The 57,671-nt window shown below is 40.8% G+C and carries 60 protein-coding genes, 2 pseudogenes and 2 other annotated features (1 of these 64 running past the window's edge); of the genes and pseudogenes, 18 read left to right on the plus strand and 44 right to left on the minus strand.

Annotated features, from left to right (window positions below):
• The coding region (locus tag ACFX4I_RS00005) for a transposase (protein ID WP_377418209.1) at positions 1-878 on the plus strand (878 nt) is incomplete at its 5' end.
• A 139-nt stretch (positions 879-1,017) separates the two neighbouring features.
• Here ACFX4I_RS00005 and trpA read toward each other — a convergent pair.
• The 9 genes from trpA to ACFX4I_RS00050 all read right to left on the minus strand — a co-directional run bounded on the left by trpA (position 1,018) and on the right by ACFX4I_RS00050 (position 9,474).
• Positions 1,018-1,797 carry a tryptophan synthase subunit alpha gene (trpA, locus tag ACFX4I_RS00010; RefSeq protein ID WP_230304032.1) on the minus strand — a complete coding sequence of 260 codons (780 nt, stop codon included), beginning with the start codon at positions 1,795-1,797 and terminating at the stop codon, positions 1,018-1,020.
• Positions 1,790-2,995 (minus strand): tryptophan synthase subunit beta, encoded by a 1,206-nt coding sequence (gene trpB / locus ACFX4I_RS00015; RefSeq protein WP_283932750.1) that lies wholly within the window; start codon positions 2,993-2,995, stop codon positions 1,790-1,792. Before trpB ends, trpA begins: the two co-directional genes overlap by 8 nt.
• A 4-nt stretch (positions 2,996-2,999) precedes the next feature.
• Positions 3,000-3,614, minus strand: coding sequence for a phosphoribosylanthranilate isomerase (locus ACFX4I_RS00020; protein ID WP_230304034.1), 615 nt, complete (start codon positions 3,612-3,614; stop codon positions 3,000-3,002).
• Between the two features lie 10 nt (positions 3,615-3,624).
• A complete protein-coding gene (gene trpC / locus ACFX4I_RS00025; protein WP_377418212.1) occupies positions 3,625-4,401 on the minus strand; it encodes an indole-3-glycerol phosphate synthase TrpC in 777 nt (258 codons plus the stop codon).
• Positions 4,401-5,423: an anthranilate phosphoribosyltransferase gene (gene trpD / locus ACFX4I_RS00030; protein ID WP_230304036.1), complete on the minus strand. Its 1,023-nt coding sequence runs from the start codon at positions 5,421-5,423 to the stop codon at positions 4,401-4,403. The genes trpC and trpD overlap by 1 nt, the downstream gene beginning before the upstream one ends.
• Positions 5,424-5,447: 24 nt before the next feature.
• Positions 5,448-6,053 carry an anthranilate synthase component II gene (locus ACFX4I_RS00035; RefSeq protein WP_377418216.1) on the minus strand — a complete coding sequence of 202 codons (606 nt, stop codon included), beginning with the start codon at positions 6,051-6,053 and terminating at the stop codon, positions 5,448-5,450.
• Entirely contained in the window at positions 6,050-7,444 is a 1,395-nt protein-coding gene (gene trpE / locus ACFX4I_RS00040) for an anthranilate synthase component I (RefSeq protein ID WP_377418219.1), read from the minus strand. The genes ACFX4I_RS00035 and trpE overlap by 4 nt, the downstream gene beginning before the upstream one ends.
• A 168-nt stretch (positions 7,445-7,612) precedes the next feature.
• Positions 7,613-7,850 (minus strand) — a binding site (T-box leader).
• Between the two features lie 35 nt (positions 7,851-7,885).
• Positions 7,886-8,116 (minus strand) — a binding site (T-box leader).
• 66 nt (positions 8,117-8,182) lie between these two features.
• Positions 8,183-8,458, minus strand: a complete 276-nt coding sequence (locus ACFX4I_RS00045; protein ID WP_377418222.1) for a UPF0223 family protein — start codon at positions 8,456-8,458, stop codon at positions 8,183-8,185.
• 56 nt (positions 8,459-8,514) lie between these two features.
• A complete protein-coding gene (locus ACFX4I_RS00050) occupies positions 8,515-9,474 on the minus strand; it encodes an NAD(P)H-dependent flavin oxidoreductase (protein WP_283932746.1) in 960 nt (319 codons plus the stop codon).
• A gap of 417 nt (positions 9,475-9,891) precedes the next feature.
• On the opposite strand from ACFX4I_RS00050, the gene ACFX4I_RS00055 reads away from it, so the two are divergent.
• On the plus strand, positions 9,892-11,349 hold the full coding sequence (locus ACFX4I_RS00055) for an aminotransferase class I/II-fold pyridoxal phosphate-dependent enzyme (RefSeq protein ID WP_377418225.1): 1,458 nt from the start codon (positions 9,892-9,894) through the stop codon (positions 11,347-11,349).
• Positions 11,350-11,526: 177 nt separating this feature from the next.
• Here the strand turns inward: ACFX4I_RS00055 and ACFX4I_RS00060 are convergent, their stop codons facing one another.
• Entirely contained in the window at positions 11,527-11,652 is a 126-nt protein-coding gene (locus ACFX4I_RS00060) for a GapA-binding peptide SR1P (protein ID WP_072272684.1), read from the minus strand.
• Positions 11,653-11,988: 336 nt separating this feature from the next.
• Here ACFX4I_RS00060 and ACFX4I_RS00065 point away from each other — a divergent pair, with 336 nt between their 5' ends.
• On the plus strand, positions 11,989-12,423 hold the full coding sequence (locus tag ACFX4I_RS00065) for a DUF1885 family protein (protein ID WP_230302763.1): 435 nt from the start codon (positions 11,989-11,991) through the stop codon (positions 12,421-12,423).
• Positions 12,424-12,449: 26 nt separating this feature from the next.
• Here the strand turns inward: ACFX4I_RS00065 and ACFX4I_RS00070 are convergent, their stop codons facing one another.
• The 7 genes from ACFX4I_RS00070 to ACFX4I_RS00100 all read right to left on the minus strand — a co-directional run bounded on the left by ACFX4I_RS00070 (position 12,450) and on the right by ACFX4I_RS00100 (position 20,155).
• The gene (locus tag ACFX4I_RS00070) at positions 12,450-13,277 is read right to left on the minus strand and encodes a polysaccharide deacetylase family protein (RefSeq protein ID WP_230302764.1); all 828 of its coding nucleotides are present in this window, start codon (positions 13,275-13,277) and stop codon (positions 12,450-12,452) included.
• A 44-nt stretch (positions 13,278-13,321) separates the two neighbouring features.
• Positions 13,322-13,579 (minus strand): hypothetical protein, encoded by a 258-nt coding sequence (locus ACFX4I_RS00075; RefSeq protein WP_377418229.1) that lies wholly within the window; start codon positions 13,577-13,579, stop codon positions 13,322-13,324.
• Between the two features lie 278 nt (positions 13,580-13,857).
• Positions 13,858-15,270, minus strand: a complete 1,413-nt coding sequence (gene lpdA / locus ACFX4I_RS00080; RefSeq protein ID WP_230302765.1) for a dihydrolipoyl dehydrogenase — start codon at positions 15,268-15,270, stop codon at positions 13,858-13,860.
• A 3-nt stretch (positions 15,271-15,273) separates the two neighbouring features.
• Complete coding sequence (locus ACFX4I_RS00085; protein WP_377418232.1) at positions 15,274-16,632, minus strand: dihydrolipoamide acetyltransferase family protein; 1,359 nt, start codon at positions 16,630-16,632, stop codon at positions 15,274-15,276.
• Positions 16,633-16,753: 121 nt separating this feature from the next.
• Positions 16,754-17,731: an alpha-ketoacid dehydrogenase subunit beta gene (locus tag ACFX4I_RS00090; protein WP_230302767.1), complete on the minus strand. Its 978-nt coding sequence runs from the start codon at positions 17,729-17,731 to the stop codon at positions 16,754-16,756.
• A gap of 3 nt (positions 17,732-17,734) precedes the next feature.
• Positions 17,735-18,850: a pyruvate dehydrogenase (acetyl-transferring) E1 component subunit alpha gene (pdhA, locus tag ACFX4I_RS00095; protein WP_230302768.1), complete on the minus strand. Its 1,116-nt coding sequence runs from the start codon at positions 18,848-18,850 to the stop codon at positions 17,735-17,737.
• Positions 18,851-19,492: 642 nt separating this feature from the next.
• On the minus strand, positions 19,493-20,155 hold the full coding sequence (locus tag ACFX4I_RS00100; protein WP_230302769.1) for a YkyA family protein: 663 nt from the start codon (positions 20,153-20,155) through the stop codon (positions 19,493-19,495).
• Positions 20,156-20,365: 210 nt separating this feature from the next.
• Between ACFX4I_RS00100 and ACFX4I_RS00105 the strand changes: the two genes are divergently transcribed.
• Together ACFX4I_RS00105 and def are read left to right on the plus strand one after the other, a co-directional pair.
• Positions 20,366-20,521 carry a YjcZ family sporulation protein gene (locus ACFX4I_RS00105; RefSeq protein ID WP_230302770.1) on the plus strand — a complete coding sequence of 52 codons (156 nt, stop codon included), beginning with the start codon at positions 20,366-20,368 and terminating at the stop codon, positions 20,519-20,521.
• 237 nt (positions 20,522-20,758) lie between these two features.
• Positions 20,759-21,313, plus strand: a complete 555-nt coding sequence (def, locus tag ACFX4I_RS00110) for a peptide deformylase (protein ID WP_377418237.1) — start codon at positions 20,759-20,761, stop codon at positions 21,311-21,313.
• A 47-nt stretch (positions 21,314-21,360) separates the two neighbouring features.
• Here the strand turns inward: def and ACFX4I_RS00115 are convergent, their stop codons facing one another.
• Positions 21,361-22,128 carry a Cof-type HAD-IIB family hydrolase gene (locus ACFX4I_RS00115; RefSeq protein ID WP_230302772.1) on the minus strand — a complete coding sequence of 256 codons (768 nt, stop codon included), beginning with the start codon at positions 22,126-22,128 and terminating at the stop codon, positions 21,361-21,363.
• 882 nt (positions 22,129-23,010) lie between these two features.
• Between ACFX4I_RS00115 and ACFX4I_RS00120 the strand changes: the two genes are divergently transcribed.
• Both ACFX4I_RS00120 and rnjA read left to right on the plus strand, forming a co-directional pair.
• Positions 23,011-23,220, plus strand: a complete 210-nt coding sequence (locus ACFX4I_RS00120; RefSeq protein WP_034314070.1) for a DNA-dependent RNA polymerase subunit epsilon — start codon at positions 23,011-23,013, stop codon at positions 23,218-23,220.
• Positions 23,221-23,223: 3 nt separating this feature from the next.
• Positions 23,224-24,894 (plus strand): ribonuclease J1, encoded by a 1,671-nt coding sequence (rnjA, locus tag ACFX4I_RS00125; protein ID WP_034314071.1) that lies wholly within the window; start codon positions 23,224-23,226, stop codon positions 24,892-24,894.
• Positions 24,895-24,974: 80 nt separating this feature from the next.
• Here the strand turns inward: rnjA and ACFX4I_RS00130 are convergent, their stop codons facing one another.
• From ACFX4I_RS00130 to ACFX4I_RS00145, 4 genes are all read right to left on the minus strand, one after another.
• A complete protein-coding gene (locus ACFX4I_RS00130; protein ID WP_230302773.1) occupies positions 24,975-25,634 on the minus strand; it encodes a potassium channel family protein in 660 nt (219 codons plus the stop codon).
• 62 nt (positions 25,635-25,696) lie between these two features.
• Positions 25,697-26,821, minus strand: a complete 1,125-nt coding sequence (locus tag ACFX4I_RS00135) for an N-acetyldiaminopimelate deacetylase (RefSeq protein WP_377418714.1) — start codon at positions 26,819-26,821, stop codon at positions 25,697-25,699.
• A gap of 74 nt (positions 26,822-26,895) precedes the next feature.
• Positions 26,896-27,606 (minus strand): 2,3,4,5-tetrahydropyridine-2,6-dicarboxylate N-acetyltransferase, encoded by a 711-nt coding sequence (gene dapD / locus ACFX4I_RS00140; protein ID WP_141992439.1) that lies wholly within the window; start codon positions 27,604-27,606, stop codon positions 26,896-26,898.
• A gap of 124 nt (positions 27,607-27,730) precedes the next feature.
• A complete protein-coding gene (locus tag ACFX4I_RS00145) occupies positions 27,731-28,615 on the minus strand; it encodes a transcriptional regulator CcpC (protein ID WP_063231999.1) in 885 nt (294 codons plus the stop codon).
• 113 nt (positions 28,616-28,728) lie between these two features.
• Between ACFX4I_RS00145 and ACFX4I_RS00150 the strand changes: the two are divergent.
• Positions 28,729-29,463 (plus strand): annotated as a pseudogene (locus ACFX4I_RS00150) (sulfite exporter TauE/SafE family protein).
• A gap of 18 nt (positions 29,464-29,481) precedes the next feature.
• Here the strand turns inward: ACFX4I_RS00150 and ACFX4I_RS00155 are convergent.
• The 4 genes from ACFX4I_RS00155 to ACFX4I_RS00170 all read right to left on the minus strand — a co-directional run bounded on the left by ACFX4I_RS00155 (position 29,482) and on the right by ACFX4I_RS00170 (position 32,163).
• Positions 29,482-30,996: an MDR family MFS transporter gene (locus tag ACFX4I_RS00155; RefSeq protein ID WP_377418241.1), complete on the minus strand. Its 1,515-nt coding sequence runs from the start codon at positions 30,994-30,996 to the stop codon at positions 29,482-29,484.
• Positions 30,997-31,114: 118 nt separating this feature from the next.
• Positions 31,115-31,555: a cyclic-di-AMP-binding protein CbpB gene (gene cbpB, locus ACFX4I_RS00160; protein ID WP_063232001.1), complete on the minus strand. Its 441-nt coding sequence runs from the start codon at positions 31,553-31,555 to the stop codon at positions 31,115-31,117.
• 126 nt (positions 31,556-31,681) lie between these two features.
• Positions 31,682-31,828, minus strand: a complete 147-nt coding sequence (locus tag ACFX4I_RS00165) for a hypothetical protein (protein ID WP_202190634.1) — start codon at positions 31,826-31,828, stop codon at positions 31,682-31,684.
• 95 nt (positions 31,829-31,923) lie between these two features.
• Positions 31,924-32,163, minus strand: a complete 240-nt coding sequence (locus ACFX4I_RS00170; RefSeq protein WP_034314086.1) for a YkuJ family protein — start codon at positions 32,161-32,163, stop codon at positions 31,924-31,926.
• A 182-nt stretch (positions 32,164-32,345) separates the two neighbouring features.
• Between ACFX4I_RS00170 and ACFX4I_RS00175 the strand changes: the two genes are divergently transcribed.
• Positions 32,346-33,305, plus strand: a complete 960-nt coding sequence (locus tag ACFX4I_RS00175; RefSeq protein WP_377418245.1) for an MBL fold metallo-hydrolase — start codon at positions 32,346-32,348, stop codon at positions 33,303-33,305.
• Positions 33,306-33,398: 93 nt separating this feature from the next.
• On the plus strand, positions 33,399-33,632 hold the full coding sequence (locus ACFX4I_RS00180; protein WP_076366808.1) for a glutaredoxin family protein: 234 nt from the start codon (positions 33,399-33,401) through the stop codon (positions 33,630-33,632).
• Positions 33,633-33,713: 81 nt separating this feature from the next.
• On the opposite strand, the gene ACFX4I_RS00185 is transcribed toward ACFX4I_RS00180, so the two are convergent.
• The 4 genes from ACFX4I_RS00185 to ACFX4I_RS00200 all read right to left on the minus strand — a co-directional run bounded on the left by ACFX4I_RS00185 (position 33,714) and on the right by ACFX4I_RS00200 (position 37,932).
• Positions 33,714-34,199, minus strand: a complete 486-nt coding sequence (locus tag ACFX4I_RS00185; protein WP_377418248.1) for a DUF3993 domain-containing protein — start codon at positions 34,197-34,199, stop codon at positions 33,714-33,716.
• A gap of 178 nt (positions 34,200-34,377) precedes the next feature.
• Positions 34,378-34,605: a hypothetical protein gene (locus ACFX4I_RS00190; protein WP_230302779.1), complete on the minus strand. Its 228-nt coding sequence runs from the start codon at positions 34,603-34,605 to the stop codon at positions 34,378-34,380.
• Between the two features lie 73 nt (positions 34,606-34,678).
• Entirely contained in the window at positions 34,679-35,884 is a 1,206-nt protein-coding gene (locus ACFX4I_RS00195) for an EAL domain-containing protein (protein ID WP_230302780.1), read from the minus strand.
• A gap of 191 nt (positions 35,885-36,075) precedes the next feature.
• The gene (locus ACFX4I_RS00200) at positions 36,076-37,932 is read right to left on the minus strand and encodes an SLC13 family permease (protein WP_377418253.1); all 1,857 of its coding nucleotides are present in this window, start codon (positions 37,930-37,932) and stop codon (positions 36,076-36,078) included.
• 163 nt (positions 37,933-38,095) lie between these two features.
• On the opposite strand from ACFX4I_RS00200, the gene ACFX4I_RS00205 reads away from it, so the two are divergent.
• Positions 38,096-38,959, plus strand: a complete 864-nt coding sequence (locus ACFX4I_RS00205; protein ID WP_230302782.1) for a metallophosphoesterase — start codon at positions 38,096-38,098, stop codon at positions 38,957-38,959.
• 172 nt (positions 38,960-39,131) lie between these two features.
• Here ACFX4I_RS00205 and crcB read toward each other — a convergent pair whose 3' ends face one another.
• Both crcB and ACFX4I_RS00215 read right to left on the minus strand, forming a co-directional pair.
• Positions 39,132-39,494: a fluoride efflux transporter CrcB gene (gene crcB, locus ACFX4I_RS00210; protein ID WP_355483150.1), complete on the minus strand. Its 363-nt coding sequence runs from the start codon at positions 39,492-39,494 to the stop codon at positions 39,132-39,134.
• Positions 39,491-39,871: a fluoride efflux transporter FluC gene (locus ACFX4I_RS00215; RefSeq protein WP_377418256.1), complete on the minus strand. Its 381-nt coding sequence runs from the start codon at positions 39,869-39,871 to the stop codon at positions 39,491-39,493. The genes crcB and ACFX4I_RS00215 overlap by 4 nt, the downstream gene beginning before the upstream one ends.
• 117 nt (positions 39,872-39,988) lie before the next feature.
• Between ACFX4I_RS00215 and ACFX4I_RS00220 the strand changes: the two genes are divergently transcribed.
• On the plus strand, positions 39,989-40,354 hold the full coding sequence (locus tag ACFX4I_RS00220) for a hypothetical protein (protein WP_283932742.1): 366 nt from the start codon (positions 39,989-39,991) through the stop codon (positions 40,352-40,354).
• Positions 40,355-40,624: 270 nt separating this feature from the next.
• Positions 40,625-41,131, plus strand: coding sequence for a YkyB family protein (locus ACFX4I_RS00225; protein WP_230304264.1), 507 nt, complete (start codon positions 40,625-40,627; stop codon positions 41,129-41,131).
• A gap of 55 nt (positions 41,132-41,186) precedes the next feature.
• On the opposite strand, the pseudogene ACFX4I_RS00230 reads toward ACFX4I_RS00225, so the two are convergent.
• Both ACFX4I_RS00230 and corA read right to left on the minus strand, forming a co-directional pair.
• Positions 41,187-42,091, minus strand: a pseudogene (locus ACFX4I_RS00230) (chemotaxis protein).
• Between the two features lie 588 nt (positions 42,092-42,679).
• A complete protein-coding gene (gene corA, locus ACFX4I_RS00235; protein ID WP_377418261.1) occupies positions 42,680-43,654 on the minus strand; it encodes a magnesium/cobalt transporter CorA in 975 nt (324 codons plus the stop codon).
• 157 nt (positions 43,655-43,811) lie between these two features.
• Here corA and ACFX4I_RS00240 point away from each other — a divergent pair, with 157 nt between their 5' ends.
• Entirely contained in the window at positions 43,812-44,960 is a 1,149-nt protein-coding gene (locus ACFX4I_RS00240; RefSeq protein WP_377418264.1) for an aminotransferase A, read from the plus strand.
• Between the two features lie 100 nt (positions 44,961-45,060).
• On the opposite strand, the gene ACFX4I_RS00245 is transcribed toward ACFX4I_RS00240, so the two are convergent.
• From ACFX4I_RS00245 to ACFX4I_RS00275, 7 genes are all read right to left on the minus strand, one after another.
• Entirely contained in the window at positions 45,061-45,426 is a 366-nt protein-coding gene (locus ACFX4I_RS00245) for a hypothetical protein (RefSeq protein ID WP_034314117.1), read from the minus strand.
• A gap of 65 nt (positions 45,427-45,491) precedes the next feature.
• Positions 45,492-46,361 (minus strand): NAD(P)-dependent oxidoreductase, encoded by an 870-nt coding sequence (locus ACFX4I_RS00250; protein ID WP_230303534.1) that lies wholly within the window; start codon positions 46,359-46,361, stop codon positions 45,492-45,494.
• A 39-nt stretch (positions 46,362-46,400) separates the two neighbouring features.
• Positions 46,401-47,186, minus strand: a complete 786-nt coding sequence (locus ACFX4I_RS00255) for an SDR family oxidoreductase (RefSeq protein WP_377418267.1) — start codon at positions 47,184-47,186, stop codon at positions 46,401-46,403.
• 319 nt (positions 47,187-47,505) lie between these two features.
• Positions 47,506-49,224 carry a phosphoenolpyruvate--protein phosphotransferase gene (gene ptsP, locus ACFX4I_RS00260; RefSeq protein WP_377418270.1) on the minus strand — a complete coding sequence of 573 codons (1,719 nt, stop codon included), beginning with the start codon at positions 49,222-49,224 and terminating at the stop codon, positions 47,506-47,508.
• Positions 49,224-49,490 carry a phosphocarrier protein HPr gene (locus ACFX4I_RS00265; protein ID WP_076366836.1) on the minus strand — a complete coding sequence of 89 codons (267 nt, stop codon included), beginning with the start codon at positions 49,488-49,490 and terminating at the stop codon, positions 49,224-49,226. Before ACFX4I_RS00265 ends, ptsP begins: the two co-directional genes overlap by 1 nt.
• Positions 49,491-49,704: 214 nt before the next feature.
• Complete coding sequence (locus ACFX4I_RS00270; RefSeq protein WP_377418273.1) at positions 49,705-50,490, minus strand: ABC transporter permease; 786 nt, start codon at positions 50,488-50,490, stop codon at positions 49,705-49,707.
• A complete protein-coding gene (locus ACFX4I_RS00275) occupies positions 50,490-51,119 on the minus strand; it encodes an ABC transporter ATP-binding protein (protein WP_309519363.1) in 630 nt (209 codons plus the stop codon). The genes ACFX4I_RS00270 and ACFX4I_RS00275 overlap by 1 nt, the downstream gene beginning before the upstream one ends.
• A gap of 187 nt (positions 51,120-51,306) precedes the next feature.
• Here ACFX4I_RS00275 and ACFX4I_RS00280 point away from each other — a divergent pair, with 187 nt between their 5' ends.
• A complete protein-coding gene (locus tag ACFX4I_RS00280) occupies positions 51,307-52,125 on the plus strand; it encodes a thermonuclease family protein (protein ID WP_377418276.1) in 819 nt (272 codons plus the stop codon).
• A 488-nt stretch (positions 52,126-52,613) separates the two neighbouring features.
• Positions 52,614-53,102: a sigma-70 family RNA polymerase sigma factor gene (locus ACFX4I_RS00285; protein ID WP_230303528.1), complete on the plus strand. Its 489-nt coding sequence runs from the start codon at positions 52,614-52,616 to the stop codon at positions 53,100-53,102.
• A gap of 49 nt (positions 53,103-53,151) precedes the next feature.
• Here ACFX4I_RS00285 and ACFX4I_RS00290 read toward each other — a convergent pair whose 3' ends face one another.
• A complete protein-coding gene (locus ACFX4I_RS00290; protein WP_098371164.1) occupies positions 53,152-53,346 on the minus strand; it encodes a hypothetical protein in 195 nt (64 codons plus the stop codon).
• A 452-nt stretch (positions 53,347-53,798) separates the two neighbouring features.
• Here ACFX4I_RS00290 and ACFX4I_RS00295 point away from each other — a divergent pair, with 452 nt between their 5' ends.
• A complete protein-coding gene (locus ACFX4I_RS00295) occupies positions 53,799-53,975 on the plus strand; it encodes a YkvS family protein (RefSeq protein WP_064505160.1) in 177 nt (58 codons plus the stop codon).
• Between the two features lie 200 nt (positions 53,976-54,175).
• Positions 54,176-54,802, plus strand: a complete 627-nt coding sequence (locus ACFX4I_RS00300; protein ID WP_377418279.1) for a hypothetical protein — start codon at positions 54,176-54,178, stop codon at positions 54,800-54,802.
• Between the two features lie 57 nt (positions 54,803-54,859).
• Here the strand turns inward: ACFX4I_RS00300 and ACFX4I_RS00305 are convergent, their stop codons facing one another.
• Both ACFX4I_RS00305 and ACFX4I_RS00310 read right to left on the minus strand, forming a co-directional pair.
• On the minus strand, positions 54,860-55,900 hold the full coding sequence (locus ACFX4I_RS00305; RefSeq protein WP_377418281.1) for a YkvI family membrane protein: 1,041 nt from the start codon (positions 55,898-55,900) through the stop codon (positions 54,860-54,862).
• A 245-nt stretch (positions 55,901-56,145) separates the two neighbouring features.
• Positions 56,146-57,671, minus strand: partial view of a M3 family oligoendopeptidase gene (locus tag ACFX4I_RS00310; RefSeq protein ID WP_377418284.1) — the 3' portion only. 169 nt of this gene lie beyond the right edge of the window; the window shows 1,526 of its 1,695 coding nt (coding positions 170-1,695); the start codon falls outside the window, past its right edge; its stop codon occupies positions 56,146-56,148.

The raw sequence follows: 57,671 nt of genomic DNA on the forward strand, positions 1-57,671 counted from the left end.
AGAAAATCGTTCGTAAAGAAACACGAGCGTATCAAGGACGTCTTCAAGAAGAAATCAATCAAGATCGTGAAAACCATGGAAAAAAGCCTTTTCCACCAGATAAATTTGATAAAGAAGAGACCAAAGAGATTAAAGAAAGTACAACGGATTCTGAGAGTGGCTACTATGTGAAAGATGAACGAACAAAACAGTTTGCCTATTCATTCCACGCGGCCGCAGACCGCAACGGTTTTGTATTGGGAACGATTGTAACACCTGGGAATATACATGACAGTCAGATCTTAGAGCCACTAGTTGAACAAGTGATTGAGAAAGTTGGAAAACCGGAAGCCGTTGCCGCAGATGCAGCTTATAAAACACCAGCGATTACAAGCTACCTATTTAACAAAGAAATCATACCGGCTTTACCTTATACACGTCCTCGCACCAAAGAAGGATTTTTCCGCAAACAGGACTATGTATACGATGAACATTTTGATTGTTACCTTTGCCCTTCGGGCGAAACTTTAAAGTACTCAACAACAAATAAAGAGGGCTATCGCGAGTACAAATCGCCAAAACAAATTTGTACAACATGCTCATTTTTATCTCGGTGTACAGAAAGCAAAGACTGTCAAAAAGTGGTGACACGGCATATCTGGCAAACACATGTGGAAGAAGCAGATCATCTGCGTCATCATCAAGATGTAAAACCTATATATGCTAAACGTAAAGAAACGATTGAGCGTGTATTCGCAGATGCAAAAGAAAAGCATGGTATGCGTTGGACTACTTTAAGGGGACTTAAAAAATTGTCGATGCAGGCGATGCTTACTTTCGCTGCCATTAATTTAAAGAAGATGGCCAATTGGACATGGCGAGGTCCAAAAATGGCCTAACATAGTGGGCTCGTAGAGCCCCAATCTCTTAACTTTAGGCGAAAATTCAAAGGGAATTTCAAAAGGGTTTCAGAATTTTTTAATTCCGAACCCCTTTTGTCTACAAACTGAAAGGAGAGCCTTAATGGCTCTCCTTTCCTCATTTTTGCACTACTCCTTTGCTTGCTTGTATCAAATCACCAATTAGATCTTCCTTACCTGTCTCGAAGCATTCGATGATCTTGCTGCCGACAATGACACCATCGCAGTATTGTATTGCATCACGGACATGATCTGGCGTCGATATGCCGAACCCAGCAAGAACGGGAACCGGACTTATCTCTTTTACCTTCTTTAAGTAGCCTCCAAGTTCTTCCCCAAAGGAGTCACGGGCACCCGTTATACCTTTGACTGTAACTGCGTAGATGAATCCCTCCGCCCCTGCAGTAATCTCAGTAATACGCTCTTTCGAAGACGTGAGTGTCACAAGTCGGATAAGAACGATCCCTGCAGTTTTGATTGATGAAAAGATGGCTTCTTCTTCAATCGGTAAATCTGGGATGATGCACCCGGAAATCCCTGCATTGAGACAGTCATTCGTAAACTCTTTAAGTCCATATGCCAGGATTGAATTCGTATATCCCATTAAAATAATTGGGATGGTCACTTCATTTTTGATTTCCATTACTTTTTTCAGGACATCTTTTAAAGTTGTTCCATTTTTCAAAGATCTGATGCCGGCTTGTTGGATAACCGGACCATCTGCGACAGGGTCAGAGAATGGTATACCTAGTTCAACGGCAGTCGCACCGCTGTTTTCAAGGAAAAGAAGCTGGCTCTTTAACCGTTCAAGACCTCCATCCCCTGCCATAATATAAGGGATGAATGCCTTTTCCTTCTTTGTTTGACATTCTTCAAGCGCATTTGTTAATTTATTCATGTTCACTACCCCCCATCAATGATTGGACCGTTTCAACATCCTTATCACCACGGCCGGACAGGCAAATCACCAGTCCTGTTCCTTTCTCCATTTCTTTAGCAAGCTTTAAACCGTAGGAAATGGCATGTGAACTTTCTAAAGCAGGGATGATCCCTTCCTCCCTTGAAAGCATCGCTAGAGCTTCCAAGGCTTCATCATCGGTTACAGAAGTATATTCCACCCGATTTGTATCTTTTAAGTAACTATGTTCAGGCCCTACCCCTGGATAATCCAGCCCTGCTGAAATTGAATGTGCCTCCTGGATCTGACCGTCCTCGTTCTGCAGTACATACATGAATGCCCCGTGGAGCACCCCGGGTTTCCCCTTAGTCAAACTTGAAGCGTGTAATGGTGTTTCAAGACCATGCCCTGCCGCTTCCACTCCGTATAATTTTACCGTTTCATCCTCAATGAATGGATAAAACATTCCCATTGCATTACTTCCCCCGCCTATACAAGCAACTACTGCATCCGGTAGGGAGTGAACCGCCTCCGAATATTGACGCTTTGTTTCATTCCCTATTACGCTTTGAAAATCACGTACAATAACGGGGAATGGATGCGGACCAAGAACTGATCCCATTATATAATGGGTGTCATCCACATTCGCCACCCAATATCGTAACGCCTCATTCACTGCATCCTTCAGTGTCCCGCTTCCTTGTGATACAGATATGACCTTGGCTCCCAAAAGCTCCATCCTGAATACATTCAATTTCTGTCTCCTGATATCTTCTTCTCCCATAAAGATGATGCATTCCAACTTCAGCAAAGCACACACAGTCGCCGTTGCAACCCCATGCTGTCCTGCACCCGTTTCGGCAATCACCTTTTTCTTGCCCATTTTCTGAGTCAGCAAAGCCTGACCGATCGTATTATTTATTTTGTGGGCTCCGGTATGATTCAAGTCTTCTCGTTTCAGATAAATATCTGCACCACCAGCAAGTCTTGTTAAGTTCTCCGCAAAATAAAGTGGTGTTTCCCGACCGATATATTGTTTCAGGTAATAATTTAGCTGCCTTTGGAATTCAGGATCCTTTTTAGATTGTTCATATACTTCTTCAAGCTCCGTAATCGCCGCCATTAAAGTTTCCGGAACGAAACGGCCTCCATATGCTCCAAAATGTCCAGTTTCATCAGGCTGTGTATAAGTGTTCATCTATTCATTCCTCTTTTCCGGCTGTATATTTCGCCTCATTAATAAATGCCTTTATTTTAACAGCATCTTTTAATCCGTTTGTTTCAACGCCGCTGGCTACGTCAACTGCGAATGGTGAAACGGCATTAATCGCTTTTCTGACATTTTCAGGAGTCAGCCCACCAGCTAGAATTACCTTCCCCGGTGGCAGATCCGCTTTTCGGATCATATCCCAATCCAAAGTCAATCCCTTTCCAGATGAACTCTTAGGAAGATCTACTAATAGATAATCTGCTGGGTATTCATGAAGGTTTTCAAGGTCTTTCTCTGAATTGACGGCAAAGGCCTTTATCACTGGTAGGGGCATTCTGCGGGCAAAGCTGGCAGACTCGTTACCATGAAGCTGAATATAATCCAACCCTGCAATTTCAGCACTTTTTATCACTTCTTGTTCAGTTTGATTGGCAAACACTCCGACTTTTTTAACCTGTCCAGCTAGATTTGCTCCGAATTCTCCTACTATCTCAGGCTCAACCTTCCTGCTACTCTCGGCAAAAATGAAACCAATGAAGTCTGCCCCGGAACTAACAGCAGTCTGAGCGGCTGCCAATGTCTTTATCCCACAGATTTTCACTAACATATTAATCTCCTTATATACTCATTTGCAGTTCGGCCATCGTGTGCCGAAGATTTGATGCAGTCATCAGTGTCTCCCCGACTAAAATCGCTTTTGCACCAGCTTCCTTCACACGCATCACGTCTTCTTTTGTTTTGATTCCACTTTCACTGATAATGATATGGCGTTTTGGATCAAGTAACTTCGCCAGTCGTTCCGTTACAGCCAAATCCACTTTGAAGGTCTTTAAATTCCGATTGTTAATCCCTATTAGCTCTGCATTCAGCTCTAGAGCCCGTTCCAGTTCGGCTTCATCATGGACTTCCGTCAATACTTCAAGCCCTTTTCTTTTTGCATATTGATATAATTCATGAAGGCGTTCTTTAGAAAGTGCTGCCACAATCAATAGAATGATAGTGGCACCAGCTTGATGGGCGCGATCGATTTGGACTTCATCGATGATGAAATCCTTGCACAACCTGGGAATCCGTATGGCCTCGCTAACGATTCTCAAATCTGCAATGGATCCTTTAAAGAAAACCTCATCCGTCAATACGGATATCGCTGCCGCTCCGCCGCTTTCATATGAAAGGGCCTGCTCGATCGGATTTACATTGATTTTAATGTCCCCTTTTGAAGGGGAAGCCCGTTTTATTTCCGCGATAACCGCCATTGATTTCGCCGTTTTCAAATTTTCCACCAAAGATGGTCTGACTATGTTGATCGTTACCGAATTGTCTAAGCCCCTTTCTTTTAATTTTGCGACTTCCGCCTTTTTCTGTTCGATGATTTTCGTTAAGATATTTTCCATTACATGACCACCTTATTTCTATTGCCATAAGCAATCAGATTTTCTAACTTTGCAAGAGCCGATCCGCTATCAAGACTTTCTTTGGCCATGGAGATTCCTTTTTTGATCGTTGCTGCCGTACCATGTGCGTATAATCCCAATCCAGCATTCAATAAAACTGTATCACGATAGGCTCCTTTTTCCCCTTTGAGAAGCCTAAGCATGATATCGGCATTTTGTTTGGCGTCACCGCCGCGGATGGCATCATTTCCGTAAACCGGCAGATCCACTTCTTCAGGGTGCAGCGTAAATGGGATAATATCCCCTTTCTCCAAAAGCACGAGTGAATTTTCACCCTGTAGGCTCGCTTCATCCATAAACCCGGCACCATTTATCACGACCGCGCGTTTCCTGCCTAATTTATGCAGGACTTCCGCAAAAAGCTCGAGCATATCACGTCGATTAATTCCCATTAATTGCGTGTCGAGTTGGACTGGATTTGTCAGAGGACCGATTAGATTAAATATCGTCGGGATTTTCAGTTCTTTTCTCACTTTCATTATCCGTGCAATATTAGGGTGGACCGATGGGGCAAATAAGAATGTGATCCCATTTTCCTCCAACAGTTCTTTTAACATATCAGGCTCCAAGTACAAATTAACACCTAATTCTTCCAATACATCCGCACTGCCTGTTTTGCTTGAAATGCTGCGGTTTCCATGTTTGGCAACCTTGACACCGGCCCCGGCAAGTACGAAGGCTGATGCTGTACTTATATTGAAGCTTTGTGACCCATCTCCTCCCGTTCCGCAATTATCCATAACATTTAGAGAACTTGTTCGTACACTTCTTGCTTCTTTTCTCATGACTCTGACAAGGCTTGCTATTTCACCTGCCGTTTCCCCTTTGGATTTTAGGGCAATGATGAAAGCTGCCATCTCGCTTTCGGTGATATCTTTAGAAAATAACGCTTGGGCTGCTCTGCTCATCTCTTCTTCCGTCAATGTTTGACGCTCCGCTAACTTCGCTAAATACTCCTTCACCGCTAACTCCCCCAGTCGTTTTTTTTATAAGATGGATTGTTCCTTCTCAGATTGGAAGGTTCCCGCAATCTCATAAAATTGATGCAATAATTCCTTGCCGATTTTCGTCCCTATTGATTCAGGGTGGAACTGTAAACCGTAAAGCGGGAAATCTTGATGTTTCAGGGCCATGATCTCCCCATCATCCAGTGCTACTGCCGTCACAGTCAGTTCATCCGGCAAACTCGCCCTTTCAACTACAAGGGAATGGTAACGCATTACCGGGAATTGTAAGTCCTGTTTGGCAAATACACCTGTTCCATCATGTTCGATAACTGATGTTTTCCCATGCATGATTTGTTTCGCTCCAACCACATTCGCACCAAAAACTGCCCCAATGGCCTGATGCCCCAAACAAATGCCTAATAGCGGAACCTTCTCATAAAAATTACGGATGATTTCCATACTGATACCAGCATCTTCCGGCCTGCCGGGTCCCGGGGAAATGACGATTGCCATTGGATTCAGTTCCTCAATTTCCGCAAGGGTGATTTCGTCATTCCTTTTTACTATGATTTCTTTTTCCACTTCTCCTAAATATTGATAAAGGTTATAAGTGAACGAGTCATAGTTATCAATTAATAAAATCATTTTGTGTGAACCTCCATTAAAGCGCGTGCTTTATTTTGTGTTTCTTCAAATTCCGTTTTTGGATCTGAATCATATACAATTCCTGCCCCTGCCTGTACATAGGCCTTGCCATCTTTAATGATCATCGTCCGAATGGCTAATGCCATATCAAGATCCCCTCCAAAACCTATGAACCCTATCGAGCCCGAATACATCCCCCGTTTACAATTTTCCAGTTGATTGATCAGCTCCATTGCCCTGATTTTTGGAGCACCTGAGACTGTTCCGGCAGGGAGGCAGACCGTCAGCGCATCTAAACTCGTGAACCCTTCCCTAAGCTTTCCGCTAACCTTCGAAGCAATATGCATGACATGCTGATATCTTTGAATTTCCATTTCCTCGGTAAGGTGGATTGAACCGATTTCGCAAACCCTGCCAAGATCATTCCTCCCCAAATCAACAAGCATCTTATGCTCGGCAAGTTCCTTTTCATCCATCAGCAGGCTTTTTTCGAAGCCTTTATCTTCTTCATCCGTTTTCCCTCTCGGCCTTGTACCGGCAATGGGATTAACATGAACCATTCCTGATGAAACACTGATCAAGCTTTCTGGAGACGACCCAATAATTGTATAGTCACCAAATTCTATATAAAACATATAAGGAGAGGGGTTGGCTAATCGCAAACGACGGTAGGCATCGAAAGGCTTCCCATCGAAGTCCGCTTTGAACCTTTGTGATAAAACAACTTGGAACACTTCACCAGCTATAATCGCTGATTTAACATCAAGGACCATTTTCTCGAATTCATCCTGACTGAAATTCGATTTAAATTCCAAATATTCCGACGATATTTCCTTTGACGGTTTGCTTGCCTGATTGATTTTTCCCTTCATCCCCAATAAACTTTTCTCACTATCATCTTCCGCAGTCAAAAGATGGATCTTCTGCAGAACATGATCGAATATATACAGTTCTTTATAAAAAAGAAAATGAGCATCAGGCATTTGCAGGGAATCAGGAGGCACCGGACCTATATTTTCATACAAACGAATAATGTCATAGCCCATATATCCGATTGCACCACCGTTAAATGGAGGAAGATGTATGGGAGCCTCTCCTATCTCCACTAATAATTCATTTTTTAGAAACTCGATGATATTCATGTTCTTTACAATTTGATCACCTGTTTCAGTATCTTTCACATTTACTTGGCCAGCAAGTGATGTTACCTCCAGATAAGGTTTTGAACCTAGATAAGAGTAGCGGCCGTTGTCATGATGCGAATTCGAGCTTTCCAATAAAAACTTCTGGTCACCATCTAATTTCTGAAATATGGCAATGGGTGTGTGGATATCCCCTTCAATTGTGTCCATTTTGAAACGGAGTATTTTTTTTTCATCCAAATTATTCATCTCTCAATTCCCTCCCGATTCTTATGCGCCCTTATAAACCCTTGGAAGGGAAAACCCTTTTGTCCAAGTGCCGGAGTTTTCATTTCCTCTGGTTTTGATTTTTTCTCTAAAAGGTATATATATTGAAATTCCAATAAAAAAATCCCCCGCAAACACAAATATGTGTCTGCAGAGGACGGTAAACCGCGGTGCCACCTCAAGTTGGAAAAACGCAACATTTTTCCCTCTCAAGCAAGAAATGAAAAATTCTTGCGATTACCCTTTAACGGTGGCTGCCGAGTTTCCCTACTTATTTCAAGAAACCACTCATAAGTCCATTCATCTTCTTATATCGTACCGGTTTCCACCTATCCCGGCTCTCTGTTACGCATCTAAAAAGATTACTACTCTCATTCATAGATTTAATTATCATTTCCATAAAAACGCAAAAAGGCCCCTCATCCAAAGGACGAGGAACCCGTGGTACCACCTTAATTAGCTAAATTAGCTCACTTTACGGCATTAACATGCCTATCTCCACTAACGATGAGATAATCGCCAAAGCCTACTCCGTTCATCCGTTTCGGTTTGGGGCTCGGAAGTCCATTCGCTTAAATTCGTTCACCAGTTTTCAGCAACCACTGGCTCTCTGCAGAACATCATTAAGGTACTCTTCTTCGTCACTGCCTTTATCATTTTCTTGCTTATTATGTTAAAACAATCTTTTCAGTAAGTCAATGGAGTTTTCTAAAAATATTTTTAATTTTTCATTTTTATCCATTCCCCGTCATCGATTCCTTTTGCCTTCTTAATAACAAGATAGGCTGAATAAGTGCTGACTGACTCAAACTCATCCGTATACTTTTTTTCATCCGCCTTACCGGGGACTATTTCCTTGAATCTTCGGTAAGCCTTCATAAATTCTTCCTTAAGTATTTTATTTTCATAAGCCTTTTCTACAGCTTCAAAGAATTTGATCACATCTACGATTTCTTCAGTAGACCAATCAAGATCCATTGGATATTGATATTCCATACCCTAAACACGCTCCTTCTAGATAGTTTTCATGCTGTCCGGCAGACCATGCATCATCAGTCTGCCCATTTTGAACGAATCGCTTCCGCTTGGTCGATAATCCGACTGAATAGTTCAGCAGTCGATGGTACATCATGAATCAGCCCCATCACTTGTCCGGCCCAAGCAAAGCCTTCACCTTCGACACCGTCATGGATATAACGCTGATTCGCTTTTCCGCTTATGTAATCCTTCAATTGTTCATATCCGCCGTTTTCTTTTTCTATTTCAAGGATCTTATCGGTCCAGCTGTTTGCAATTACCCTGGCTGGTGCACCAATGGAACGCTTGATGACAACGGTATCATTTTCTGTGCCGGAAACCAAGGCATTTTTATATAATTCATGTGCATGAACACATTCCTTGACTGCTATGAATCGTGTTCCCATCTCGATTCCTTCGGCACCAAGTGCCAATGCTGCCATCAAACCGCGTCCATCGCCAAAACCACCCGAGGCGATGACTGGAATATTAACGGAGTCCACAACTTGAGGAATTAACACAGAAGTCCCAATATCATCACGGCCTAAATGTCCTCCTCCCTCTTGACCAACTACCATCACCGCATCTGCCCCAAGCTGTTCAGCCTTCATTGCCTGCCTTCTTGCAGCAACAAGCACGAGTTTTTTCACCTGGGTGCCTTTGACGTAATCAAGAAATGGTGCAGGGTTGCCGCCGGTTACGGAAATCGCTGCGATATCCTCTTTCAAGGCTGCTTCCAGCATGTGTTCATAAGGTCTTCCATGCTGACCGATAGCAAAGTTCACACCAAACGGTTTATCCGTCAATGATTTGGTTTTTCTAATTTCATCTGTCAGTTGGTCCGGGCTGTCCAAGGACATGGCCGTTACCTGCCCCAGCCCCCCTGCATTCGAAACTGCCGCAGCCAGGTCTGCATATGCTAAATGGGCCAATCCCCCTTGTACGATTGGGTATTGAATACCTAACAAATCGGTCACACGCGTTTTCCACTTCAAACTCCTCAGCTCCCTTTTCATTTAATGTGATTTGTTTATTTAGCTGAATTCAAAAATCATTAGCTTCATTATGGCAAATATTGTTTAACCGTTCAATTTTTAAACTCACCTACAATATTAATAAAAGAAGAATTCTTGAGTAAATCCAGTAAATACTAGGAAAATGGACATTTATAATCTGCTGATAATTTTATCGAGCCCTTTAACAACAAAGACATATATAAATTGTTTAAGTCAGGACATTAAAGTCACTCTAGGCATTTATTATAAGACGTGCTATAATTCATATGTTTTATGTCTATCCACAAGCTTACTAACCATACGATGGAATCGGAGAAACATACGACCATTAATAGAATGGGAGTATATACTCCCAAATATTACGTACCTATTTTATTGAAAAGGGGCCACAAAGAATTGTCACAGAATGAAACACCCTTATACACTGCCTTATTGCAGCATGCAAAAAAAAATCCTGTTCAATTTCATATTCCAGGTCATAAAAAAGGAAAAGGAATGGACGCTGATTTCCGTAATTTCATTGGAGAAAATGCATTATCCATAGATTTAATCAATATCGCTCCACTCGATGATCTCCATCAGCCAAAGGGGATCATTAAACAAGCTCAGGATCTTGCCGCTGAAGCTTTTGGGGCAGATCACACATTCTTTTCCGTTCAAGGAACAAGTGGAGCAATCATGACGATGGTCATGACAGTCTGCGGACCTGGGGACAAAATCATCGTCCCAAGGAATGTACATAAATCCGTAATGTCTGCCATTGTATTTTCCGGAGCTGTTCCCATTTTCATCAATCCTGAAATAGACAAAGAGTTGGGAATCTCACACGGAATCACCGTCGATGCCGTCGAAAAAACTTTAAGGGAACATAGCGATGCAAAAGGATTGCTTGTCATCAATCCAACCTATTTCGGCATTTCGGCTGATTTGCAAAAAATAGTGGAAGTTGCTCATTCCCACAAAATCCCAGTACTGGTAGATGAAGCACATGGTGTCCATATACACTTCCATGAAGACTTGCCGATGTCAGCCATGCAAGCTGGAGCAGATATGGCTGCAACGAGTGTTCATAAACTGGGCGGTTCACTAACGGGAAGTTCCATATTAAATGTTAAGAATGGAATGGTTTCCGCAAATCGTGTTCAAGCCATATTGAGCATGCTCACAACCACCTCAACCTCCTATATCCTTCTAGCTTCCCTGGATACTGCCAGAAGACAACTTGCGACGGTAGGCAGGGAAATGATTGATGAAGCGATCAATCTCGCAGGGTATATCCGTGAGGCCGTTAATGAGATTCCTTATCTTTACTGTGTCGGCAGCGAAATTCTTGAGAGTGAGGCTGCCTTTAGTTATGACCCGACTAAATTGATCATATCCATCAAGGAATTGAATATTACCGGATACGACGTTGAGAAATGGCTTCGTGAAAAGCATAATATCGAAGTGGAACTCTCTGACTTGTACAATATCCTTTGCCTGATAACACCTGGAGACTCAAAAACAGAAGCGGACCTTCTGATTGCTGCCCTTAGAGACTTGGCGGATGAGTTTAAGGAAATGGCGGCTGAACATGAAAAGATCGAAGTCCTGCTTCCTGATACACCACCACTGGCTTTATCACCAAGGGAAGCATTTTATGCAGAAACCGAAGTGGTTCCCATTGAGGAATCTGTCGGCAAAATTAGCGCTGAGTTCATCATGGTTTACCCGCCTGGAATCCCGATCTTCATACCAGGTGAATTGATTACTGAAGATAATATCAATTACATCCGGAAAAACATCGAGGCCGGCCTTCCTGTTCAAGGCCCTGAGGACCCAGAAATAAAATATTTACGTATCATTAAAAATTGATTGATTCCATCAAACCAGAGCAAAGTACTGCTCTGGTTTTTTTGCCCCTTTTATTATTGAAAAGCAGCTCCCGATAAACTGAAGATTTCCGCTTCATTAACTTCCATAAAAAGGGTGCTCCAGGTTACAATCCTGAAACACCCTTAAATTCTATTAATCTTATAATCCTTTTTCGATTTATTTTTCAGAGGCAGCTGTATCACAGCTTTGGCAGTTGTGATTGTGTGTATATAGTACACTTACTTTTTCATCTTCAAAATGTTCAATCGTGCTATTGCAAGTTTGACATACGATAGTTCCCATTTTTACAACCCCTTCCTCTATATTGTATGCATCAATGACGTAATGTAACCGCTTTATATGAATTATAATATAACACATTTAATATTTCAAGCTAAAAAGTATAACATATATACTTTTTTCCCATTTAATGAACCCTCATGTTGGAAGAAATTGATTCCAATCGTTCGTTAGACTGATTCCTTTTTGGACCCTGGAGCTCATTTCATCACACCCCTTGCTTTTCCATAGCAAGGTGAAAAAGGAATTTCGCCTTTTAATTTACATATAGATATGTATATAATACATCCATAAAATGTTAATATATTCTTACATCCTATCGATCTAAGGGGGATCCATATGACTGAAAATGCCTATATCAAACTTGTTCCTGAGTCCGTGAAAGGGACTGTAACCATCGAAGACGTGAAAGAATTGCTGAACTATTATCAAATGATCACAGCGAAAACCGGAAAGCAACTGGATTGGGACTATGATAAGAAAGCATTTCCTTATGAAATGAAAGAACCAGAAAAGATGAAAGATAAGGTCATATATCTCCAATCCAAAGAAGATCGATATCACATGATATTGATAGGGGTTGACCAAGAAGTCGTTAAGGATGAAGATGGATCAGAGCGGATTCAATCCTATATCCAATTCACCCTCCCTGAAACAGCAACTTTCGGAGATAAGGGAAAAGCTAATGAACTGTGCAAGTTCCTTGCAAAGAAATTACGGGCGCAGCTACATCTCTTCAATAAACGGGTGATGTATTATTATCCAAGGAAATAAAAAAACCTGCAGAAGCCGAAATTGGCTCATGCAGGCGTTTCAATTAACTTTGGATCAAGGATCTCATAACCTTTCTTTTGAAAACCTTTCACGATATCCTCAATGGCTTCACTCGTCCATTTCCGGTCATGCATCAGTAAGTTCGCACCATTTCCTAAATAAGGGCTGTTCAACATGATCTCCGTTAAAGCTTTTTTATCCTGATACTCTTTTTCCCAATCATATCCATATGTCCAATTCATGACCAACATTTTTTCTTTCTCAGCGACTTTTTTTGAATGCTCGGTATTCGATCCAAATGGCGCCCTGAAGTACTTAGGGCGTACCCCTGTAATGCCTTCTACCAAATTGTTCAATTTTACGATTTCGCGCTCTTGTTCCTTTTCGGTCAACTCTTTTAAATTCACATGGGAATAAGTATGATTACCGATAGAAAAACCCATTTCATGAATTTCTTTTAGCACCGCTTTATTTTCATCATTTTCAAGAAAGTGACCATTCACGAAAAAAATCGCAGGTACTTCAAGTCTCTTCAGGGTCTGGGCGATTTTCAGAGAATATTTATCAGGTGCATCATCAAATGTTAACAACACAACTTTCGGATTTGCATCCCCAATTGGTTTAAATGACCAATTCGCTTTGTCCACCCGATATTCTGCCTTTACAATCCCATCGACAATCGTTTTTGACGTTTCGTTTTTCAGATCTTTCTCTTGCTGGCTGTCATCTTGAACCGTTGTTGTCGTTTCCACACTTTTTTGATTATCATTTTCTGTTCGACCGGAACTCGGATCATTACATGCCATCAATAAAAATGATACTAATGTAAATAATGCTACTCCTTTGTTAATCATGGTTCCTCCGTGGTTTCTTGTGTCATTGGGGCTTATCTAAAAATTCAATAAACGGATACTAGCGTTTCCAAAAGGATTTGCAATATACCGTAACATAATAGACTTATCACGGTAACAAGCATTGTTCGCCTATTGGATTTTAAAATCATTTTACCAATGTAAATGGCTAGATAGGAAAAGACCAGAAACATGAATACTTTGAAAACGAATCGATCGTTAACAGACAGCCATTCAACTAATGTATACCCACTCCAAACGATTAGTTGAAAGAGGATTACCAGATAATTCTTCAAGTGATCCACCTCATTTTAATATGAATATTTCAGCCATGATCTTTTTAATGGCAAAAAGTATTCCTTTAACATCGCTCATCTTATTTTTTATCCTTTATTACCTTTTTCAAACCCTTTTAAAGGAAAATAGTAAGAAGTCCTTTTTATAGCTTATGCCCTTTTTGCCCTTTTCATTTAACTAGCGTGAAGAAAATCATGGCTGGGGAAGTCATCCTTCATATTTGTATATCTGGTCAAACAAAAAAAAGCGTACTGCATTAGGCAGTACGCTTTTCAAAAAAAATCCATTACTTGATGATGTGAATAGGAGTTCCAAGGGCAACTTCAGCAGCTTCCATTGTGATTTCCCCTAAAGTTGGATGTGCATGGATTGTCATAGCAATATCTTCCGCAGTCATTCCTGCTTCGATAGCCAAACCAAGTTCTGCAATCATATCAGAAGCGTTTGGTCCTGCAATTTGTGCTCCTATAACCAATCCGTCTTCTTTGCGAGTGATAAGCTTCACAAATCCGTCCGTATTATTTAAAGAAAGAGCACGTCCATTTGCAGCGAATGGGAATTTAGAAGCAAGCGCTTCGATTCCAGCTTCCTTCGCTTCTTTTTCATTATAACCGACAGAAGCAAGTTCCGGTTCAGAGAATACAACAGCCGGAATAGCAAGATAGTCGATTTCAGATGAATGTCCTGCAATGGCTTCAGCTGCAATTTTACCTTCATAAGAAGCTTTATGAGCCAACTGAGGTCCAGAAACGATATCACCGATTGCATAAATGTTTTTCACGCTTGTACGGCATTGTTTATCCGTTTCGATCAAACCACGGTCAGTCATTTTGATTCCGACTTGCTCCAGGCCGATCTCTGCCGTATTTGGACGACGTCCAACTGTTACTAAAACGTAATCGGCTTCAACTTTTTTCTCTTCGCCTTTTACTTCATAAGTAACGGTTACACCTGTTTCAGTTTCTTCCACGCCTTTAGCATTTGCTTTAGTAACAATTTCAGCACCCTTGTTTTTAAGGTTACGCTTAACAAGTGCTGCCATTTGTTTTTCAAAGCCTGCAGAAAGGATTTCTTCCGTACCTTCAAGGATGGTCACCTTAGTGCCGAAGCTTGCGAATGCTCCGCCAAGCTCAGTTCCAATGTAACCTCCGCCGATTACCACGATCGAACTTGGAACTTCTTCCAAAGCAAGAGCACCAGTGGAATTAAGTACACGTTTCGTATATTTAAATGACGGAATCTCGATTGGCGATGAACCAGTCGCGATGATTGCGTTTTTAAATGTATATGTTTGGGCTGAGTCATCATTCATAACACGGATGCTGTTCTCATCAACGAAATAAGCTTCTCCAGTTACAACATCAACATTATTACCTTTTAATAGGCTGCTTACACCGCCTGTTAATTTTTTAACAACAGAACCTTTCCAAGCTTGTACTTTAGAAAAATCAACAGAAACTTTTTCTGCAAAGATACCCATATCTTCTGAATGCTGAGCTTCATGAAAACGGTGTCCAGCTGAAATTAAAGCTTTTGATGGGATACAGCCTACATTCAAACAAACTCCGCCGATTGTTCCTTTTTCAACGACCGTTACTTTCTGTCCAAGTTGTGCTGCGCGAATTGCGGCAACATATCCCCCTGGGCCTGAACCGATCACTAAAGTATCTGTTTCGATTGGAAAATCTCCTACTACCATTGTTTACGCCTCCATTAACAATAATTCTGGGTCGTTCAATAACTTTTTGATATGATTCAATGCATGTTGAGCTGTTGCTCCATCAATCATGCGGTGATCAAAGCTCAGTGATAATGCCAGAACTGGAGCGGCGATAATTTCCCCGTCGCGTACAATTGCTTTTTCGGCAATGCGTCCAATCCCTAGAATGGCAACTTCTGGATGATTGATTACAGGTGTGAACCATTGACCGCCTGCGGAACCGATATTCGTAATGGAGCAAGAAGCACCTTTCATTTCGTTAGGAGCCAATTTGCCGTCACGGGCTTTCGTCGCTAATTCATTAATTTCTTGTGAAATAGCAAAAGTTGATTTACGATCTGCATCTTTTACAACTGGAACGAGCAGTCCTTTGTCTGTGTCTGCCGCAATTCCGATATTGTAATAGTGTTTATGGATAATCTCACTAGCCTCATCATCAAATGATGTGTTAAGCATAGGGAATTCACGCAATGCACTTGTTAACGCTTTAACAACATAAGGTAGGAATGTAAGCTTGATTCCTTTTTGTGCAGCAATTTCCTTGAATTTCTTACGGTGAGCAACCAATAGCGTCACATCTACTTCATCCATTAATGTAACATGCGGAGCTGTCTGTTTGGATTTTACCATAGCTTTTGCGATCGCTTTTCTCATGCCGCTCATTTTTTCGCGAGTTTCAGGATATTGCCCTTCTGGAATTGAAACTTTTTGTTTTTCGGTTGTTTCCGTATCATTCTGTTGTGAAGCTTCACTTTGAGCTGCCGGTTGCTGTGGAGCAGTTTTGCCGTTTTTGAAAGCATCTATGTCTTCTTTCATGATGCGGCCATTATCCCCAGAACCAGAAATCTCACGAATATTTACCCCTTGTTCGCGTGCATATTTCCTAACAGAAGGCATGGCGATGATACGTCGTGAAGGATCTGCCTCAACTTGTGGTTGTGATCCCGCGCCCGTTACATCATTATTTTCTTGAACCGGAGCAGTCTCTTTCTTGACTTCCTGTCCAGCTTCAGCAGTTGCTTGAACCTGGGCCTCCGTATTCTTTTCACCTTCTGCCTTCGCTTCTTCTCCATGATCCCCTTTAAACTGAAGATTTTCATAACCTGGAGCATCGAATGTTACAAGTACATCGCCAACAACGGCAACCGTTCCTTCTTGAACAAGGATTTCTTCAACGGTACCTTCCACCGGTGATGGGATTTCAACAACGGCCTTATCGTTCTGAACCTCGCAAAGCACGTCATCTTCTTGAATCTTATCTCCTGGTTTTACAAACCATTTCACTATTTCACCTTCATGTATACCTTCTCCGATATCAGGGAGTCTAAATTGGAATGCCACTGAGTTCAACCTCCTATATTAAATCATACTTAGTGCTTTGAATAAAGTCCTTTATCTTGCATTACCGTTAATGCGATATTACTTTCCCAAGCAGGACATTCATTCCCATTACTTAAGATTGTTAAAACTTCAAAACTTTAGTCGCCGTTGCAATAATGTCTTTATAATTAGGGAGCCATACAGTTTCAGCTTGTGAAAACGGGAATACCGTATCAGCAGCCGCCACTCGCAGTACTGGAGCATCCAAGCTCAAAATGGCACGTTCGTTAATTTCCGCTACAACATTCGCTGCTATACCAGCTTGTTTTTGTGCTTCTTGAACAACGATAGCGCGTCCAGTTTTTTCTACAGAAGCAATGATTGTATCGATATCCAATGGAGATACAGTCCGTAAGTCGACCACTTCGACGGAATGACCTTCCTTAGCCAATTCCTCAGCTGCCTTGATGGATTCCTGTACCATCGCACCATACGTAATAATGGATAAATCCGTTCCTTCTCTTTTCACATCCGCTTTTCCTAATGGAATTGTATATTCTTCTTCAGGAACTTCCTGACGGAAAGAGCGGTACAATTTCATGTGCTCCAGGAAAATGACAGGGTCATTATCACGAATCGCTGAAATCAATAAGCCTTTTGCATCGTAAGGAGTGGAAGGGATAACTACCTTTAACCCTGGTTGCTGAGCCATTAAACCTTCTAAGCTATCAGCGTGCATTTCCGGAGTGTGCACTCCGCCCCCAAATGGTGAGCGAATTGTAACCGGAGCACTGTAACGTCCGCCTGAACGGTAGCGCATACGAGCAAGCTGACCGCTTACGGAATCCATTACTTCATATATAAACCCGAAGAATTGAATTTCAGGAACAGGACGGAAACCTTGTAAAGAAAGACCGACCGCTAATCCACCGATTCCAGATTCAGCAAGAGGTGTATCGAATACACGATCTTCGCCGAATTCTTTTTGAAGATTTTCCGTTGCACGGAAAACTCCTCCATTAACACCAACATCTTCCCCAAAAACGAGTACATTCTCGTCATTCTTAAGTTCTGTACGTAATGCTTCTGTAATTGCTTGAATCATCGTCAATTGAGCCATGGCTTACTTCGACTCCTTCTCTTTATAAATTTCATATTGTTCTTTTAAGTTATAAGGCATTTCTTCATACATGTTTTCAATCAGGTCTGTAACCTTTTGCTTAGGTTCTGCATCTGCCAATTTGATTGCTTCTTTAATATCGTCTTTTGCTTTTTCTATCGTTTCGTTCTCTAATTCTTCATTCCAAAGTTTTTTGTTTTCCAAGAACTTGCGGAAACGAACCAATGGATCTTTCAGTTCCCACTCGTTATCCATTTCGGAAGTACGGTAACGTGTCGGGTCATCCCCAGCCATCGTATGCGGACCATAACGGTAAGTTAATGTTTCAATCAATGTAGGGCCTTCACCATTAATTGCACGTTCGCGTGCTTCTTTAGTTGCTGTATAAACGGCCAACGCATCCATACCATCAACTTGGATGCCAGGAATACCTGCAGCCACACCCTTTTGGGCTAATGTTTTCGCTGCTGATTGTAAATCAACCGGAGTTGAGATTGCGAAACGGTTATTTTGCACGATGAAGATAGCCGGCGCTTTATATGCACCTGCAAAGTTAATTCCCTCATAGAAGTCACCTTGTGAAGTTCCGCCGTCACCCGTATATGTGATGGCTACAGCTTTTTTTCCGCGTTTCTTCAACCCAAGAGCAACTCCAGCAGCTTGGATATATTGAGCGCCGATAATGATTTGAGGGGAAATTACATTGACGTCTTCAGGAATTTGATTTCCCTTAAAATGTCCCCGTGAGAATAAGAATGCTTGCCAAAGCGGAAGGCCATGCCAAACGATTTGCGGAACATCACGATAACCAGGAAGAATGAAATCTTCTTTTTCCAAAGCATACTGGGATGCGATTTGAGAAGCTTCTTGACCGGCAGTCGGTGCATAGAAACCTAATCTTCCTTGGCGGTTCAGTGATATAGAACGTTGATCCAAGATGCGTGTATAAACCATACGACGCATTAATTCTTGCAATTGTTCATCACTTAAATCAGGCATTGCCGCTTCATTAACGACTTCTCCCTCTTCATTTAAAATTTGAAAAGTTTCAAATTGTTCTTCTACTTTCTTAAGCTGATCCTGAACATTAATTTTAGCTTGTTTAGTTTTTTGAGCCATTTGGCACCTCATCCTTTCATTAAAAAGGTTTGCTATTATTATTCTATAAAGCAAAAATAGTTTGCTTTTTAGTTTCTTCAATCATTCATTCTTTTATTTTTCCCTTAAGACCAATCCTCAAACGTGGATATGCTTAATATGTCTCAATCTTATTCTGTACCATAAAAAAAATCAAGGAAAATGATACAAGAATTTTTATAGATTAAGTTTACAAGATGAATTAACAACAAGTCAATCACTTGGAGTTCCTTATAATTTTGATTTAATAGAATTTCCAATACTCATACTTCTTCTCTGTATTAGTTTTCACTTTACAACTGTACTATTAAATTTCCCCTAATTTTCAATTTAAGGATGACGGAGGATAACATTTAAATCCCCCATCATATCGGATCGATTCCAAAACCGCTTTAATTATAGGCATTTGGGCCTTCGGAATAATCTGCCAAAAAAATATTCAAACGCTTTCATATAAGTCTGCTGTTAGAATTTTGATTATCGTTTTTTTTTAGTACAGGTATGAAAATTCCACATCAAATTGGTTGCACAAAAAAGACCATTCTAGAATTTTTAGTCCCTAAATGAACTGGATTGAACAAAATATGGGCTGTGAGTGAGGATCACAGCCCATCATTATTTATATTATTTTGTTGAATCAGCCATTTCTATGCCGGAACTATCATAAAAACTTTCTTTTTTTTGATTTGATTTTTCCGTTAATGCATTAAATTCCTCATTCGCTTTCAAAACTTTTGTATAAGAGGTATTTATTTTCTCGATTTGCACTTGTAATTCATCCATTTTCAAATCCTCTTTTTTAAAAAGTTCATATAATTCACGATCATAAGCCAGACTTTGTTGATAAGCATCATATAAATTATCGTAGGTGCTATAGCGCTCACTCATGACCTTTTTCATTTCAGTCGCTTCTTTTTTTATCTTTTCATCCTCTATTTTCCCGATTTGTTCATCTATCCGTTTGAATTGTTCTTTTGAGGATTGCATACTGCTTTGTTCCTTTTCAATTATTTTTTCCCTTTGGTCGATATTCTTGGTGGCTTCATCTGAAAGCTCGACGATCTGTTCATAATCATCCAATCCAAGTTTAATGATTTTCTCATATTTTTCTTTTTCTTTTTTCTCCAAATCATTAAGAGGCTCTTGATGCTCGGTGAAATCACTTTCCTTTTCTGCAGTTTTCTCTAGGATTTTGTGGATTCTTTCTTCCGGTGAACCATTAAAACAACCAGTCAAGAACACTAAAGAAAGAAGTAAAATAACATATGGACCAAAACGATTCAACATAGACAGCTCCTTTTGATAGTACTTCGAAGATTCATATTTCTCTTAATTCCATTATAAGCCGCAGACACGTTACAATCTTATTCCGAACAGGTTTTTTTCATTACTGGGCGCTAGCCTACACCCTTTAAACCATACTGCATAGGCTGTAGGGACCGTTTCAAATCAGAGAGGTCAGCATTTTAATAATACAAAAAACGGAGGTATGAAATTATGTATGGAGGTTACAACCAGGATTGTTGTTATCCGGTTTCCGTTGCACCCAGCTATGGTTATGGTGATGGTGGAGGCTGCGGCTTTGGAAGCGGCTTCGCTCTAATCATTGTCCTGTTCATTCTGTTAATCATTGTCGGCGCGTGCTTATGCTAAGCAGATAATTACTATTACATTTACCCGAAAATGTTAACTATTTACCCTAATTCACAAAAAATGATTTATTTTTTTAAATAGACCTCAACACGCAAATAATATAATGGCTGGGATAGGAATTAATGACTTGATTCCATCCCTTCCATTTTTCTTTCATTAGCATCCATTAACTTTCAGTATTTTTTTTGTTAAAATAATCCTATACATATTATAAGAATTTTTATGGGGTGAAAGATTATGCTTACCATGGATGATTTTGTTAATGAAGACGATCCAATCTTAAGGCAAGTCGCGGTAGAGGTTCCGCTTCCGGCATCAAATGAAGATAAGCAACTTTTAGCCAGCATGATGGAATATGTCCAAAATAGCCAGAAGCCCGATATTGCTGCACTATACGGGTTAAGGGCAGGAATTGGCTTGGCCGCACCACAGGTGAATGTTTCAAAAAGGATAATCGCGGTTCATTTGAAAGAAAAAGATGGACAACTGTATAGCTATGCACTTTTTAACCCTAAACTCATCAGCCATTCAGTGGAAAAAGCATATTTGACATCCGGAGAAGGCTGCCTTTCCGTAAATCGTCCCGTTTCCGGCTATGTGCCCCGTTATGCTCGAATAACGGTTGTGGGTACGGACCTGGAAGGAAAATCGGTTCAACTCCGCCTGAAAGGCATCGCAGCCATTTGCTTTCAACATGAAATCGACCACCTTAATGGAATCATGTTTTATGATCATATCAATCCGGATGACCCTTATGCCATCATGGAAAATTCAATTGCGGTGGAAAGGTAACGTAATAAGCAAAACCCCCGTCTGTTGGTTGACGGGGGTTTTGTTTTTTATATCAGTTCAAGTTCCTTCAAACCAAAAAGTATGCCATCATCATCGACATCCTTCGTTACAAAGTCGGCCTCTTGCTTAACAAGTTGACCGGCATTCCCCATTGCCACGCCATATCCCGCTACTTTTAACATCTCTATATCATTTAAGCCATCTCCAAAGGCGTAAACATCCTCCAGGCCAAACCCAACTTTTTCCATTAATATTTTAATGCCCTCAGCTTTTGAACCCCCGAATGGAAGTACATCCGTTGAATGCTCATGCCATCTAATGAAGTGAAAGTCATCATATTTCCCAACAAAGTTCCCTTCTTCATCTTCCGAACAGAATAATAAGGCTTGGTATATATCATGGTCCTCATAAAAATCTGCCTCATGTTCAGGGTGGGGAAACTTCAGGCTGCTTAATGCTTCTTCGATTCTGCTATGATGTGGAACACTCGATTTCATTGTCTCCTCATTCATGAAAACGATCGGTATTTCATTTTTTTCAGCATGTTCGTGGAGCCGTTTTATCTCAGGTATGCTCAGAGGGTTTTTATAAACGACTTTCCCTTCAAAAACAACGTACTGTCCATTGAAACTTACGAATGTATCGATGCCAAGCTCTTCCCTTAAAGATTCGAACATGAACGGAGCCCTTCCTGTGGCAATCGCTACAAAAACCCCGCTATCCTGCAGTTGCTTAATGGCTTTTTTTGTTGAAGCAGGTAACTTTTTTTCATGATCAAGCAATGTTCCGTCAATATCAAAGAATACGATTTTCACTTACGATTCACTTCCAATTCATTCATTTTTTCCTTTTTTAATATGTACCCATTTAATAATTGTCATCAAGATAAGTCAAGTAACACTACCGGATTCCTCTCAATTCACGTTTTTTATTCATGAATTGGTATATACTATTTTTAATAGAAACAACTCAGGCTTTCTTAGATACTTCTCCCATCCTTCTTGCCTCCAAAATCCCAGTTGCTTGTTTGAATGAGCCTTTTTTTTCAAAAATGGGCCAAGTACCTGTAAAGACGTATTTACATTATTGAATAATCCTATACAATAATAATTAAGGGAGCGTGATCGCCATGTTAAAAAAGCTTCGTAAAAAGCTTGTTAAACAGTGGAATGATCTTTTAAGAAAAAAATCTATCGCATGATTTGCCACTCATACCTGCCTTGGCCGTCATCCATATGCGAATTTTTTTCGGACAGCCCTTCAAAAACTTGCGGAGGGCTTCTTCCTTGTTGTAAAGTTCTTGTTAAGCATTCTTTCTATCTTGGCTTTTATTTGGTCAGGTGAATACATATTTCAATAAAGATATGAGTCGTTGTGTTTTCATGAAACGCTGTACACAGTCGTACTGTATTAATTTAGAAAGAAATCGTTTACGAAAAAAGATCCCATGATTTAAGTTTTACACATGGCAAAAACGGATAGGATATAAGATAGAGGAAGACACAATTGGATTGATACCAGAATCGGCCATCTATTTTTTTATATACTTTTAGACATTGGTATATTTAATTCATCAAACCCCTTCCGTTTTTATGGCGGAGCTGGGTTTATTTTTACATGATGTTGAAAAACATGAAAAAATTGTTGTTTTTATATATAATGAAAAAAGCAATGCAAACAAGTGAGGAGAGATTAAAATGGTTTTTAAGGTATACTATCAAGTAACCATATCAGAGGTTCCCATCAGGGAGAATACTAAAACAATGTTTGTCGAAGGTGAATCCGTTCGTGACGTTCGTTTAAAATTAAAAAAAGAACCTTATAACGTAGAAATCGTATTACCCGTAACCGGAGCATATTTAGAATATGAAAAACAAAATGAAGATTATAAAGTATTGGAGCTATAACTTATGAAATTTGTAAAAAACGATCAAACAGCTGTATTCGCCCTGGGCGGTTTAGGCGAAATCGGTAAGAACACATATGCTGTTCAGTTTCAAGATGAAATCATCATCATTGATGCTGGAATTAAATTTCCTGAAGATGAGCTTCTCGGTATTGACTATGTGATTCCAGATTACAGCTATTTAGAGAAAAATGTAGATAAAATTAAAGGCGTTTTCATTACCCATGGCCATGAAGACCATATTGGCGGGATTCCTTATTTACTTAGAAAAGTGAATGTCCCTGTGTACGGCGGGAAACTGGCACTTGGACTGCTTCGTAATAAATTGGAAGAACACGGCCTTTTACGTCAGACAACCATGATTGAAATCAGTGAAGATGAAGTGATCAAGTTCCGGAAAACGTCCGTTTCATTCTTCCGCACAACTCACAGTATCCCTGACTCTTATGGAATCGTTGTAAAAACACCTCCTGGACAAATTGTCCATACTGGTGATTTTAAATTCGACTTCACACCAGTGGGCGAGCCTGCAAACCTGACCAAGATGGCTGAAATCGGTAAAGAAGGTGTATTGTGCTTACTCTCGGATAGCACAAATAGTGAAGTGCAGAACTTTACTATGTCCGAAAGCCGTGTCGGCGATACCATTCAAGACATTTTCCGTAAGGTTGACGGCCGGATTATTTTTGCCACGTTTGCATCAAACATCCATCGCCTTCAGCAAGTTGTTGAAGCAGCCGTGGCTAACGGCCGTAAAATAGCCGTTTTTGGCCGAAGCATGGATTCAGCCATATCAATTGGACAAGATCTTGGTTATATCGTAGCGCCTAAAGATACATTTATTGATGTACAGCAATTGAATCGTATGCCTGCAAATAAAGTAACCATCCTTTGTACAGGCAGTCAAGGTGAACCAATGGCAGCCCTGTCGCGCATAGCGAATGGCACTCACCGTCAGATTCAAATCATTCCTGGTGATACTGTAGTATTTTCATCTTCACCTATCCCAGGTAACACAATCAGTGTTTCCAGAACGATCAATCAATTATATCGTGCAGGAGCAGACGTCATTTCAGGTCCTTTGAATGACATTCATACATCAGGACATGGCGGACAGCAGGAACAAAAGCTGATGCTTCGTTTGATAAAACCAAAATTCTTCATGCCAATCCATGGTGAATACCGTATGCAAAAACTACATGCCCGCCATGCAGTCGATTGCGGAGTTCCGGAAGAAAATTGCTTTATCATGGATAATGGGGAAGTTCTTTCCTTAAGTGAAAACACAGCTCAAATCGCTGGTAAAATCCCTTCAGGTTCGGTTTATATCGACGGAAGCGGCATCGGGGATATCGGTAATATCGTTCTCCGTGATCGCCGAATCCTTTCCGAGGAAGGTCTTGTCGTGGTCGTTGTCAGCATCAATATGAAGGAATTCAAAATTGCATCCGGACCTGACATCATCTCACGAGGATTTGTTTATATGAGAGAATCAGGAGACCTTATCAGCGATGCTCAATCCTTGATAACTAAGCATTTGAATAAGGTGATGGATCGCAAAACTACACAATGGTCTGAAATTAAAAATGAAATTACAGACACTTTATCTCCATTCCTATATGAAAAAACTAAACGCCGTCCAATGATCCTGCCGATCATCATGGAAGTTCAATAAATAATAGAAGCCCAGCCATTGATGGCTGGGCTTTTTTGTGGATAAAAAGTGCGCGCTGCCCGCAATTGAGCAAGCCATGCTTATTCCACAATCTTTTTTTCAAAGCGATTGATGTCAGAATCCGCGCCGATGACGATCAATATATCACCTTTATGAATTAAATCGCTCGCCTGTGGGGAGACATTTATTTCGTTCCCTCTTTTGATCGCGACTATATTCAGCCCATAATGAGCACGGATATCAAGGTCAAATATCGAGTTTCCATTCATCTTTTGGCTTGCAACAATTTCGACGATGGAGTGTTCATCAGAAAGCTCCAGATAATCGAGAATATTATTGGAGACGATATTATGGGCGATCCTTCTCCCCATATCTCGTTCGGGGTGCACGACATAGTCGGCCCCGATTTTACGAAGAACCTTCTCATGATAATCATTTTGCGCTTTAACCGTAACATTCCCGACACCCAATTCCTTAAGCATGAGAGTCGTCAATATACTAGCTTGAATATTCTCGCCAATCGCTACAATGACGTGATCAAAATTCCGAATCCCTATGTTTCTCAGTACATTTTCATCTGTCGTATCCCCTACTATGGCATGTGAAGCTATTCTGGCAAATTCATTCACTCGATCTTCGTCAGCATCGATAGCCAGAACCCCTAATCCTTCTTCAGCTAATGTCTTGACTATGCTGCCGCCAAAACGACCAAGTCCAATCACCGCAAATTCTTTTTTCACAATAAGCCCTCCAACGTCATTCGTTCTCTCTTTAGAGCATGTTCTGTACTGAAAAGCATTTTTTACGCTTCGCTTCCTTTAAACGTTATATAGTCCGTTAAGTGATTGATCGCGAGTTCAATTGCAGTTTCATCCGGACTTAACTTTGCGTGGTGCAATCCGTAATCCGATGAAACCCCCAGCCAGAACATGAACCCTGGAATCTCCTTTAACATATAACCAAAATCTTCACCAGTCATCGCTTCCGTACAGCGATGCAAATGAACAGCAGTTGACTTCTCTGTAAATTCCATGAATTCCCGGGTCAACCGTTCTTCATTATACACCTGGTGATACATTGCGCCATAGTCGATTTCTGCCAAGCACTCATATCCCACTTGCATGCCATCAACAAGCGCTTTTATTCTTGACTTGACCTTTACCATTGATTCAGGGTTAAGGGTCCGTATTGTGCCTTCTAAACGCGCTGTCTCCGCAATAATATTTTGTACGGTGCCACCAGTAATCTTCCCAACTGTAATGACAGCTGAATCAAGTGGATTGACATTCCTGGAAACGATTGTTTGCAGCTGCCCAACAAGCGAACAGGCCGCAATGACCATGTCATTTGTTTCATGCGGATAGGCTGCATGCCCTCCTTTCCCCCTCAAATCGATGAATAATTCAGATGTATTGGCAAATAGAAGCCCTTCTTTAACCGCAATCGTCCCAACTGGATACTCTGGAGCAATATGTAAAGCAAGAATCATATCCGGCTTCCATTTTTTCATCGTTTCCGATTTAAGCATTGGTTCAGCTCCGCCAGGACCCTCTTCTGCAGGCTGGAAGATGAATAGCAAGTCATCATCGATCGGATTTTCGGTGAAATATGTCAATAATCCCAAACCTATGCTCATATGAAAATCATGACCGCAGGCATGCATATAATCCTCGTGGGTGGATGTGAACGGCAATCCGGTTTCCTCTTTTATCGGCAGACCGTCAATATCAGCCCGGTAGCCAATTGTTTTTCGCGGGTTCATTCCCTTCACTTTCACGAATATCCCAGTCCGCCAAGTTTCTATTTCCATTCGCTCCTGGGCCAGTTTCGTTATGTAATTCAGCAGGTATTGCTGCGTCTTGAATTCTTTGAATCCTATCTCCGGTATTTGATGCAAATCACGCCGGATTTCGGCAAAAGGATTTATTTTCACATTATTTCCTCCTATACAGAAAGCGTGGATATATTTATCCACGCTTCAGGCAATATTCAATAAAGAAATTAAAGTTGACGAAGTTCTTGCATGATTTCTGTTTTTGATTTTGTTTTTTCGTCAATTTGTTTAATGACCCTCGCCGGGATACCAGCAGCCACGGAGTAAGGAGGAACGTCTTTCGTTACAACTGCACCAGCCGCCACAACTGAACCTTGACCGATTTTCACACCTTCTAGTACGACCGCATTGGCACCGATTAAAACATCATCTTCCAAAATGACCGGTTGTGCGGAAGGCGGCTCGATGACACCTGCTAAAACGGCACCTGCACCTACGTGACAGTTTTTACCCACTGTTGCACGTCCGCCCAGTATTGCGTTCATGTCGATCATTGTGCCTTCACCGATGACAGAACCAATATTGATTGATGCACCCATCATGATGACTGCGTTGTCTCCAATGGATACTTGGTCACGGATTATTGCGCCAGGCTCGATACGGGCTTTGATGCCTTTTAGGTCCAATAAAGGAATGGCAGAGTTACGGCGATCATTTTCAACTACATAATCCTCGATTTTTGTTCCTGCTGCCTTGATTGCTTCTTCGACTTCAGACCACTCACCGAATACAACACCTGTATTTCCTGTTATGAAAGTTTTAGAAGCTGGACCAAAATCCATGCCTTCTAAATCGCCTTTGACATATACCTTTACAGGTGTAGATTTTTTACTATTTGAGATAAAAGAAATAATTTCGTTCGCATCCATTTTATTCATTCCGGGTAAACCTCCTAAATATGTATCATTACTCGTTTTAAATTTACCAGACAACTGCCGGCAAGACAAGTTGAATGTCACTCTTATATATTATTCTCCCCTATTGACATTTTCGTCAGCGGACCTATAACATTCCTTGGTCGCGAATATGCTCTTTCACCACTTCCGTGAATGCTTGCACTTGCTTTAACTGGAAGGCAGATTCATAACCGCAAAGCCATGTATCTCGTTCGATTGAGTGGTTATGCCCATCCAATAGAGGGATTTTAAAAACATTCGTATCTTTATCATGTAAAGTGATGGCTGGCAGGATTGCATATCCTATACCATTGAACACCATTTGTTTGCATGTTTCGATTTGGTCCACAACAATGGTGTTTTTTGGTGTCGTTTTAAATTGCCGGTGCCACCAGTCCTGGATTTCCTGATAATAATTCGAATCGCTTTTAAACTGAATGAATGGCCGGTCCGTTTCGAACACCTGATTCAGTTCCTTCATTTCAGTATCCACCAAATAAAGCATATCCGTAAATAAATGCTGTTTTACCCCTTTCCAATCCGGGGCTCCCCTTATGATGCCAATATGCACTTGCCCTTCATACAAAGACTTTAAAATCTCACTGCTCCAGCCAGTGATTAAGGAAATTTTGGCATACGGATATTTTTGAACGAACTTTTTCAATACTTGCGGCAGCCAATTTTGACCGACAATCGAAGCACAGGCTATTTTCAAAGTCCCATATACTTCATGGTCCATAGCTTGAATACTTTCCCTGACCTTTTCTTCTTTTTCGATAACCTCATTGGCCAAACGAATTACCGCTTCACCTGCAGGCGTCAGTGACAGCCCTTTTTGTGAACGCAGAAACAGTTTCGAGCCCCAATCCTTTTCTATAGATTGTAAACGCTGTGATAAAGCCGGCTGGGAAACGAACAACCGCTCAGCTGCTTTCCTCATATTCATTTCCTGAGCAAGCACGGATAATAAATGAAATTCTGAAAATGACATACACACCAACCTCTTGATAATTAATTCTTATCATGATGATTTAATTTATTTAAATTTCATTATCAACAAAGTCAGCTTATAATACAAGAGAAAAGAAACAGGGTGAATATCCTTTGACGATCATTTTACTGCTTGTCATCAGTTTTGCAGCATCCTTTGTCGGCACATTGGCTGGGAGCGGCGGCCTTATCGGAATGCCATCCCCTCTGTTGATAGGTTTACCCAAACACCAGGTTATTGGTTCAGTCAAGTTTTCCACTATGTGTTCTTCTTTTTCTAGCTTTTATATTTTATACAAGAAAAAACAGCTAAAATTGAAGGATGCCCTCTAGTTAATCCCGTTCGCCCTTCTCGGTGGCTTATGTGGTGGTCTGCTTGCTAATTCATTCTCTGAGAAGGCAATGAATTTGTTAGCCATCTGTCTATTGACAGTCGCTTTAATCATGAATTTCATAAAAAACCGAAACCTTCCGATGAACCCGATTGGCATCTCCCAAAAAGTTTATCCATCCCTATTCGGAATCAGTGTCTATGACGGAATATTCGGACCCGGACAGGCAACCATGCTCATGTATACCTTTTTAAGAAATCGTACCACCTACCTTCAATCCCCAGCCTTTATTAGATACCAAACCTTCATTAGCTATTTCATTGCTGGTAACATTGCATGGGGGATTCCCATTTATTACACGATCGGTTCCCTAATCGGATCACAGCCAGCCTTGCGTGTGGCGCAAAAAAATCTCCACTCGACAATTGAAATTCATTTTACATTCGGTCACGATCGCATTGTTGATTCAATTGGTCATCAGAGTCGTTCCTTAAATACAAAGGCAAACTCCATTTAAAGAGTCTGCCTTTTTTCCCTATTCCTTCTTATTCTTTCTTAGTGTTGTAAGTAACAGGAAGCTGATTACAGAGAAGACTAGAACAATGAGATAAATCGTCTGTAAAGACAATGTAAGTCCTTCCTGTAAAACATTTACCACATTTTCTGGAAGCGACATGCGTTCTTCACTGTTCAACAGTTTATTTGCCGTATCTATCGTCACTCCCGAGCCAGCTGGCGCATGCTCGTTCAAGTAGGCTTGAAGCCTCATATTCATGATTCCTCCAAGTAATGCAGCACCTACAGTATTTCCTAAATTACGCATGAACATATTGGAAGCTGTCGCAATGCCCCTTCGTTCCCAGCTGACGGTTTTTTGAATGACGACAATGAATGAGGTAGAAGTCAAGCCCATGCCTACACCGACAAAGAAGGATCCCATCGCAGCAATAAGGGGCCCAGCTTCCGGCTTCATCCACACTAGGATCAAGCTCCCAAGGATCAATGAACACCCTCCAAGGAGGGAGGTTGATTTGAATCCTATTCTCATCAATAACCTGCCAGAGACCATTGATGCGATCGGCCAGCCAATTGACATGGCTGTCAATGTAAAACCAGCTACCGTAGGCGAGCGTTCCATCACACCCTGAACGAATGTCGGGAGGAAACTTGATAATCCGATCATCATCACCCCTGTCGTCAGGGATACAAGATTGGCAATCAGAATGGAACGCTCCTGCCAAATTTCAAATGGCATCATCGGTTCGGCCGCTTTCTTTTCCTGAAGAATGAATAAGATGAAGGTGATGATGGCCACTAATGCCAAGGAAATGACTGGAGCTGAAGCCCATGACCATTTCACTCCTCCTTCTACGAGTATCACCATGAGAGTGGATATGGATAACGTCAATAGCGTTGCACCTAGGTAATCGATATCACGTTTTTTCTTTTCGATATTTTCATGAAGGAAAAACCAAATACCAATAAAAGATAATAAGCCCAAAGGGATATTTACCCAGAAGACAAGCTTCCAAGTCAGGGATTCAACGAGCAAGCCGCCCAAAGCTGGCCCCATGACAGCTGAAATGCCCCACACGCTCGATAGATACCCTTGAACGCGTGCCCTCTCTTCATTTTTATAAATATCGCCAACAATTGTCGAAGCTACAGGAGCTACTGCCCCCGCCCCAAAACCTTGTATAAAGCGATATATGATGAGTTCCGTCATAGAATCTGCAAAGCCGCAAAGAAGGGAGCCAATTAAAAAGACAATGATTCCAAATAATAAAACGGGTTTTCTCCCGAGAATATCCGATAGCTTTCCGTATATCAAGACTGTTACCGCATTCATTAGCAAATAACCTGAAAACACCCAGCTGTAAAGTGAAAAACCGCCTAAATCACTTACAATGGCTGGCATTGCCGTCGAAACGATTGTTCCTTCAATAGCATTCATAAACATAGCCAACATGATGGCAGCTAATATGAAGGGACGTTTCAATTCTTTATTCTGCACCTTAGCACTATTCACTTCTTGGCCCAATTTCAGCATCCTCCCCTAATAGACCTTAACTGTTTATAGACTTTACCACTAGCTGGATCAAATATGTAAAAACAAGAAAACTCGCCAACTGGCGAGTTTTGAGGTTAACCATCATTTTAAGCCTTACTTATTTATCGGGTGTATTTTGTTTAAATACCTTTTTCAGGATTGCTCTTCTCGTTAAGATACCTTCAAATACATGTTCGTCATTCTCCACACAGACAAAAGGATGATCAATCAACAATTCCACACCCTTGGTCAATGTATCTTCAATATGCAGGCGAGGTATTTCTATATTCATTATTTCGGAAACTTTTTTATTCTCAAGATTATCAAATTCAATTCGTTCCAGTCCCAAGATTGAATCAAGAATGACTGGTGTGCTAATTAAACCATGCAGTTTATACATCGGATCTAACACAGGAATGGCCGTATAACCGCTCTTTGTCAATACCAATAGTGCATGTTCTAAATTATTGGTTACCTGCACGTGGGCCACGCGTTCAGAAGAAATCATTAAGTCTTTAACGCTGGATTCCAATAAATCCCCATCATGAGTACCGATCATGTTAAAACCCCTTACCATATGTTTTTATTTATATACAGCTCTTTCTATAGTTTAACATATGTAAGCAGAAAAGGCTCATTCCTAGACCAATAAAATCCCAAACGGTGGGATTTCCGCAAGAGATCTTTAACCTTTACTAGTTTTGATGTTAACCTGTTTAAAACCGCATTCCGGGCATTGATAAATCACATTTTGGTTGGATTGTGCCGTCAATACATTTTCCATTTCTCTTTCCTCACCGCATGCTGGGCATATTACCATTGGATTTTTCATTTTACATCCCTCCAATTAATAAGATGTGTAAATTTCACTGCTTCATTCACAATAAAAAAGCCGCTTCCAAAGGAGGGCGGCTTTTCGTGATTTTTTTAAGATTGAAGAAGATCAAAGATTTCAATGGTAATCATATCAATATTATCGAATTGATATTTGGATGATTTCCCTTTATCACTGTATACTTCAAGCTCGAACATTTCTGTTTTGCTGAAATATGTAACCTGGCACTTTTTCACACCATCTATTTCAAAAAAACGTTGAGCAGATTCAGATTCCTTCGCTTGCTCTTGAAGACTTTTCAATCTGGTAAGGATGCCCTGTAATTGAGACATACTCCCTCTCCTTTCTGAATAAAACCTTTCGATAGGTTTCACTATACCACACTTTTCTATCCAGTAGCCACGCTGAAATAAATTCAGAATAATTTAAAACTTCATTCTTTACATGGCACTATTAACAGAATAAAATAAGGAATGGATTTTGTACATGAAAAATTTTTTGGGGGTAGATTCTGATGCAAAACATTAGTGAACTTGGTTATCGCATTTCATTGATTGATGGTCTTGATTTGGATAGAAGAAATCGTACAGGTACATATGTAATTGCCGATGAAGACATCACATTAGTCGAAACTTCCGCCAGCCCGTCCATCCCCCACTTAATGAAGGGGCTCGAACATTTGGGAATCGCCCCCGAAGATATTACATATATCATTCTTACCCATATTCATTTGGACCATGCAGGTGGAGCTGGACTTTTTTTACAGCATTGCCCGAACGCCAAAGTGATCGTCCATCCAAAAGGTGCACGTCATCTAGAAGATCCAACACGTTTGATTGCTGGGGCTAAAGCAGTCTATGGTGAAGAATTCAACAAGCTTTTCGATCCTATTTTACCTATTCCATTTGAAAGAATGCTGATTAAACATGATCGGGAATCCCTGCAAACAAATGATAATTCAAAGTTGACCTTTTATGACACTCCCGGACATGCAAACCATCATTTAAGCATATTCGATTCGGTTTCGAAAGGGATGTTTTCAGGTGACACAGTAGGCATCTATTATCGTGAACTCGATGAAGAAGGTCTGGAATTTTACTTACCTTCCACATCGCCAAACCAATTTAACCCCGAAGCGATGCTTGCAGCAGCGGAATTGTATGAAAGCATCGGCGTCGAACGTATATATTTTGGCCATTATGGGGTTTCCGAAAACCCTAAGGAAGTATATAAACAACTTCATTACTGGCTGCCTAAATTTGTTGCGATTGCAAAATCAGCATACAGGGAATATGCGAGCTTTGAGGAACGAGTGACAGCGACCAGTAAAAATATTTTCACGGAAGTCGCCTTTCATTTAGGCGAAAAAGGAATCACCACAGATCATCCTGTTTTTGAAATCATCGCCATGGACCTGAATGTTTGTTCCATGGGATTGATAGACTATCTAGTTAAACAGGAAAAAGGTAAGTAGAACGGGTACTTGGGGTGTTTTCCTATTCAAATGTCCGGGCATCCTCTATAATGAAAAAATAAACCTTACCTAAAGAATACATGGAGGATTGAAATGAAAGACGTTACGCTATATACCCAACCTGATTGCCCTCCCTGCAAAATCATGAAAATGTTCTTTGATGATAATAATGTCGTTTACAAAGAAAAGGATATTAAAGCAGATGGACAAGCCCGAAAAGAATTAACGAATAAATATGGCGCCTATTCCACACCAACGGTCGTTATCGATGGGAAAGCCATTGTTGGTTTTGAATTGGACGAAATAAAAAAAGAACTGAATATATAAAAAAAGTCTAGAGAAGGCTATGACCTCCTCTAGACTTCTTCATATATCAGCTTCATATTTTTCAACTTTGAAGAACTTTCCTTATTTCATTTTATCACTTTCATACTTTACATCCATTACCTTCCATCCGTCATTTTCCTTTTTCAAAGTAACTGATTCAACATGTTTTTCCATCGATACCGGTCCGTCCCCAGTGTCCTGGAATTCCTCCTGAACATAAATGACATCACCGTTTTTCCCATATACAATTTCCGTATTCTTGTCGTAACTGAAAAAAGGGATATAATACGGAGCGAAATCTGATCCAAATGCGGTATAACCGCCATCGACTTTCACTACATTCGCTTGGACAAACTTCTTGATAAAATCACCTGTGAAATGTTTAGCCAACTTCCCTTCAATCTCTTCCTTAGTACGTACTTTCTCACTGATCGAACCTTGATTCTCCATGGCATCCTGTACTAAAGATAGTACTTCCTCTCTATGTAAGCCCTCCGCTGAAGCAGTGAACCCTCCACTTAAAAATAAAAGGACACTGGCAAGACATGCAACTAGATATTTCCTCATTACAATCATCTCCTTGTTATAGAATTTCTCCTAATGGTTCTGATTTTTGCCTATGCCTTTCAATACCCGTCAAAATCAAAGCCAAACTAAAAAATCAAATTCTCCGTGATGCCTTGATGCCATTGCCCCTTCACAATAAAAAAGGAGATTTCATGATAATGAAATCTCCTTCTCACAATTATCGAAAAGCATAGTAAAAAATAAAACCGGCAACCAAAATCGTTCCGACGAAAAGGGAAACGAATACCGGGTTCTTTAAATAAGGATGTTCTTTAACTGAATCATCGATAGTCGAATCGTATCCGGCCTTCCCTTTCTGTGCCCTTGCTACAGAATAAGTATAAAAGAGCAGATATAATGCCATGACAGTAACGATTATGATTAGAATCCAGATGTACGTGCTCAAAATATGTCTCCTCCAAGCGCATCATTTCTGCTTATCGTTACACATTTAAAGCGATTATATTCATGAATCGTTTTTATAATAGTGCTTCATTTTCATATAAATAACTATAAGAAAGATCACAGAAAATGTATTCCTTATTATTCAGGGGATATGAAAAGGTCCGTATGGTTTCCCCTGTTTCGATATCACTGTATAAATCGGATAGTATTCCTTTTTTCTCATTGCGCATCTTTACGATATTTTCGAGAAAATAAGGTCTCCAGCTCCAATTTTTATTCATATAACTGGGTTGGACTAACCATTGTCCGTCCTTATGTAGGATATTGGGAGATTTTTGATACCCCTCTTCATCACAAATATAAAGCCGAAAACATACGGAATCCAACTTTTTCGCCAAAATACCGAGAAACTCTTCATGGGAGCCGTTCCGCTTTTGCTGTTTTAAGAAATTTTGCATATTCTCGTTGAATTGCAAAGTCTTTTGATAAACGGCTTCAAGCTTCTTGGTCTCTAAAGAAATGAAGGACTGACATTCTTGATGGAATTTTTCACGAAGTAAATCTTTATTAATGAATTCGCCTTCCGGTTTCGCCAAAAAATACCCTTGATAATATCGTCCCCCATTCTTCCATGCAAAACGAAGCTGGTATTCGGACTCAATGTTCTCAAATAGTAAATTGGCACCGATTTTTCGTGCAAGCATGCTTAGAGAAAACAGGATGACCTGATAGGCATCTCCACCTGAAATGCGAAGCTGGTCCAGGTTAACTTTTAAAATATTCGGAGAAATCTGTGCGATTCGGTCCAATTGCGTATCTTGTCCTAAATGATCTAAAGCTATCTTAATCCCATATGTTTTAAAGTAAGCAAGCACATGCTGCAAAGGATCTAAGTTTTCCGGACTGATCGTGTCTGATAATTCCAGCACGACCCGGTGCATTTCCTCCGGTTGAAAATGACGATGTAAAATCTCCATGAATTCTTCGCCATGATCCAGCATAAGCAAATTAGGATCTCTGTTGATAAAGATAAGAAAATCTTCACCATAGTCTTTTATTCTCTCCAAAGCAATTTCAAGTACGTAATTATCCACTTCCACCCTATACTCTTCCGGCACTGCAGAATCGTGAAAAAAAGGTCCAAGGCTTTTGTATTCCGATTGTTCCTCATAGCGCCCTAGAATTTCATACCCGATTACCTGATGTTGATCTGCACTGAAAATCGGTTGAAAGAATGGTGTCACCCTGTCTAAATTCTTTAATATCTTTTCTGTATCCATGATGCATCTTCCCCCTAATTACGAAAACACCAATATGCCAAAATTATACCATTAGTTTCTTGCATTGATAATAAATAATTTTAATTCCTACTGCATAACTCTTTTTTTCAGAACCACATTCATCCAATCCATTTGAAAAGAAACACATTGAAAAAGCATTGTCCATAAATGGAACAATGCCTTATGTCTTATCAAAAAGGGAAGAACCATGGGATCGTGATCACCATGATAACACCAATGAAGATCTGTATGGATATCCCGATCATGATAAAATCTTTATGCTTGTAATCACCCGCCGTCATGACAAGCGCGTTGGTAGTGGCAACCCTTGGAGTCGATAAGGCCAAACTGCCAGCAACGGCAAGGCATATAAACACAGGAAGGGGATCGATACCTTGATTCACTGCAGATGTCAGTGCAATGGGCGTCATGATTACCGTCGCGGCTCCATACGGGATGAATTGGCTCAGGATCAGTGTCAGGAGGTAAAAGAACGCTAATATGCCGTGTGCCCCGATATTACTGAATAAAACGGCCAGCCAATCACTTATCATCCTCACTCCGCCCGTATTATCCAATGCAGCCGTTATTCCGAACATGGCGGCAATCAAAAGAACAGGTTCCCAGTTAATCTTTTGGTAAGCTTCCTCCATCGAACGGACACAGCCAGTGATCACCATCAACAATGCGGCCGTCAATACCGATAGTACGGCAGGGACGGACTCCATCGATAATAGAATGACCATCAATGCAGTGATTCCCAAGGCAATCCATGCTTTGCCCTTGAAGTTGACCGGAGAGCCATCTTCAGAGGTACTTCCAATAACGATGACATCCTGTAAATCCGAGGAAATCCTCTCAATGTTCTCCCATTCTCCATGTATCAGGATTGCATCCCCCGGTTTAAGGCGTTCCGTTCCAACATCGGCTTGAATATATTCGCCATTCCGATTGATTGCAAGCACATTACATTGGTATTTCTCACGAAAATGCACATCTATCAAGGTTTGATTTTCATAATCCGAGTTCGGGACGATCAATATTTCTGTCAATCCAAATCTACTGCTAAGAAAATGTTTCTTTATTTGTTCGGTATTGAAATGTTTAAACTCCAGTTCATAGTTAAGTGCCAATCTCTCAACTGCTTCTTCTTCACCAAACACCAAAATGATATCCTCAGGATGAAGAACCTCATCCGCCCTTGCCGAAATCGTCAGCTGTCTTTGCAACAGCGGTAATTGCTTATCCTTTGGCTTCCGCTGGATTTCAATCAAAGTCAATTCATACTGAATAGGAAGCTGGAGGTCAGACAGCCTTTCCCCTACAATATCGGAAGTAGCGGGTATATGCAGGTAATGCAATCTGTCATATACTTTGTACATGCCTGCAAGCTCCCCTGCCGAAAGTCCCTTGACACTATTGTTCGCGGCAATCGTCTTCTCGGGAAGCAACAGGCGTCCGAGTGTCAACATGAAGAATAACCCTGCTGCAAAGGCGATCAAGCCCACGGGTGTAAAGTCAAAAAACTCTAATGTCCCTATTCCGTTTTGCCGTAATACATCAGCAACGATCATATTGGAGGGAGTACCTGTCAGTGTTAATAGCCCTCCAATGCTGCTAGCATAGGCAAGTGGCAATAAGTACCTTGTCGGACTTGTTTTTTGTTTTAAGGCCATGCTCATAACGAGCGGAAGCAATATGGAAACAATCCCTGATCCGCTTAAAAAGGCACTTAATATTCCTGCTGTCAGCATGACGATAAGCAGCGATTTCCATTCACTGCCCCCACATAAACCCAACAACTTATTTCCTGCCTTTTCCACGATTCCTGTATTTAACAGGCCGGCACCGACTATAAATAGCCCAGCCAGCATGATGACCACTTGATTCGCAAACCCGGCCACTAGTTCATCCAATGTAAGAATCCCCAGTAAACCTAGAATGGATAGTGCACTAAGTGCAATTAAATCTGCTCGAAATTTCCCTTGTATAAAAAGCGCAATCGCGCATAGAAGTATAATCAGTGTAATAAACATTGGTTCGGTCATCATGTTACCTCCGTATAGATGTTCATTTTCAAACCGGATACGGTTTCATCAAACCCCAGTTTACATGTTTTTCATATGCTCATAGAAGATATTTTCTTCATTTTATGTATATTGTTTGTTAGTATGAGGAAGTAACATTTTTATATTAGATAGGTTGATTAATTTGAATAAACCCATATCCAGAAGAACATTCTTAAAGAAAAGTCTTGGTACATTGGCTACCTTAACCGGTTTAGGTATTGGCGGAAACTATTATGCCCATAATTTGGAACCAAAATGGTTAGAAATCAAGCATAAAATCATCAGCCACCCGCTTATCCCAAAAGGTTTTCATGGCATGAAAATGGTCCAATTCAGTGATACGCATTTAGGCTTTCAATTTCAGCTTAAAGATTTACAAGCAATTGTCAATAAGATAAACCAACTGGACCCTGATGTTATTTTATTTACCGGAGATTTGATGGACCAGCCTAATAAATACAAGGATTACCAGAAAATCCCCGTCGTTTTAAATCAGCTCAAAGCGCCACTTGGAAAATTCAGCATCTACGGTAACCATGATCATGGGGGATATGGCTCAGAAATTTACAGCGATATCATGGAAAAATCCCATTTTACCATGTTGCAAAATACCTCAACTAAGATTACCTTATTAACGGCTGAAGAAATAGTCATTGCCGGGGTTGATGATGCCATGCTAGGAAAACCTGATTTTGAAAAAGCACTTTCTGGCATCCCTGAAGAAGTGTTCACCATTATGCTTTCGCATGCCCCTGACCTTGCCGACACATCAAGGACTTATGACATCCAGTATCAAATAAGCGGTCACAGTCACGGAGGTCAAGTACAAATCCCCTTTGCCGGTGCCCTTGTAACTCCCCCATACGCTGAAAAGTACCGGGAAGGCACGTATGAAATCGATTCATTAACGTTGCATGTAAATAGAGGGCTTGGCACTACCCGTCTCCCATATCGTTTTCTTTCACGTCCGGAGTTGACTGTTTACGAATTCCAACCCGAAAAATGATAGGAAAAGAATACAGGGGAAAACCGCCAGACTTTTTAACAAAACCTGTGCGAATAAAACGACTTGTTGCCATAAATCATGTGTAATGGACTCCTATGAATTATAGCATTAGAAGTATATCTGAGAAAACCAGGTTTTTTTTACCAGTACCAAATGGTAGTTGCCATAAAGGTTATACCATAATTAAATAACCGCACAGGAAAGTTCCGATACACCCTAAAACAGACACCGATATATAGATAAGGCTATCTATATATCGGTGTTTCCTAATAAGTTCAAGTGTTTCCATACTGAATGTTGAAAAGGTCGTAAAAGCACCCAGGAAACCTATTGTCAGAAAAACCTGCAAAGATAAAGCCCAGCTTTCTTTCTGTGGCAGCGCCATTCCGAGCCCAAAGGAACCTATAAGGTTAATCAGTAAAATGCTAATGGGTATCGAGACGGCTGGCAATAGCCTATTAAAAATAATCTGCAAGACATATCTTGAGGCCGCTCCAAAAAAGCCTCCTATAAAAACTGAAAGAACCTCAATCAAAGGGACTCACCTCCCCGTCTATTAAAAAGGCCCAGTCCGAAGAAACCAGCAACCAAACCAAAAAAAAGCGTGGCACCAATATACAGTCCCGCCAATGCCAGAGAAGTCTGCAGTAGATTCACCACTTCTTGGGAAAATGTGGACATCGTGGTGAAACCGCCGCAAAACCCGCTGCCCAGTGCTAAAAAAACAAGCGATTTCTTTTTCGAGGCGAAATAGCCATTGATCATTCCAAGTAAAAAGCTGCCTACTATATTTATTAAGAGGGTTCCAAACGGGAAGAAGGTATGGCCAGCAGTCAAGATTACACAATAACGCAATATCGCTCCAGCCGCTCCTCCAAAACCGACTGCAAAAATGCCTTTAAACCGATCCATTAAGGTCCCCCCAAATTTTTCTCATAAGTAGATTCATTATAACAGATTAAGATGAAACAGGCTCTTTTCTTAAAAAAATCCATACTATGTAAAGAATTTGAGAAAAGGAGGCTAATTATGCAAACACAGTATTTTCCTTACTACCATTATCCGCAGACCATAATGCTACAGAACGATTACAGAAATGCATATGGGAATGAATATGGACCTGAATATTTGAATGACGAGCGCTTCTTTCCTTTCTTTCCGCTATTGGCGCCTGTAGCTTTTGTTGCAGGATTGGCAATTGGACCGTTGCTTTTCAATAACCGTCCACCTGTCTATCCTCCATATCCTCCATATCTTCCTCCATACCCGCCCGCTTACCCTCCTTACCCCGCTTATCCTGCGTACCCTGCTTATCAAGGGTTTCAGGGTTACCAACAACAACAATTCGGCGCACAGGCTGGGGTATCTGAAAATATCAATATATACACTCAATAAAGGTTGGACAGAAGGCGACATAAACGCCTTCTTTTTCTTGAACCAAAAGGCGTCCGATTGAATTTTACTTCCCTATATATTTTGAAGTGGTATAATATGAAAATGAATAGATGGTAAAGTGTTGGGAAATGATGGTCATACCCTAGAGATGTACATGCAGTATTTTTTCACTATTTTCTGCCTGGTTACACACACGTCTCTATTTCAACCAACTGAAGGAAGTCTGTTTGTAACGTCCTTCTAACCTCATTAAGAAAAGGAGTTTCCATAATGAACCAAACGAAAGGACATTCTGAAAGGGATGAGTTTTCGATAAACTCCCTTGCCCAAGCCGTGTTTATTGTCAATAAACACGCAAAGACTGCATTGGAGCCCAAGAATTTATATAATTTAAAACGGCTCGCATTAAGCAAGCTTATGCAAGAAGGAAAAGCGAAGAAGATTGGACTTCATTTCTCTGATAACCCTCGCTTTGCAGCACAACAATCCGACGTTATTGTCGAATGCGGATCATATATTTTTCATTTACCTCCCACCAAGGAAGATCTGAAAAAACTACCCCACCTCGGCAGCCGGGCAGCCTCCATACGGAATCCCAAAGCCGCGTTGTCATTATCCAAGGCAAAACAGATCCTGCAATCTTACGTTGGACAAGCAGGTGAAAAACAACCGAACCCTAACAACACCGAAAAAAGGGCTCACGGGCGTGGGTCGGTCAAGCAACCTTTTCACAATCCATTCCCATCCTCCTTTTTAGGAAAAGGTTCCAAGTATTGATTATTGATAAACCAAACGGGCCGTGAGGTAACGCCTCATCGGCCCGTTTTCACATTCATAATACCAATCTGTCTATCAACTTTATAAGCTCTGCAATTTCAGGCTTGCTGATTTGTGCGTCAGCCCCTACGACCTGACCTTTATGACGAAGGCTGTCAGTAATCAAAGAAGAGAAAATAATCACCGGCAACCCAGCGAGTTCCCCGTTTTCCTTTATTCTTCTAGTCAAATGATGTCCATCCATTTGAGGCATCTCAATATCGGTAATCACAAGATGCACTTCATGTTCAACCACTTTTCCTGATTCAATTAAATTCTCCAGATAATTAAATGCATCAAGTCCATTTTCATAAAACTCCAAGTACTTGAATCCAGCTTCTGACAATGTATCAAAAAGCAGCTTTCTCAGTAATGGAGAATCTTCTGCAATCAGGATTCTCTTGTCTGAATTTTGCCGGGTACCAAGCTTTTTAACTCGTTGGATGTTTATTCCTGATTCTGGATTGATTTCGACCACTATCCTTTCAAAATCAAGTAACAGTAACATTTCACTATTTAATTTTATTACTCCGATAATCTGACTTTCAAGGCCTTGATACATATCCGAAGGCTTTTCGATTTGCGACCAGGAAATTCGGTGGATCTGTGTTACGGTATGGACATGGAAAACCACTTTTTGCTGATTGAATTCAGCCACTATGAATTTATCCTGCTCAGGAGTTTCAGATGGCGGAAATCCTAAAGCATCGCCACATTCACAACTGGCAGGACTTCTCCACGAAGCTCAATGATCCCCTCCACATTTGGATGGGAATGAGGGACAAGCGTGATGGAGACAGGATTAATGATTTCCTTCACCTTGATTACGTTAATGCCGAATTTATTCTTTCCGAGACCGAATTCCACTATCTCAAGCTCATTCGTTCCACTTTCCAATAATATTCCTTTATTTGCTTCCATTGTTTCATCTCGCCCTTCTCTTACTTTTTCATTTCATAATACCACGAAAAATTTCATGGTTTTATCAATGAACTCATACCTAATAATTCGGTTAAATATTTCTTTTGTTTAGAGCACAGATAAAAAAAGGATCAAGAAGTGATTATCTATTGAAGCCAAACTAAAAAGGGACCCATTAGAGTCCCCCTTTTTCCTAGTTCATTTTTCACCACTGCCATTCCGCCCATCATATCGATAAGTAAAGGGCCTGTCTCTTCGACATAACCCCCTCATATAACCGACATGGGTATAAAAGCAGACCTGATATAGGCTGATCGCAAAATAACGCCCTGCAGCCCTTCCAAACCCTATTCGCATTTAGAGGAAAGCAACAAAGAATATCAAATAAAGCTTATATGCATGTGGAAAAGTGAAATGATGATGGTCGCCCCGATTAAAACGAATAAATCATTCGTTTTCCCGCAATTTCCATCGTCGCTCCATTCAAAAAAATACTCATAAAAATTACCCCAGCGATGTCCGCAAACAAAATCCAGCATACTCCCCAATTTCTCAACTGAAACTTAGTAGCAGGCCAATTGGGTCATTTCATCTTTTTCGCGACCTATTCTTTGGATTGAGCCAACCTTTTTTAACGAAGAATAAAAACATCATCAAGGCAATTCCGCCCATCATTCCAAGAATGAGGAAATAGCCATAATGCCAATTTAATTCCGGCATATATTCAAAATTCATCCCATATACGCCCACTATAAAGGTCAGCGGCATGAAAATGGTAGTGATGACAGTCAATGTCATCATCGTTGAATTCATATTATTAGAGTTCACAGACAAATAACTATCACGGATATCGGACGAAAAATCTCGATAGGATTCAAGCATTTCAGTCAATTTAAGAAGATGATCGTACACATCATTAAAATAAAGGTGCTGATCTTTCAAGTAATTCAGTCGCTCCGATGAAATCATTCTGTACAATAAATCCCGCATCGGCAATATGGTCCGACGGAGCCTGGACATATCTGTACGTAAATCGAAAAGCTGATCCATCAATTCGTTAATCGTGTCATTTTCAGTATTTTCCTCAATGCTACCCAATTCGCTTTCAATTTTATAAACAGGTGGGAAGAATTCATCGACGATCCTGTCAATTATCCTATGCATCAAGAAAAAGGGACTTTGCTTTAACATTTTATTACCAGAAATTTCTTCCCGTACCTTTTCCAGTTCAAGCATATCTTCCTTATGAAAACTGACTATCCATTTTTCACCAACAAACATATCCAATTCCACCGCTTTAAATATCTTCTCCCTTAGAGCATGAATCACAAGAAATTGGTAACCCTCATAAAAATCCATTTTGGGACGTTGATTAAAATCATCCAGGCAGTCTTCAATTGCCAGCGGGTGAAAGTGAAAATGATTGGATAAAAGTTCGATTTCCTTTTTTGTGGGGTTGGAAAAATCCACCCAGAACCACTCGATATCCGGATTATTCAATTCCGTTAGCGGTAAATCAAAACTGATTTCTTGATTAGAAGTAATTGCGCAAGTCCTTATCAAATGTATCAACCCTCAAAATTTTCTTATCTTATATTATACCTTTAATTCATTAATCTCAAAAAGTTTTCTCCCCCATCCAAACTAAATGATAAAATAGAATGAATGAGTCAAACATAGTACATAATTCATGTAGTTAGAAAAGGGAGGATATTCATAGATGGAACATTTAATAAACCCTCTAGTAAAAGACGTTCAAATATCAGGAATCCGTAAATTCTACAATATGGTCGCTGATATCGAAGATACCATTTCCTTAACGATTGGACAGCCTGACTTTCCAACTCCAATGCATATTAAAGAAGCGGCAAAACAAGCCATCGATAATGACTATACCGTTTATACTCACAATGCCGGTTATCTGGAATTAAGGGAAGCCGCTTCAAAATATGTAAAGGATAAATACAAGCTTAGCTATGATCCGGCGAATGAAGTCCTAGTGACTTCTGGTGCCAGCGAAGGCATAGACATTACCTTTCGGACGATTCTCATCCCAGGGAACGAAGTAATATTACCTGGTCCGGTATATCCGGGATATGAACCCATCATTAAGATGTGCGGTGCAACACCTGTTTATGCCGATACAACAAAAAATGGATTTCGTTTGACTGCAGATATCATTGAAAAGTACATAACTGCTCATACACGGTGCATCGTTCTGCCCTATCCATCGAATCCGACCGGGGTTACATTATCTGCCGAAGAATTATTGGACATTGCCGAACTTGTAAGGGGCAAGGACATATTCATATTGGCTGATGAGATATACAGTGAACTGGTATTCGATCAGAAGCATGTTTCGATTGCCACTTTCTTAAAAGAACAAACCATCGTCCTGAACGGATTGTCCAAGTCCCATTCCATGACCGGGTGGAGGATTGGCCTTCTGTTTGCGCCTGTAGCCATCTCTCAGCATATCCTGAAGGTTCATCAATACAATGTAACTTGTGCCGCCTCCATATCGCAGAGAGCAGCCTTGGCAGCATTGACGGCAGGCAGAGATGATGCCATTCCCATGAAGACTGAGTATGCCCGGAGACGGGAATACGTATACAGTCGCTTACAAGCGATGGAACTGGAAATAGTCAAACCAAATGGTGCCTTTTACTTCTTTATAAAACTGCCTGAAGGCTATGCCTCTTCCCTTGATTTTTGCCTCAAGCTTGTTCAACAGGAAAAAGTGGCAGTGGTCCCTGGAGATGCCTTCTCTCCCCTTGGCGAAGGATACTTCAGGATATCCTATGCCTATTCCATGGAAACCCTTGAAAAGGCTTTGGACCGTATTGAAGCTTTTTTAGCTAAAAAGTAACCTACAAAAAAGTGGCCTTCAATTGAATGAACAATTGAAGGCCACTTTCCTATTTTTCAAAGATGTCAGGCTACCGAAGGTTTTTCACCAAGCCGGTCAACTAATACAATCTCCGTAAAAAACGAATTTCCCGATATCCTTCTTCCTTATTTGTCGTGGTAAGGCTCACTTCAACGATGGACCCAAGTAAATCAGCCATTACTTCTTCAAATTCCTTTGCGGAGCGCGGCTTTGAAAAACCTAAACTCTTCAATTCGCGCATTAGGATCTGAAAACCGGCATTCGTTTCGATATGACTGAATTTCACTGGCAAGATTAGCGGACTTTCATTCATTAATTTCAGATCCCAACGAATGGGCTTTGTTTGATGAATGGTTTTTTCTCGTTTAAAGCCTTCAATCCTTACAATATATCGACCATCTTCTAATTCCTGGAATTTCATATTGATATCATCGAATTCGCCCATAGCTTTCACTCCTTTTTGTAAAGGCTGTCGCTATCAGCTTATTCATGATAAAGAAATGCTAGCACTTAATTATAATGTTTATATAATGCCTGTGTACCGCTATTTTCCTCGCCAGCTTCTGCCAGCCCCTCATATAGGGATTTGCTTAGGCTTAATCCAGGAGCTTCCATTCCCATTCTTTCCGCTTCATCAAGTGCAATCTTCATATCCTTGATAAAATGCTTGATATAAAAACCAGGTTCAAAATCCCCTTCAACCATCCGCGGCACTAGATTGGACAGTGACCAGCTTCCGGCGGAACCCGATGATATGCTTCTTAATACCCGTTCCGGATCCAACCCCGCCTTTTTGGCATAGGAAATCGCTTCAGTCACTCCGATCATATTAGATGCAATGGCGATTTGATTGCACATTTTCGTATGCTGTCCTGAGCCAGCCGGACCTTGATGGACAACATTGCTGCCAATGATATCAAAAATGGGCCGAACCGCTTCAAATGCCTCACTAGACCCGCCGACCATGATCGTAAGCTTTGCATCACGGGCACCGATATCTCCTCCGGAAACCGGTGCATCCAATGATTCCATGCCTCTTTTCTTGGCTTCCTCCGCTATTTTCACTGCCAAAGACGGAGTGGAGGTCGTCATATCGATTAAATGGGTTCCTTGTTTCCCGTTCTCGATAAGCCCATTTTCCCCAAGATAGATTTCTTCCACATCACTAGGGTATCCTACCATGGAAATGATCACATTAGCTTTCTGCGCAATTTCCTTTGGTGCAAATGCCCACTTCGCACCCTTTGAAAGCAGTTCACTTGCCTTATCTTTCGTCCTTGTATAAACAAATACCTCAAATCCCGCCTTAAGTAAATTTGCGGCCATGCTTTTTCCCATAACTCCTAAACCTATGAAGCCGATCACTTTGTTCGATTGCATCACTGTAGATTCCTCCCAATCATTTTATTTCAAAAATCCTTAAATGGACTTTATCATTCCTCCGTCAACTAAATAGGACTGTCCCGTTAAATATGTATTGGCACCTGAAACAAGGAAAGTAACGAACTTTGCAAATTCCTCGGGTTCCCCATAGCGGCCAAGAGGGATTTTGTTAATGGATTGTTCAGTCATCTCCTCAGAAGTGACGCCTTGTTTCTCTGCATTCATTTTATCAAGGTGCTGAACGCGGTCCGTTGCGATTCTTCCTGGTCCAACTGTATTGATCAATATCCGGTCTGGTGCTAATTCTGAAGCTAACGACTTTGACAATCCAACGATTGCAGTCCGGAATGTATTCGATAAAATCAATCCTGGAATCGGTTCCTTAATGGATGAAGAAGCAATATTAACGATTTTCCCGCCCTGTTTTTTTAAATGTGGCAAGCTCTCACGTATCGTCCTTATGAAGCTTAGTAAATTAAGTTCGAAAGATTGTTGCCATTCTTCATCATTGAAATCTGTAAATGAACCCCCGGGAGGACCTCCGGCGTTATTAATAAGAATATCGATACCTCCGAACTCTTCAGCAGTTTGCCTAACCAAGCTTTTAATATCTTCAGCTTTTGTTATATCCGTTACCATATAAGCAACTTTACCCGCCCCAAGCTGTGATATTTCCCTTTGCACGGCGGCAAGCTTTTCTCCATCACGGCTGGCTAGCATGACATTTGCTCCTTCTTTAACCAATTCAGCTGCCATAGCCTTCCCCAAACCTTGACTTGAAGCTAAGATCAAAGCATTTTTTTTTCCTAAATGTAATTCCATATTTTATCATGACCTCCATTTTCTCAAATTTATAATTCCATTATATCGCCATATTCGAAAAGTGAAAAATCTGAATAATCATTTTGTTATTTTTTATATCCAGCGGTCACAAAAAAAATTGCCGGTTGGATAACCCAACCGGCGTCAAAGGGGGAAATGAGAATGTCAGCTGCCCTAATAGAGCTAAACAACTGTGCTTGCTTTTTATTTACCCCCATTTTGGTGCAATAAACATTTTTTCTTAATGTTCAAGCAAAAATTACAGGAAAGCACCCCATCCGAAGATTCTGTGGATGGGGTGCCATTTTTCCTCATTTATTTATTTCTTCAAAGCGTTAATTACCGCTTCTTTCACATTATCATTCGTATCCAACTCTAAAACTTCCTGAGATAGTTTTTTCATCTCTTCAAGCGAAAGTTGGCTAATTAAAGAACGTGCTTTTAAAATCGAAGTGGCACTCATTGAGAATTCATCAAGACCCAATCCGATCAAAATCGGTATGGCAACTTCATCTCCAGCCATTTCCCCGCACATCCCGGCCCATTTCCCTTCTTTATGAGCTGCATCTATGACCATTTTAACCAGGCGTAAAATCGCTGGATTATATGGTTGATATAAATAAGATACTCTCTCATTCATTCGGTCAGCGGCCATCGTATACTGAATCAAGTCGTTAGTGCCTATGCTGAAGAAATCAACTTCCTTAGCAAATATATCAGCCATCACTGCAGTTGAAGGGATTTCAACCATAATTCCGACTTCAATTTTTTCGGCAACTTGGATGCCATTATCAAGCAATTCCTGCCTAACTTCAGCCAAGACGGCTTTAGCCTCGCGGAATTCAGCTAGTGTGGCGATCATTGGGAACATGATTTTCAAATCCCCATAAATGCTTGCGCGAAGCAGGGCACGGAGCTGAGTCCGGAAAATCTCCTGCTCATTTAAGCAAAGGCGAATCGCACGGTATCCAAGGAAAGGATTCATTTCCTTAGGAAGCTCTAAATAAGGCAACTCCTTGTCTCCGCCTATGTCAAGCGTTCTGACGACTACAGGCTTACCTGACATACCTTCCAGCACCGCTTTGTATGCCTCGAACTGCTCTTCTTCACTTGGAAAGTCATTTCTGCCCATATAAAGAAATTCCGTACGATATAACCCGATGCCTTCACCGCCATTTTGATGAACGCCATCCAAATCTTTTGGAGTACCAATATTTGCAGCCAATTCCACATGATGGCCATCATTTGTAACGGTTTGTTCATGAACCAGTTTAGCCCACTCAGCCTTTTGCATGGCATAGGCTTCCTGCTCTTCTTCGTAGCGTTTCACGAGTTCAGGAGTAGGATTTATGTGCACTTCACCCTTTAGCCCGTCAATAATGACCAAGTCACCATTTTCAATGGACGAGGTCACTGATTTTGCTCCAACTACTGCTGGAATTTCCAATGAACGTGCCATTATGGCTGAATGGGATGTACGTCCACCGATATCGGTCGTAAATCCTTTGACGTATGCCGGATTCAACTGTGCTGTATCGGATGGAGTCAAATCCTCCGCAATGATGATCACTTCTTCAGCAATCATGCTTGGATTTGGAATATGAACACCTAAAAGATGCGACAGTACCCGCTTCGTGACGTCACGGATATCCGCTGCCCGTTCCTTCATGTATTCATTATCCATTTGTTCAAACATCGTAATGAACATGCTTGCGGTTTCATTTAAGGAAAACTCAGCGTTGACGCTTTCTGATTGTATTTTATCCTGAATGGGATTTATAAGTTCCGGATCAGCCAAAACAAGCAGGTGTGCGTCAAAGATAGCGGCTTTATCGGCCCCTAAATCCTTTTCGGCTTTATCCCTGATTATCTCCAATTCATTTGTTGACTTTTGAATAGCTTCCTTAAAACGGGATATTTCCGCCCCGACATCTTCTATGCTTCTTTTTTCAATCGATAAATCTGGCTCTGTCAGTCGATAGGCTTTAGCGATGGCTATTCCGTTTGAAGCTGCTATTCCACTAATCAAAGTGGACATTATTCTGCTAATCCTTCTCTGTTCAACGTTTCAGCAAGTGTATTTAGTGCATCATTTTCATCGCTTCCTTCAGCAGAAATCGTAATCTCCGCACCTTGGCCAATACCCAGTGACATTACACCCATAATGGACTTAAGGTTCACTTTTTTCTCTTTATAAGAAAGGTTTATTTCTGAATCGAATTTTCCTGCAGCTTGTACAAGCAATGTAGCCGGACGAGCGTGAATTCCTGTTTCTGCAGTTACTGTAAATGTTTTTTCTACCATATAAATCAATCTCCTTTAAGATAAATTAACAAAAATAGGTTATGTAAGGGGGTTTCTCTATCCACTCAGGAAAGAAATGAAAAAAAGAAATGTCCTTTTCCTTATCAGGATAGCACTATCATTCCCAACAAACAAACCAAAACTATTGGTACCTACAAAATAGTACAAAAATATAGACGGAACTGCAACTATTACTTTTCAGATTCTTCAATAATTAAATGGATAACTGTGCATTTTTGGTAAAAAAAGCCCTGAAACTCAGCATAATGAAAAGGACCACCGTTAATGAAACACTTCCGAGAATCCCGATTAATATCGCAATCTGGTATTCAATAGCGATGAGCGGGCTTATCCCCGACAGGATTTGTCCTGTCATCATTCCTGGAAGGAAGATAATCCCCATCCCGAGCATATTGTTCAAAGTCGGGAGTACTGCCGAGTCGAATGCAGCATCCACATATTTCTTCACAGCCCTCGCCGGAGTCGCTCCAAGCATCAACATTGCTTCAACCTTTTCACGATTACTGCTAATCCCATCATGGAGGTTTTTAAGGGCCAATGTCACTCCAGTCATGGCATTCCCCACGATCATCCCTGCAATTGGAATGAAATACCTCGGTTCATACCATGGCGTGAAATGGATCACGACTACATTAAAATAAAACAAGGCAGCCATGGGACCTGACAACATACTTAGGATAACCATCCTTTTGATTTTCTTATTAAGTGTGGGGGACACTTGCTTAAAAATATTATGGATGGAAAACAGGGCCATCGCACATAAAAATCCTAAAGAAAGTAAAGGGTGTGGATTTTCAAAGATATATGTCAAAACATATCCGGCGAGAATGAGTTGGACCGTCATCCGTACCGTAGCGAGCATGATTTGCTTTTCCCGTGAAATCCCCCGCCATTTCACGATTATGAGCAGAATTACTACAAAGACGTAGGCCGCACAAAGACGCCAGAACTCAATATCTATTATCCCATTCGCCTCCATTAATAGTCACCCTCCTTCGCCTTTTTCAGAACGATCCTCTTTTCAGCACATTTTTCCGCAAGCTGTTTTGAATGGGTTATCATGATGACCGTTCCTTTTTCCCGCTTCACTTCTTCTAAAAAACGGCTCATGACCGTCAGCTCGGCTTCTTCATCAAGAGCCGAAGTCGGCTCATCCAGCAAATACACCTCCGGTTTCAATAAAAGTAACCTCGCCAGTGCCAGCCTCTGTTTCTCCCCGCCAGAAAGATTCTCCGCCCCCTCGTCTAAAGACTTCTGCAACTGGACGGTTTCAAGTGCTTTAACCAATTCGGCTTTATCCTTTTTTTCCCGTTCTGTCAATTCCAGGCCAATCTGTAGGTTTTCTTCAATCGTACCCGGCAAAGTGAACGGTGACTGAGAAAGCATTGTGACTTTACGCCGGAGCTCTATCGGGTTGAATTCATCCAACAACTGATCCTGATAATAGATAGAACCGCTATCCGGGTCATCCATCCTGTTCAATAATCGGAGCAGTGAGGTTTTCCCTGCACCGCTTTCCCCGGTCAAGCAAGTAACCATACAAGCCGATATTCTCAAATCATCAATTTTCAAAATCCCTTTATACCTTATATTTTCAAGCCTAAATATCATTTTACACGCCTCCCTCCCTTACTCCACCATATCATTATAAGAAACTATCATGATATGAGGTAGCGATGCATGTAAAAATTTCAATGATTTTCATTTTCTTTCCCTTTTTTATAGGTTAGTATTATTTTGCCGAATATATCCATGATGGACGTGGAAAACACCTAAATAAATGGAGGGACTTATCATGAACGGAAATTCCTTTTTACACCCTTATCTGAATGTTTTTCTCCTGACTGCACTTTGCCTGATCACGTTGTCTGGCTGCCAGGCTGCCTCAGATAACCTAATTAAGCAATCCCAACAGGAAGATTCAATTTCCAACGAAGACATCCGATCCAGTGCGGGTTCTTCAAATGAAGAAAAAGGCAAGACATTCACAGCCGAGATCATTAAAGTTGTTGACGGAGATACAGTAAAAATCAAAATGGCTAATGGAAATGAAGAAACGGTCAGGCTCCTTTTGGTAGATACTCCAGAAACCGTGCACCCATCCAAGCCCGTTCAGCCTTTTGGACCTGAAGCAAGCAAATTCACCAAGGAACTAATGCCAGCGGGTTCTGAAGTGGAAGTAGAAACCGGCATAGGCGAAAGAGATAAATATGGCCGGCTGCTGGCCTATTTTTATGTTGAAGGTAAAATGGTGAATAAACTCCTGCTTGAAAAAGGACTGGCCAGGGTAGCCTATGTTTATGCACCGAACACGAAATATCTAGATGAATTGGAAAATATTCAGAAACAAGCCCAAAAAGACGAAATCGGTATTTGGTCAATTGAAAACTATGCAACTTCAAAGGGGTTTGATGATTCGAAGTCCATAGAAGCTTCAGTGGAAAAGCCAACTGCATCTTGCAGTAACCCGCAAATTAAAGGGAATATAAACTCTAAAGGCAACAAAATATATCACATTCCTTCGGGCCAATATTACGAAATAACCAAACCGGAAGAAATGTTTTGTACCGAACAAGACGCACAGGATGCCGGATTCCGAAAATCGCAAAGTTAATAAATTCAACTGTGCCCAGCCTCATCAAAGCAAGCGCCTGTGTGGTCTCGGCTAGCCAGTTTTTCGGCAGTAGTGTCGCATATTTCTTCAATCCAATAAGGATTACACTATAAAAACATGAAGGATGATCTGGTCTTGTTTTAAAAACAGGGTTCGGGATGTGACCCAGTCAACCTCCCTTTATCGACAAACGGAGCATTCATGTGTATATGGTTTTACATTGAATGAAGAGGGAAAACTAAAAGAATAAGTAGTGAATTGTTTCGGCACATCCAATATCAGGATGTGCTTTTTCATTTTTTCACCTCTTTCAAGATTATCTGAATCTCCGTTTTTTCCTTCAATAAGGTTCTCTTTAACTCCCTTAAAACCCACTATTTATTCCTTCCATTTTTCCGTTATGCCATTTGGCTATATCCGATCGATTTATTTATGGTAGAAGCACCCGGGAATACAGGAAAGTGCACTTTTTAGAGGTGGCTTGTTTCATGGAAGATTTCTCAGCACTAACGTCTGAATTCACGCCGATGATCCATCATATAATCCGCTCACTTTCCATCTATAAAAATAAGGAAGAATATTTTCAAGTAGGATTGATTGCTTTATGGGAGTCATATGGCAAATTCGATGAGGAATACGGTCAGTTCTCCAACTATGCCTTTACGGTAATCAAAGGCAAAATTCTGAACGAATTAAAGCACCACCATAAATATGAAGCCCACACCGAACCATTTGATTCCTTCATACTAGAGATTAAAGATCCATTTTCAATACACGATGAGGCCTTTGCCATCGATAATATCCTAACCTACACGGATGGATTGACACTGAATCAGCAACGCTGGCTTTTACAGACGTATTTGGAGAATAAAACGGTGACTGAAATTGCTGAAGTATATCAAGTTAGTACCGCAGCCGTCAAATCATGGAGAAGGTCCGCTTTAAATAAATTAAGGAAACAATTAATTTTTCCATAATGAATAATTTAGGGTGGCTCAATCATGAGCCACCCTAAAAAAATATCCATTAACTTCTCGCTTCTTCTAAATACGTATAAATTATCACACCGTTATGTTGAGCATTCCCCCGAAAATGTTTAAAGTCTTCCCTTTTAACAAGAACCTCACGAAAAGGTAAAAATTCTTCTTTTGTTATCCTAAATTCATCCATTTCCCGATTTGCCAGTTTATCGAGTACATCTTTTGCTTCTTCTGCATTCATAAGATTATCCTCCTTAATTATCAAAAGTTCTATCATTTCTACAGGAGAAATTCCGTTTTTATTTTAACATAAGCATGCCACTTAATATAATTCAGAACTTTTTAAGGCCCACCGCTACATAATTCTTTACGAATGCTTTAAAATAGTGCAAACTGTATAGTAAAATATCATAATGTAAAATGATTGGCATTTTTTGTACATAGAATTACATACTGGTACGCATAACTGCGTTCACAAGATATACCAAATTATGCCACATCATTACAACTGCTCCATTACAAGAAACCGTACCTTCCTTTAAAAGTTTAGCTTACTGTACCGACATAAGAGATAACTTTCTCTCTTACCAGCACTTCCCATGTCAAAATCTAAACCGCAAGATGTTCGAATAATCCAATTACTCCATAGTTACTTTTTGATCATTGGAAACAAAATGGGAAAGGATGATTACCATGAAGAAAGCGGAAGTTGGAAATATCATTGAATTTAGAGAAGGCTTAAAAGGAATCGTCGAGAAAGTGAACGAGAACTCAGTAATCGTGGACGTCACGTATATGGAAAATTATCGTGATTTGGAACTTGAACAGAAAACCGTCGTCAACCATAAAAATTATAAAATCATAGGATAATTCAATGTACCAAAACGGGATGGTTACTAGATGACCATCCCGTTTTTCACTTTATCGCAATCCTGCGAATTGATTCTCCCGTTTTTTGTAACCATTTCCATTTCATGCCGTCTAATTCATTAAAGGGTAAAACACCTGTATGTGATACAGGTATATCCAAATTCAGATAGGAATTTCTATCAGAAAGATGAGGGAAACACATGACTAGTTGGACACGTTATATTGGCTGTGTCACATTCGCCGCTTTTCTTGTGACTGGCTGCGGTACGACCACAGACGAAAATGCAGATGAGCCACAGGAAGACTCAGTTAAAGAGGGGAACGAAGGCAATACTTCTAAAGGAGATAATCACAATAACCGAAGTGATAACAAAGTAAGACTGATGGAGCAAAACCTGCAGTATACAATTAACGGGGAAGCAAAAGAAAAAACAGCTTTCCTAAAAAAAAGTGAAAATCAGCCGTTTAGCCTTTATGTTTTGCAACAATTCAGATTAAGTGCCGAAGAACCAGGAAAGGATATTGTGTTCCTGACTGAAGATGACTCCATTTATATGAGAATCGAATTGTTGAAGGCGGATGTCAATTGGGATGAGGTGGAAAAAAATGTTCAAGCCCAGCTGAAAAGCATTTCAGAAACAATTAGCGATCCTTCACTTGATGTCGAGGGCGGAACGGGCTTTGAAGTGGAAAGCGGTGATGATGTGATCACTTCCATATTGCTCAAGGATGAAAAATCACCCGTCCGCTTAACTATATTCACGAAAAAAGATAGAGATTACCGTGATGCTTTTCTAGAGATGGCTAAGACGCTGATGAAAAGGTGAACATCCATTATACCCTGATACGGAGGGCTAAGCTAAGGACAGGCCCCCCGTGCTTCATTACTCCTTAACCGCCTTGCTTTTCCAGACCAATATTAAAAAAAGGAGGCTTATGTATCCAAAAACCGGATAAATGTATCCTAGTAACCTTCCATATCCGAATTCACTGATGATCAAAGCTATTAAAAAAATCACCGCTATGATCACCATGCTTGGCAATTTAATATAATTGCTGATTTGCCTCTGTAATCCATATATGTTTCCGATGACCGAAGTGAATATCTCCCCGTAAATCACCAAAATGAACATCCAATATAACTGACTGGCTGCAGTTCTCATAATAACCGCTGAAGGAATTTCATATTTATTCACGTCAGGAAGTGTCATAAGCGAAAAATGTCCCGTCAATAAAATGATCGTCAGGAATATCCCCCCAAGAATTGCACCATGTTTAATGACCTTCTCATCTCGAACTTCATACGCAACCGGAACCAGCACAGCCTGTGCCAAAGCAAGGTTAAAGGCTGTATAGGCAAATGGTGACAAAATCATTTTCACGGTGATCACTTCATCAGGAACTTTTGTAAGTGTCTTAAAGAAATCACCATTATCCAAAGTCGAGAAAAAAAGGATCAAGCTAAAGCAGATCATGATTGGTACAACAAAAGAGTTCACAGTGAAAACACCGCGCATGCCCATCATCAGGACCAAGGATGCCAGTATGATCGTAGACCAACTTCCTATACTTTTAGGCACGCTAAGTTGTTCTTCAAAAACGGCACCTGAACCCGAAATCATGACAGCCGTCACCCCTAACAGCATGATAAGGAAAAAGAAGTTGATGATTCCCGCTATTTTCCTCCCAAAAAGAAATTGATTGAACTCCTCATAAGAAGATGCTCTTATCCTTGCGGAAATGAGCATGATTTTCGTCCCAGTGAAAATGAAAATATAACCTGCTATTAAAATCCCGATAAAGCCATAAAAGCCATAACGGGTAAAAAACTCGACAATCTCTTTTCCAGTTGCAAATCCTGCACCGACGACTGTGCCTACATAAACGGCTGCAATCTGAAAACTCCCTGACCACCTTGACAGCATACTCTCCCCTCCTCCCTACATTTATATGTAAGGAAGAGACATTTAAGACAAGCCGAGCAATATTCCTTTCGTCGGCTGTTTTTTCCCGGGCTAACATTCTCTCATTGTGAAGCCTGAAACCTCCTATGCATTTCTCTGTGGAGCTTAAATCAGCACTTTTCATGCCCAACATTCCGAACGTATGAAAGATTAAAAAAAAACGCTTGGAATCATCTCCAAGCGTTCGTATCATACAGCCTAATATTTCATAATGCCTTATCATCTACAGTGGAGAGCCATTCGTCTATCACCTTCACAACGGACTGTACAGTACCGTCATCAAATGGGGATTTCAGATTCGCAGATTCAACAAGATCGAGAAAAGACTTGCTGCCTCCAAGTTGGCACAGATTCAAATAATCCTTCCAAGCCGTTTCATCTTTTTCAGTCGACCTTTTCCAAAATTGGAAAGCACAAATCTGGGCCAATGTATAGTCGATATAATAGAAAGGTGATTGATAAATGTGGCTTTGCCGCTGCCAATACCCGCCATTCTCCAAGAATTCATTTCCTTCATAATCGCGATGTGGCAAATATTCCATCTCGATCTTACGCCAAGCCTGCTTTCTTTCAACGGGGGAGGCATCAGGATTTTCATAGACAAAATGCTGAAATTCATCAACAGCTACCCCATACGGGAGGAATATGAGGGCACCGCTTAAATGGGAAAACTTATACTTTTCCGTATCTTCCTTGAAAAACAGCTCCATCCATGGCCAAGTTAAAAATTCCATGCTCATCGAATGGATTTCACATGCTTCATATGTAGGCCAATAATACTCAGGAATGTCAAGTTCACGGCTGCGATACACTTGGAATGCATGACCTGCCTCATGCGTCAAAACATCTATATCCCCGGAAGTGCCGTTGAAATTTGAAAAGATGAATGGAGCTTTATAGTCTTCTATAAAAGTACAATAGCCACCGCTTTCTTTTCCTTTCTTCGCCACAAGGTCCATCAGGTCATTATCAATCATAAAGTTGAAAAACTGATTAGTTTCAGGCGAAAGCTCCTGGTACATCCTTTTCCCATTTTCGATGATCCAGTCAGCATCGCCTTTTGGAATGGCATTACCCGTTCTGAAATGAAAATTCTCATCATAATAGTTCAGTTTCTCCAACCCAAGACGTTCGCCCTGACGACCCTTCAGCCGGGTGACAAGCGGTACCACTTCCTCTTTCACCTGCTTGCGGAATGCAGCAACCATTTCAGCATCATAATCAGTCCGTGTCATTCGATAATACCCAAGTTCCACGAAATTCCCATAACCTAGCGCTGTCGAAATCCCATGCCTCACCTTGACAAGGTCATCGAATATACGATCCAATTCCGCCTGCTTTTCTTCAAAGAAACCGTAATATGCCTCACTTGCATTTTTCCTTAACTCACGGTCCGAGGACTCCATAAAAGGCTGGAGCTGCGCAAGTGTTAATTCTTTTCCATCAAAGTGAATTTTTGCAGAGGCAATCAATTGAGAATATTCACTTGATAATTTATTTTCTTTTTGCAGCTGTGGTATGATTTCGGGCGAAAAAGTTTTGAGTTGGGCCTCTGCCAGGTCAAATAGTTGAGTTCCCCATTTCTCCTCAAGCTCCTTACGATATTTCGAGCGAACGAGTTCATTGTAAAATTTTGAGGTTAGCTCTTCCATTTCAGGGGAGAAGTCATCTAAATAATCATTCTCAGCTTTATAAAAATCATCATTGGTATCAATGGAATGCCGTATATAGA

Origin of the sequence: Peribacillus sp. YIM B13472 (genome assembly GCF_042788005.1) — a bacterium.
Classification (GTDB): Bacteria; Bacillota; Bacilli; order Bacillales; family DSM-1321; genus Peribacillus; species Peribacillus simplex_E.

Excerpts from the sequence above, each read along its gene's own strand:
- trpA (WP_230304032.1), bottom strand. The coding sequence starts at position 1,797 with ATGAATAAATTAACAAATGCGCTTGAAGAATGTCAAACAAAGAAGGAA.
- trpB (WP_283932750.1), bottom strand. The coding sequence starts at position 2,995 with ATGAACACTTATACACAGCCTGATGAAACTGGACATTTTGGAGCATAT.
- ACFX4I_RS00020 (WP_230304034.1), bottom strand. The coding sequence starts at position 3,614 with ATGTTAGTGAAAATCTGTGGGATAAAGACATTGGCAGCCGCTCAGACT.
- trpC (WP_377418212.1), bottom strand. The coding sequence starts at position 4,401 with ATGGAAAATATCTTAACGAAAATCATCGAACAGAAAAAGGCGGAAGTC.
- ACFX4I_RS00035 (WP_377418216.1), bottom strand. The coding sequence starts at position 6,053 with ATGATTTTATTAATTGATAACTATGACTCGTTCACTTATAACCTTTAT.
- trpE (WP_377418219.1), bottom strand. The coding sequence starts at position 7,444 with ATGAATAATTTGGATGAAAAAAAAATACTCCGTTTCAAAATGGACACA.
- ACFX4I_RS00045 (WP_377418222.1), bottom strand. The coding sequence starts at position 8,458 with ATGGAATATCAATATCCAATGGATCTTGATTGGTCTACTGAAGAAATC.
- ACFX4I_RS00060 (WP_072272684.1), bottom strand. The coding sequence starts at position 11,652 with ATGGGAACTATCGTATGTCAAACTTGCAATAGCACGATTGAACATTTT.
- ACFX4I_RS00065 (WP_230302763.1), top strand. The coding sequence starts at position 11,989 with ATGACTGAAAATGCCTATATCAAACTTGTTCCTGAGTCCGTGAAAGGG.
- ACFX4I_RS00070 (WP_230302764.1), bottom strand. The coding sequence starts at position 13,277 with ATGATTAACAAAGGAGTAGCATTATTTACATTAGTATCATTTTTATTG.
- lpdA (WP_230302765.1), bottom strand. The coding sequence starts at position 15,270 with ATGGTAGTAGGAGATTTTCCAATCGAAACAGATACTTTAGTGATCGGT.
- ACFX4I_RS00090 (WP_230302767.1), bottom strand. The coding sequence starts at position 17,731 with ATGGCTCAATTGACGATGATTCAAGCAATTACAGAAGCATTACGTACA.
- pdhA (WP_230302768.1), bottom strand. The coding sequence starts at position 18,850 with ATGGCTCAAAAAACTAAACAAGCTAAAATTAATGTTCAGGATCAGCTT.
- ACFX4I_RS00100 (WP_230302769.1), bottom strand. The coding sequence starts at position 20,155 with ATGTTGAATCGTTTTGGTCCATATGTTATTTTACTTCTTTCTTTAGTG.
- ACFX4I_RS00105 (WP_230302770.1), top strand. The coding sequence starts at position 20,366 with ATGTATGGAGGTTACAACCAGGATTGTTGTTATCCGGTTTCCGTTGCA.
- def (WP_377418237.1), top strand. The coding sequence starts at position 20,759 with ATGCTTACCATGGATGATTTTGTTAATGAAGACGATCCAATCTTAAGG.
- ACFX4I_RS00120 (WP_034314070.1), top strand. The coding sequence starts at position 23,011 with ATGGTTTTTAAGGTATACTATCAAGTAACCATATCAGAGGTTCCCATC.
- rnjA (WP_034314071.1), top strand. The coding sequence starts at position 23,224 with ATGAAATTTGTAAAAAACGATCAAACAGCTGTATTCGCCCTGGGCGGT.
- dapD (WP_141992439.1), bottom strand. The coding sequence starts at position 27,606 with ATGAATAAAATGGATGCGAACGAAATTATTTCTTTTATCTCAAATAGT.
- ACFX4I_RS00145 (WP_063231999.1), bottom strand. The coding sequence starts at position 28,615 with ATGTCATTTTCAGAATTTCATTTATTATCCGTGCTTGCTCAGGAAATG.
- ACFX4I_RS00155 (WP_377418241.1), bottom strand. The coding sequence starts at position 30,996 with ATGCTGAAATTGGGCCAAGAAGTGAATAGTGCTAAGGTGCAGAATAAA.
- cbpB (WP_063232001.1), bottom strand. The coding sequence starts at position 31,555 with ATGATCGGTACTCATGATGGGGATTTATTGGAATCCAGCGTTAAAGAC.
- ACFX4I_RS00165 (WP_202190634.1), bottom strand. The coding sequence starts at position 31,828 with ATGAAAAATCCAATGGTAATATGCCCAGCATGCGGTGAGGAAAGAGAA.
- ACFX4I_RS00170 (WP_034314086.1), bottom strand. The coding sequence starts at position 32,163 with ATGTCTCAATTACAGGGCATCCTTACCAGATTGAAAAGTCTTCAAGAG.
- ACFX4I_RS00175 (WP_377418245.1), top strand. The coding sequence starts at position 32,346 with ATGCAAAACATTAGTGAACTTGGTTATCGCATTTCATTGATTGATGGT.
- ACFX4I_RS00180 (WP_076366808.1), top strand. The coding sequence starts at position 33,399 with ATGAAAGACGTTACGCTATATACCCAACCTGATTGCCCTCCCTGCAAA.
- ACFX4I_RS00185 (WP_377418248.1), bottom strand. The coding sequence starts at position 34,199 with ATGAGGAAATATCTAGTTGCATGTCTTGCCAGTGTCCTTTTATTTTTA.
- ACFX4I_RS00195 (WP_230302780.1), bottom strand. The coding sequence starts at position 35,884 with ATGGATACAGAAAAGATATTAAAGAATTTAGACAGGGTGACACCATTC.
- ACFX4I_RS00200 (WP_377418253.1), bottom strand. The coding sequence starts at position 37,932 with ATGACCGAACCAATGTTTATTACACTGATTATACTTCTATGCGCGATT.
- ACFX4I_RS00215 (WP_377418256.1), bottom strand. The coding sequence starts at position 39,871 with ATGGATCGGTTTAAAGGCATTTTTGCAGTCGGTTTTGGAGGAGCGGCT.
- ACFX4I_RS00220 (WP_283932742.1), top strand. The coding sequence starts at position 39,989 with ATGCAAACACAGTATTTTCCTTACTACCATTATCCGCAGACCATAATG.
- ACFX4I_RS00225 (WP_230304264.1), top strand. The coding sequence starts at position 40,625 with ATGAACCAAACGAAAGGACATTCTGAAAGGGATGAGTTTTCGATAAAC.
- ACFX4I_RS00240 (WP_377418264.1), top strand. The coding sequence starts at position 43,812 with ATGGAACATTTAATAAACCCTCTAGTAAAAGACGTTCAAATATCAGGA.
- ACFX4I_RS00245 (WP_034314117.1), bottom strand. The coding sequence starts at position 45,426 with ATGGGCGAATTCGATGATATCAATATGAAATTCCAGGAATTAGAAGAT.
- ACFX4I_RS00250 (WP_230303534.1), bottom strand. The coding sequence starts at position 46,361 with ATGCAATCGAACAAAGTGATCGGCTTCATAGGTTTAGGAGTTATGGGA.
- ACFX4I_RS00255 (WP_377418267.1), bottom strand. The coding sequence starts at position 47,186 with ATGGAATTACATTTAGGAAAAAAAAATGCTTTGATCTTAGCTTCAAGT.
- ptsP (WP_377418270.1), bottom strand. The coding sequence starts at position 49,224 with ATGTCCACTTTGATTAGTGGAATAGCAGCTTCAAACGGAATAGCCATC.
- ACFX4I_RS00265 (WP_076366836.1), bottom strand. The coding sequence starts at position 49,490 with ATGGTAGAAAAAACATTTACAGTAACTGCAGAAACAGGAATTCACGCT.
- ACFX4I_RS00270 (WP_377418273.1), bottom strand. The coding sequence starts at position 50,490 with ATGGAGGCGAATGGGATAATAGATATTGAGTTCTGGCGTCTTTGTGCG.
- ACFX4I_RS00280 (WP_377418276.1), top strand. The coding sequence starts at position 51,307 with ATGAACGGAAATTCCTTTTTACACCCTTATCTGAATGTTTTTCTCCTG.
- ACFX4I_RS00285 (WP_230303528.1), top strand. The coding sequence starts at position 52,614 with ATGGAAGATTTCTCAGCACTAACGTCTGAATTCACGCCGATGATCCAT.
- ACFX4I_RS00290 (WP_098371164.1), bottom strand. The coding sequence starts at position 53,346 with ATGAATGCAGAAGAAGCAAAAGATGTACTCGATAAACTGGCAAATCGG.
- ACFX4I_RS00295 (WP_064505160.1), top strand. The coding sequence starts at position 53,799 with ATGAAGAAAGCGGAAGTTGGAAATATCATTGAATTTAGAGAAGGCTTA.
- ACFX4I_RS00300 (WP_377418279.1), top strand. The coding sequence starts at position 54,176 with ATGACTAGTTGGACACGTTATATTGGCTGTGTCACATTCGCCGCTTTT.
- ACFX4I_RS00305 (WP_377418281.1), bottom strand. The coding sequence starts at position 55,900 with ATGCTGTCAAGGTGGTCAGGGAGTTTTCAGATTGCAGCCGTTTATGTA.